At 36.9% G+C, this 55840-nt stretch carries 62 protein-coding genes, 1 pseudogene and 1 other annotated feature (2 of these 64 only partly in view); of the genes and pseudogenes, 45 read left to right on the top strand and 18 right to left on the bottom strand.

All coding sequences use genetic code 11. The annotated features are described in order from the left end of the window. Together BAQ49_RS30750 and BAQ49_RS30745 are read left to right on the top strand one after the other, a co-directional pair. On the top strand, nucleotides 1-464 hold the 3' end of the coding sequence (locus tag BAQ49_RS30750; RefSeq protein WP_071748370.1) for a putative polysaccharide biosynthesis protein. Its footprint begins 1189 nt before the window's first position; the window shows 464 of its 1653 coding nt (coding positions 1190-1653); its start codon lies beyond the left edge, outside the window; its stop codon occupies nucleotides 462-464. A gap of 42 nt (nucleotides 465-506) precedes the next feature. Beyond that, the gene (locus BAQ49_RS30745) at nucleotides 507-1235 is read left to right on the top strand and encodes a pseudouridine synthase (protein ID WP_001234930.1); all 729 of its coding nucleotides are present in this window, start codon (nucleotides 507-509) and stop codon (nucleotides 1233-1235) included. An 83-nt stretch (nucleotides 1236-1318) separates the two neighbouring features. Here the strand turns inward: BAQ49_RS30745 and BAQ49_RS30740 are convergent, their stop codons facing one another. After that, nucleotides 1319-1540 carry a DeoR family transcriptional regulator gene (locus BAQ49_RS30740; RefSeq protein WP_000805512.1) on the bottom strand — a complete coding sequence of 74 codons (222 nt, stop codon included), beginning with the start codon at nucleotides 1538-1540 and terminating at the stop codon, nucleotides 1319-1321. Nucleotides 1541-1897: 357 nt separating this feature from the next. On the opposite strand from BAQ49_RS30740, the gene pepV reads away from it, so the two are divergent. The 4 genes from pepV (at nucleotide 1898) to BAQ49_RS30720 (ending at nucleotide 7326) form a co-directional block, all read left to right on the top strand. After that, nucleotides 1898-3304, top strand: coding sequence for a dipeptidase PepV (pepV, locus tag BAQ49_RS30735; RefSeq protein ID WP_071748369.1), 1407 nt, complete (start codon nucleotides 1898-1900; stop codon nucleotides 3302-3304). A gap of 103 nt (nucleotides 3305-3407) precedes the next feature. Further along, on the top strand, nucleotides 3408-3953 hold the full coding sequence (gene thpR, locus BAQ49_RS30730) for an RNA 2',3'-cyclic phosphodiesterase (protein WP_071748368.1): 546 nt from the start codon (nucleotides 3408-3410) through the stop codon (nucleotides 3951-3953). Nucleotides 3954-4138: 185 nt separating this feature from the next. After that, nucleotides 4139-6280, top strand: coding sequence for a type I pullulanase (gene pulA / locus BAQ49_RS30725; RefSeq protein ID WP_071748367.1), 2142 nt, complete (start codon nucleotides 4139-4141; stop codon nucleotides 6278-6280). A gap of 248 nt (nucleotides 6281-6528) precedes the next feature. Further along, on the top strand, nucleotides 6529-7326 hold the full coding sequence (locus BAQ49_RS30720; RefSeq protein WP_002077574.1) for a phosphotransferase family protein: 798 nt from the start codon (nucleotides 6529-6531) through the stop codon (nucleotides 7324-7326). A gap of 3 nt (nucleotides 7327-7329) precedes the next feature. Here the strand turns inward: BAQ49_RS30720 and BAQ49_RS30715 are convergent, their stop codons facing one another. Next, complete coding sequence (locus tag BAQ49_RS30715; protein WP_001122236.1) at nucleotides 7330-7608, bottom strand: YtzH-like family protein; 279 nt, start codon at nucleotides 7606-7608, stop codon at nucleotides 7330-7332. A 232-nt stretch (nucleotides 7609-7840) separates the two neighbouring features. On the opposite strand from BAQ49_RS30715, the gene trmB reads away from it, so the two are divergent. Both trmB and BAQ49_RS30705 read left to right on the top strand, forming a co-directional pair. After that, the gene (gene trmB, locus BAQ49_RS30710) at nucleotides 7841-8494 is read left to right on the top strand and encodes a tRNA (guanosine(46)-N7)-methyltransferase TrmB (RefSeq protein WP_071748366.1); all 654 of its coding nucleotides are present in this window, start codon (nucleotides 7841-7843) and stop codon (nucleotides 8492-8494) included. 69 nt (nucleotides 8495-8563) lie between these two features. Then, entirely contained in the window at nucleotides 8564-9418 is an 855-nt protein-coding gene (locus BAQ49_RS30705) for a YtnP family quorum-quenching lactonase (protein WP_071748365.1), read from the top strand. A 198-nt stretch (nucleotides 9419-9616) separates the two neighbouring features. Here BAQ49_RS30705 and BAQ49_RS30700 read toward each other — a convergent pair whose 3' ends face one another. Continuing rightward, nucleotides 9617-9928: a PepSY domain-containing protein gene (locus tag BAQ49_RS30700; RefSeq protein WP_000118537.1), complete on the bottom strand. Its 312-nt coding sequence runs from the start codon at nucleotides 9926-9928 to the stop codon at nucleotides 9617-9619. A 148-nt stretch (nucleotides 9929-10076) separates the two neighbouring features. Between BAQ49_RS30700 and BAQ49_RS30695 the strand changes: the two genes are divergently transcribed. The 15 genes from BAQ49_RS30695 (at nucleotide 10077) to BAQ49_RS30625 (ending at nucleotide 24636) form a co-directional block, all read left to right on the top strand. Continuing rightward, the gene (locus tag BAQ49_RS30695; RefSeq protein ID WP_071748390.1) at nucleotides 10077-11150 is read left to right on the top strand and encodes a M42 family metallopeptidase; all 1074 of its coding nucleotides are present in this window, start codon (nucleotides 10077-10079) and stop codon (nucleotides 11148-11150) included. A gap of 149 nt (nucleotides 11151-11299) precedes the next feature. Beyond that, nucleotides 11300-11809, top strand: coding sequence for a DUF84 family protein (locus tag BAQ49_RS30690; protein ID WP_071748364.1), 510 nt, complete (start codon nucleotides 11300-11302; stop codon nucleotides 11807-11809). 83 nt (nucleotides 11810-11892) lie between these two features. Beyond that, entirely contained in the window at nucleotides 11893-12207 is a 315-nt protein-coding gene (locus tag BAQ49_RS30685) for a thioredoxin family protein (protein WP_000838192.1), read from the top strand. Nucleotides 12208-12286: 79 nt separating this feature from the next. Then, nucleotides 12287-13099 (top strand): DUF1444 domain-containing protein, encoded by an 813-nt coding sequence (locus tag BAQ49_RS30680; RefSeq protein ID WP_071748363.1) that lies wholly within the window; start codon nucleotides 12287-12289, stop codon nucleotides 13097-13099. Next, on the top strand, nucleotides 13096-13710 hold the full coding sequence (gene ytpR, locus BAQ49_RS30675; RefSeq protein WP_001006779.1) for a YtpR family tRNA-binding protein: 615 nt from the start codon (nucleotides 13096-13098) through the stop codon (nucleotides 13708-13710). Before BAQ49_RS30680 ends, ytpR begins: the two co-directional genes overlap by 4 nt. Nucleotides 13711-13854: 144 nt before the next feature. Further along, nucleotides 13855-14205, top strand: a complete 351-nt coding sequence (locus BAQ49_RS30670) for a thiamine transporter (RefSeq protein WP_071748362.1) — start codon at nucleotides 13855-13857, stop codon at nucleotides 14203-14205. Between the two features lie 40 nt (nucleotides 14206-14245). Beyond that, nucleotides 14246-15184, top strand: coding sequence for an N-acetylmuramoyl-L-alanine amidase (locus BAQ49_RS30665; protein ID WP_071748361.1), 939 nt, complete (start codon nucleotides 14246-14248; stop codon nucleotides 15182-15184). A gap of 155 nt (nucleotides 15185-15339) precedes the next feature. Then, complete coding sequence (locus BAQ49_RS30660; protein WP_071748360.1) at nucleotides 15340-19542, top strand: DNA translocase FtsK; 4203 nt, start codon at nucleotides 15340-15342, stop codon at nucleotides 19540-19542. Between the two features lie 61 nt (nucleotides 19543-19603). Further along, complete coding sequence (locus BAQ49_RS30655) at nucleotides 19604-20722, top strand: nicotinate phosphoribosyltransferase (RefSeq protein WP_000658379.1); 1119 nt, start codon at nucleotides 19604-19606, stop codon at nucleotides 20720-20722. 252 nt (nucleotides 20723-20974) lie between these two features. Beyond that, nucleotides 20975-22285, top strand: a complete 1311-nt coding sequence (gene murC, locus BAQ49_RS30650) for a UDP-N-acetylmuramate--L-alanine ligase (protein ID WP_071748359.1) — start codon at nucleotides 20975-20977, stop codon at nucleotides 22283-22285. Between the two features lie 192 nt (nucleotides 22286-22477). After that, nucleotides 22478-23026: a GNAT family N-acetyltransferase gene (locus tag BAQ49_RS30645; protein WP_071748358.1), complete on the top strand. Its 549-nt coding sequence runs from the start codon at nucleotides 22478-22480 to the stop codon at nucleotides 23024-23026. Further along, nucleotides 23023-23514 carry a GNAT family N-acetyltransferase gene (locus tag BAQ49_RS30640; protein WP_071748357.1) on the top strand — a complete coding sequence of 164 codons (492 nt, stop codon included), beginning with the start codon at nucleotides 23023-23025 and terminating at the stop codon, nucleotides 23512-23514. The genes BAQ49_RS30645 and BAQ49_RS30640 overlap by 4 nt, the downstream gene beginning before the upstream one ends. 75 nt (nucleotides 23515-23589) lie before the next feature. Beyond that, entirely contained in the window at nucleotides 23590-23994 is a 405-nt protein-coding gene (locus BAQ49_RS30635; protein WP_071748356.1) for a PH domain-containing protein, read from the top strand. After that, nucleotides 23991-24173 carry a hypothetical protein gene (locus tag BAQ49_RS33820; protein WP_071748355.1) on the top strand — a complete coding sequence of 61 codons (183 nt, stop codon included), beginning with the start codon at nucleotides 23991-23993 and terminating at the stop codon, nucleotides 24171-24173. The genes BAQ49_RS30635 and BAQ49_RS33820 overlap by 4 nt, the downstream gene beginning before the upstream one ends. A gap of 16 nt (nucleotides 24174-24189) precedes the next feature. Then, complete coding sequence (locus tag BAQ49_RS30625; RefSeq protein ID WP_071748354.1) at nucleotides 24190-24636, top strand: hypothetical protein; 447 nt, start codon at nucleotides 24190-24192, stop codon at nucleotides 24634-24636. A gap of 39 nt (nucleotides 24637-24675) precedes the next feature. Here the strand turns inward: BAQ49_RS30625 and BAQ49_RS30620 are convergent, their stop codons facing one another. Beyond that, nucleotides 24676-25791, bottom strand: a complete 1116-nt coding sequence (locus tag BAQ49_RS30620) for an aminopeptidase (protein ID WP_000654731.1) — start codon at nucleotides 25789-25791, stop codon at nucleotides 24676-24678. Nucleotides 25792-25978: 187 nt separating this feature from the next. On the opposite strand from BAQ49_RS30620, the gene BAQ49_RS30615 reads away from it, so the two are divergent. The 5 genes from BAQ49_RS30615 to ccpA all read left to right on the top strand — a co-directional run bounded on the left by BAQ49_RS30615 (nucleotide 25979) and on the right by ccpA (nucleotide 30530). Further along, nucleotides 25979-26488 (top strand): DUF948 domain-containing protein, encoded by a 510-nt coding sequence (locus BAQ49_RS30615; RefSeq protein ID WP_083595995.1) that lies wholly within the window; start codon nucleotides 25979-25981, stop codon nucleotides 26486-26488. Between the two features lie 2 nt (nucleotides 26489-26490). Beyond that, the gene (ytxJ, locus tag BAQ49_RS30610) at nucleotides 26491-26817 is read left to right on the top strand and encodes a bacillithiol system redox-active protein YtxJ (protein ID WP_071748352.1); all 327 of its coding nucleotides are present in this window, start codon (nucleotides 26491-26493) and stop codon (nucleotides 26815-26817) included. A 112-nt stretch (nucleotides 26818-26929) separates the two neighbouring features. Beyond that, nucleotides 26930-27946 carry a CamS family sex pheromone protein gene (locus BAQ49_RS30605; RefSeq protein ID WP_071748351.1) on the top strand — a complete coding sequence of 339 codons (1017 nt, stop codon included), beginning with the start codon at nucleotides 26930-26932 and terminating at the stop codon, nucleotides 27944-27946. Nucleotides 27947-28181: 235 nt separating this feature from the next. Then, the gene (locus BAQ49_RS30600; protein WP_071748350.1) at nucleotides 28182-29255 is read left to right on the top strand and encodes a bifunctional 3-deoxy-7-phosphoheptulonate synthase/chorismate mutase; all 1074 of its coding nucleotides are present in this window, start codon (nucleotides 28182-28184) and stop codon (nucleotides 29253-29255) included. A gap of 276 nt (nucleotides 29256-29531) precedes the next feature. Continuing rightward, nucleotides 29532-30530, top strand: a complete 999-nt coding sequence (gene ccpA / locus BAQ49_RS30595) for a catabolite control protein A (RefSeq protein ID WP_071748349.1) — start codon at nucleotides 29532-29534, stop codon at nucleotides 30528-30530. Between the two features lie 34 nt (nucleotides 30531-30564). Here the strand turns inward: ccpA and BAQ49_RS30590 are convergent, their stop codons facing one another. Both BAQ49_RS30590 and BAQ49_RS30585 read right to left on the bottom strand, forming a co-directional pair. Continuing rightward, the gene (locus tag BAQ49_RS30590; protein WP_071748388.1) at nucleotides 30565-30927 is read right to left on the bottom strand and encodes a DUF4288 domain-containing protein; all 363 of its coding nucleotides are present in this window, start codon (nucleotides 30925-30927) and stop codon (nucleotides 30565-30567) included. A 1-nt stretch (nucleotide 30928) separates the two neighbouring features. Next, on the bottom strand, nucleotides 30929-31165 hold the full coding sequence (locus BAQ49_RS30585; RefSeq protein ID WP_071748389.1) for a DUF3949 domain-containing protein: 237 nt from the start codon (nucleotides 31163-31165) through the stop codon (nucleotides 30929-30931). Nucleotides 31166-31321: 156 nt separating this feature from the next. Between BAQ49_RS30585 and BAQ49_RS30580 the strand changes: the two genes are divergently transcribed. Further along, nucleotides 31322-31594, top strand: a complete 273-nt coding sequence (locus tag BAQ49_RS30580; protein WP_071748348.1) for a DUF3917 domain-containing protein — start codon at nucleotides 31322-31324, stop codon at nucleotides 31592-31594. A gap of 47 nt (nucleotides 31595-31641) precedes the next feature. Here BAQ49_RS30580 and mscL read toward each other — a convergent pair whose 3' ends face one another. From mscL to BAQ49_RS30565, 3 genes are all read right to left on the bottom strand, one after another. Further along, nucleotides 31642-32040, bottom strand: a complete 399-nt coding sequence (gene mscL / locus BAQ49_RS30575) for a large-conductance mechanosensitive channel protein MscL (RefSeq protein ID WP_071748347.1) — start codon at nucleotides 32038-32040, stop codon at nucleotides 31642-31644. A 128-nt stretch (nucleotides 32041-32168) separates the two neighbouring features. After that, entirely contained in the window at nucleotides 32169-33095 is a 927-nt protein-coding gene (locus BAQ49_RS30570; protein ID WP_071748346.1) for a Gfo/Idh/MocA family protein, read from the bottom strand. Between the two features lie 77 nt (nucleotides 33096-33172). Beyond that, nucleotides 33173-33853 carry an ankyrin repeat domain-containing protein gene (locus tag BAQ49_RS30565; protein WP_071748345.1) on the bottom strand — a complete coding sequence of 227 codons (681 nt, stop codon included), beginning with the start codon at nucleotides 33851-33853 and terminating at the stop codon, nucleotides 33173-33175. Between the two features lie 233 nt (nucleotides 33854-34086). Here BAQ49_RS30565 and BAQ49_RS30560 point away from each other — a divergent pair, with 233 nt between their 5' ends. The 3 genes from BAQ49_RS30560 (at nucleotide 34087) to BAQ49_RS30550 (ending at nucleotide 36646) form a co-directional block, all read left to right on the top strand. After that, a complete protein-coding gene (locus tag BAQ49_RS30560) occupies nucleotides 34087-35541 on the top strand; it encodes a sensor histidine kinase (protein WP_071748344.1) in 1455 nt (484 codons plus the stop codon). Between the two features lies 1 nt (nucleotide 35542). Next, entirely contained in the window at nucleotides 35543-36232 is a 690-nt protein-coding gene (locus BAQ49_RS30555) for a response regulator transcription factor (protein WP_071748343.1), read from the top strand. A 126-nt stretch (nucleotides 36233-36358) separates the two neighbouring features. Then, entirely contained in the window at nucleotides 36359-36646 is a 288-nt protein-coding gene (locus BAQ49_RS30550) for a hypothetical protein (protein ID WP_071748342.1), read from the top strand. Between the two features lie 69 nt (nucleotides 36647-36715). On the opposite strand, the pseudogene BAQ49_RS31930 reads toward BAQ49_RS30550, so the two are convergent. The 4 genes and pseudogenes from BAQ49_RS31930 to acuA form a co-directional block, all read right to left on the bottom strand. Further along, nucleotides 36716-36859 (bottom strand): annotated as a pseudogene (locus tag BAQ49_RS31930) (alpha/beta fold hydrolase); the annotation flags it as partial. A gap of 173 nt (nucleotides 36860-37032) precedes the next feature. Further along, nucleotides 37033-38199: an acetoin utilization protein AcuC gene (gene acuC, locus BAQ49_RS30545; protein ID WP_071748341.1), complete on the bottom strand. Its 1167-nt coding sequence runs from the start codon at nucleotides 38197-38199 to the stop codon at nucleotides 37033-37035. Next, nucleotides 38196-38840, bottom strand: a complete 645-nt coding sequence (locus tag BAQ49_RS30540) for an acetoin utilization AcuB family protein (protein WP_071748340.1) — start codon at nucleotides 38838-38840, stop codon at nucleotides 38196-38198. Before BAQ49_RS30540 ends, acuC begins: the two co-directional genes overlap by 4 nt. Nucleotides 38841-38857: 17 nt before the next feature. Then, entirely contained in the window at nucleotides 38858-39490 is a 633-nt protein-coding gene (gene acuA, locus BAQ49_RS30535; RefSeq protein WP_002112293.1) for an acetoin utilization protein acetyltransferase AcuA, read from the bottom strand. Between the two features lie 176 nt (nucleotides 39491-39666). On the opposite strand from acuA, the gene acsA reads away from it, so the two are divergent. From acsA to tyrS, 6 genes are all read left to right on the top strand, one after another. Continuing rightward, a complete protein-coding gene (acsA, locus tag BAQ49_RS30530; RefSeq protein ID WP_071748339.1) occupies nucleotides 39667-41385 on the top strand; it encodes an acetate--CoA ligase in 1719 nt (572 codons plus the stop codon). An 89-nt stretch (nucleotides 41386-41474) separates the two neighbouring features. After that, nucleotides 41475-42032, top strand: coding sequence for a maltose acetyltransferase domain-containing protein (locus tag BAQ49_RS30525; protein ID WP_071748338.1), 558 nt, complete (start codon nucleotides 41475-41477; stop codon nucleotides 42030-42032). Nucleotides 42033-42098: 66 nt separating this feature from the next. Continuing rightward, on the top strand, nucleotides 42099-42554 hold the full coding sequence (locus BAQ49_RS30520) for a hypothetical protein (RefSeq protein WP_071748337.1): 456 nt from the start codon (nucleotides 42099-42101) through the stop codon (nucleotides 42552-42554). After that, nucleotides 42535-43080 (top strand): RNA polymerase sigma factor, encoded by a 546-nt coding sequence (locus tag BAQ49_RS30515; RefSeq protein ID WP_071748336.1) that lies wholly within the window; start codon nucleotides 42535-42537, stop codon nucleotides 43078-43080. Before BAQ49_RS30520 ends, BAQ49_RS30515 begins: the two co-directional genes overlap by 20 nt. Then, entirely contained in the window at nucleotides 43061-43306 is a 246-nt protein-coding gene (locus tag BAQ49_RS30510) for a hypothetical protein (RefSeq protein ID WP_071748335.1), read from the top strand. The genes BAQ49_RS30515 and BAQ49_RS30510 overlap by 20 nt, the downstream gene beginning before the upstream one ends. Nucleotides 43307-43383: 77 nt before the next feature. Continuing rightward, nucleotides 43384-43613: a binding site (T-box leader), on the top strand. Between the two features lie 70 nt (nucleotides 43614-43683). Next, nucleotides 43684-44940, top strand: coding sequence for a tyrosine--tRNA ligase (tyrS, locus tag BAQ49_RS30505; RefSeq protein ID WP_000512075.1), 1257 nt, complete (start codon nucleotides 43684-43686; stop codon nucleotides 44938-44940). Nucleotides 44941-45018: 78 nt separating this feature from the next. Here the strand turns inward: tyrS and BAQ49_RS30500 are convergent, their stop codons facing one another. Then, the gene (locus BAQ49_RS30500; protein ID WP_084667627.1) at nucleotides 45019-45408 is read right to left on the bottom strand and encodes a YjdJ family protein; all 390 of its coding nucleotides are present in this window, start codon (nucleotides 45406-45408) and stop codon (nucleotides 45019-45021) included. A gap of 63 nt (nucleotides 45409-45471) precedes the next feature. Between BAQ49_RS30500 and BAQ49_RS30495 the strand changes: the two genes are divergently transcribed. After that, nucleotides 45472-45600: a hypothetical protein gene (locus BAQ49_RS30495; RefSeq protein WP_002112286.1), complete on the top strand. Its 129-nt coding sequence runs from the start codon at nucleotides 45472-45474 to the stop codon at nucleotides 45598-45600. An 86-nt stretch (nucleotides 45601-45686) separates the two neighbouring features. On the opposite strand, the gene BAQ49_RS30490 is transcribed toward BAQ49_RS30495, so the two are convergent. Together BAQ49_RS30490 and rpsD are read right to left on the bottom strand one after the other, a co-directional pair. Further along, nucleotides 45687-46835: a type I restriction endonuclease gene (locus tag BAQ49_RS30490; RefSeq protein WP_071748333.1), complete on the bottom strand. Its 1149-nt coding sequence runs from the start codon at nucleotides 46833-46835 to the stop codon at nucleotides 45687-45689. Nucleotides 46836-47078: 243 nt separating this feature from the next. Further along, entirely contained in the window at nucleotides 47079-47681 is a 603-nt protein-coding gene (gene rpsD, locus BAQ49_RS30485) for a 30S ribosomal protein S4 (RefSeq protein WP_000135322.1), read from the bottom strand. 397 nt (nucleotides 47682-48078) lie between these two features. Here rpsD and megL point away from each other — a divergent pair, with 397 nt between their 5' ends. Beyond that, a complete protein-coding gene (gene megL, locus BAQ49_RS30480; RefSeq protein WP_071748332.1) occupies nucleotides 48079-49254 on the top strand; it encodes a methionine gamma-lyase in 1176 nt (391 codons plus the stop codon). 63 nt (nucleotides 49255-49317) lie between these two features. Here the strand turns inward: megL and BAQ49_RS30475 are convergent, their stop codons facing one another. Next, on the bottom strand, nucleotides 49318-49797 hold the full coding sequence (locus BAQ49_RS30475; RefSeq protein ID WP_071748331.1) for a free L-methionine (R)-S-oxide reductase MsrC: 480 nt from the start codon (nucleotides 49795-49797) through the stop codon (nucleotides 49318-49320). A 147-nt stretch (nucleotides 49798-49944) separates the two neighbouring features. Here BAQ49_RS30475 and refZ point away from each other — a divergent pair, with 147 nt between their 5' ends. Continuing rightward, nucleotides 49945-50583 carry a forespore capture DNA-binding protein RefZ gene (refZ, locus tag BAQ49_RS30470; protein WP_071748330.1) on the top strand — a complete coding sequence of 213 codons (639 nt, stop codon included), beginning with the start codon at nucleotides 49945-49947 and terminating at the stop codon, nucleotides 50581-50583. An 11-nt stretch (nucleotides 50584-50594) separates the two neighbouring features. Here the strand turns inward: refZ and BAQ49_RS30465 are convergent, their stop codons facing one another. Then, complete coding sequence (locus BAQ49_RS30465) at nucleotides 50595-51539, bottom strand: DMT family transporter (RefSeq protein WP_071748329.1); 945 nt, start codon at nucleotides 51537-51539, stop codon at nucleotides 50595-50597. Between the two features lie 124 nt (nucleotides 51540-51663). On the opposite strand from BAQ49_RS30465, the gene BAQ49_RS30460 reads away from it, so the two are divergent. From BAQ49_RS30460 to thiI, 4 genes are all read left to right on the top strand, one after another. Beyond that, complete coding sequence (locus tag BAQ49_RS30460; RefSeq protein ID WP_071748328.1) at nucleotides 51664-52506, top strand: LysR family transcriptional regulator; 843 nt, start codon at nucleotides 51664-51666, stop codon at nucleotides 52504-52506. Between the two features lie 207 nt (nucleotides 52507-52713). Further along, the gene (gene ezrA / locus BAQ49_RS30455) at nucleotides 52714-54423 is read left to right on the top strand and encodes a septation ring formation regulator EzrA (RefSeq protein WP_071748327.1); all 1710 of its coding nucleotides are present in this window, start codon (nucleotides 52714-52716) and stop codon (nucleotides 54421-54423) included. Between the two features lie 172 nt (nucleotides 54424-54595). Further along, nucleotides 54596-55738 carry a cysteine desulfurase family protein gene (locus BAQ49_RS30450; RefSeq protein WP_071748326.1) on the top strand — a complete coding sequence of 381 codons (1143 nt, stop codon included), beginning with the start codon at nucleotides 54596-54598 and terminating at the stop codon, nucleotides 55736-55738. A 6-nt stretch (nucleotides 55739-55744) separates the two neighbouring features. Further along, a protein-coding gene (gene thiI / locus BAQ49_RS30445) for a tRNA uracil 4-sulfurtransferase ThiI (RefSeq protein WP_071748325.1) crosses the window boundary here: on the top strand, nucleotides 55745-55840 show its 5' portion. 1119 nt of this gene lie beyond the right edge of the window; 96 of the gene's 1215 nt are visible here — the first part of the coding sequence; it begins with the start codon at nucleotides 55745-55747; its stop codon lies beyond the right edge, outside the window.

Here is a 55840-nt window from a genome sequence, read left to right as displayed (position 1 = left end):
ACCAACAAAAACATGCGATTGTCGCACTTGTTATGGGTGTTATTTTGAAATTTGTATGTAACGTAATCTTTATTCGTTATTTCGGTACAGTTGGGGCGATTTTGGCTACTGCAGTCGGCTTCTTAGTTTCTGTATGGTATACGAATAGACAAATCAAAAAACATGCAAACTATTCATTTGGTGTTGTATATAAGAGAACATTCCAAATTGCAATATTAACACTTGTAATGGTTATTGCTGTAAAACTATCACAATGGCTTCTATCCTTCATGATTTCGCCTGATGGCCGTATTGGCGCTCTTATTACAGTTGCGATTTGTGCAGGTATTGGTGGACTTGTTTACGTAGTATTAGCGATTCGCACAGGAGTACTAGAAAGAGTATTTGGCGGAGAAGCTTTAGAGAAAATCCAGCGTAAACTTGGTAGTCGATTCAAAATAAAGTTGAAATCAAAAGGGGCGTAAATACGTCCCCTTTTCTTATGATAAATAAAGAAGGTGAAGAACATGAGATTAGATAAATTATTAGCGAACATGGGACACGGAAGTAGAAAAGAAGTAAAGAAATTACTGAAAGACGGCGTTGTGAAAATTGATGGAACGCCAGTGAAAGATCCGAAGTTTCATGTGAATGTAGAAGAACAAGAGGTTATGATTCACGGTGAAGTTGTGGAATATAAAGAGTTTGTTTATTTAATGATGCATAAACCACAAGGTGTTATTTCAGCGACAGAAGACGATAACCACGAAACGGTAATAGATTTATTAGAATTAGAAGATGCGATTTTTGATCCATTCCCTGTTGGGAGACTTGATATTGATACAGAAGGTTTCTTATTGATTACAAATGACGGGAAGTTAACGCATCAACTATTATCTCCGAAAAAGCATGTGCCGAAAAAATACTATGCACACGTTTCAGGAGTTGTAACGGAAGAGGATGTAAAAGAATTCGCTAAAGGTGTTATTTTAGAAGATGGCTATGAAACGAAGCCAGGCGAACTTACAATTTTAAAAAGTGATGATATTTCTGAAATTGAGCTCGTGATTACAGAAGGAAAATTCCATCAAGTGAAGCGTATGTTTGAAGCGGTAGGGAAAAAAGTAGTGTACTTAAAGAGAACAGAGATGGGACCTTTAGTGCTAGATGAAGAGTTAGAACTTGGGCAATATCGTGAATTAACAGATGAAGAAGTAGAAATGTTAAAAACATATCAAGTAGATAACGAAAAGTAACGCCAATTTCAGAGCATAGAAAAGACCCCTTTCTAATGAGTTAGAAAGGGGTATGTATTTATTTACATACAATTATTTTTTTGTTATGAGGTCATTCTCACTTTCTTTCCTGTCGTTGTCCACTTGCCGCGGCAAGGGCTATACACGAGTTCATTAAACTGCAACACATTTAGATCACGTTGTATCGTTCGCGGTGTGATCCCGAACTCATCTACAAGGTCTTTCGTTGTTACCGTACCGTTTTCATTGATGTACATATAAATCGATTTAATGCGTGTTAGCATACGAGTAGTTGTAGGTTTCAAGAGAAAACCACTCCTCTACTAGTTTTTTTGACCCCATTCAGGAAAGAAGGTCGTTACTACCATTGTACTCTACATGATAAAATTCATGCTTTAATCTACTTAAATTTTACAAAAGTTTAACAAATATTCATATAGAAAAATATTGGTAGTTGACATTGTATATTTTGTCAGTCAACTAACTCATAAATTTCTACGTAAAACGCCAAATTCCTGCAAATTTTTTTGAGAAAATAAAAGAAAAACTAATGAGAAATATCTGAAATATTACAATTGTTCGTTATTAGGTTTTCATGTATGGCATAAGAGATTTCGGTTTGCTATGATGAAAGAGATAATATAGTGAAGGATGGATGCGTGATGTCAACGATTAATTGGACAGAAGAAGTTATGAAACGAAAAGATGATTTAATTCGTGATACACAACAATTTTTGCAAATTAAAAGTGTATGGGAAGAAGAATCAGCGAAAGAGGGCGCACCATTCGGTGAAGGTGTAGAAAAAGCTTTATCTTTCATGTTACATAAAGGAGAAGCTGAAGGTTTTGCTTCTAAAAATTTAGAAGGGTATGCAGGCCATCTTGAAATGGGACAAGGAGAAGAATTAGTAGGTATCCTTTGTCACGTTGATGTTGTACCAGAAGGAGATGGCTGGACAACTCCTGCGTATAGTGCGGATATTCGCGACGGGAAGATTTTTGCACGCGGTGCGATTGATGATAAAGGGCCGACAATGTCAGCTTATTATGCAATGAAAATTGTAAAAGAATTAGGCTTACCTCTTTCTAAACGTGTTCGTATGATTTTAGGAACAGATGAGGAAAGTAATTGGAAGTGTGTAGATCATTACTTTAAAAATGAAGAAATGCCAACAATCGGTTTTGCACCAGATGCAGATTTTCCAATTATTAATGCGGAAAAAGGAATTTCTGACATACAAGTTGTTCAAAATGGTAGCGAAGAGAAAGAAGGCGCATTTAAGCTGATTTCATTTGAGTCAGGTCGTCGTTTGAATATGGTTCCTGATTATGCAGAAGCGATTATTACAGGAGAAGATGTAAATGCACTTACAGTAGCATATGAAGAGTATTTACAAACTGCTAAAAAAATGGGTAAAGCAATTGTAGAAGGAAATACGGTGACGTTACAAATCAAAGGGATTTCAGCTCACGGATCTACTCCGGAAAAGGGAGAAAATGCAGGTTTATTATTGGCAAACTGCTTAACGAAAGTTTCTCTTGATGGAAAAGGGGCTTCGTTTGCATCGTTTGTAACAGAAACATTTACAGGGGATATTTTGGGCGAGAAAGCTGGTATTGCTTATAAAGACGATATTAGCGGCCCGTTAACAGTTAATGTTGGTCGCCTGTCTTATTCGCAAGAAAACGGTGGTAATTTAGGATTAAATGTACGCTATCCAGTTACGACTAACTTTGAAGAAATGATTGCAAAGTTAAAAGAATATGTCGGTACTCATGGATTTGAAGTGGCGGATTATTCGAACTCTCGCCCGCATCACGTTGATAAAGATCATGTATTAATTCGTACTTTGCAACGCGTATATGAAGAACAAACAGGTGAAAAAGCTGAATTGTTAGCAATCGGTGGTGGTACTTATGCTCGTTCATTAAAAGCTGGCGTTGCATTTGGCCCGCTATTCCCTGGAAAAGAAGAACTTGCGCATCAAAAAGATGAGTACATTGAAATTGAAGACTTATTAAAAGCAACAGCGATTTACGCTCAAGCAATTCATGAATTAGCGAAATAAGAGATATGTAAATAATGACCGCTCTCTACTTTAGAGGGCGGCTTCTTTTTAGCTGAATGAGAAAAGAAAGAAAAGCAACAATAAAAGGAAGGAGACGATGTAAATGGATCTGCATTATTTTGTCGCAATCACTTTACCAAATCATATAAAAGAAGTGCTATCTAACTATAAAGAGGAAATGAAAGATGAATTACCATTTCGCTCGTGGGTGCATGAAGAAGACTATCATATTACCCTTTCCTTTTTAGGAAGTGCGACAGAGGAACAGTTAGCAGGAATAAAGAATGGATTACAAACACTTAAAGAAACAAAAGAACTAACTTTCACGTTACAAGGGTTTTCAACGTTTGGTAGGGAAGATCAGCCCCGTATTTTTTGGGCGAAGGTAAGTGAGAATCACGATTTGCTTCAGTTACAAAAGCAAGTTCATGCCATTTGTGAAGAAAATAGATTTTCTCTAGAAACACGCCCATATCATCCCCATATTACTGTTGCCCGTAAATGGGTAGGAGAAGAACTGTTTGATTTAGAACATATAAAAGAAGTGCCTGAAATATCATTTCAAGCGGATACGATCACTTTATACGAATCTCACGTGAAGGAAATGCCGAAGTATAAATCGATTGCTGAAATAAAACTACAAAAATAGAATGTATGAAAACGTTTTTTATACAGGTGAATATACTATAGAGAATAATGGATTTACTGTATAGAGTCTTGTTGATAAGAAAAACCGTATTATTTGCAACTCATTTTATCCCGCAACTGTCCGGTTAGTGGGGGCTAATTAAAGATTTACTTTATTTTAATTTTGAGAATGATGGTGATTTTTTTATGTTGAAAGTAAAACGTCCATTTGATGCCTATTTAGATGAAATGAATAAAATTACAATTTTGCTCCCACATGCGTACGGAACAAGTCGGACATTTCGTTTGCAAGAAGGAACCAATGTAAAAGATTTACCGATTGCTCAGACGATTGCGCTTCCGGATGCAACGAAGTATGAGTGCTTTATAGAAGAGCCGCTAGATGTGGGGAAATATTATACAGTACGAGATGAACGGAACGAAGAAACGGATTTACAAATAGGCGCTGTGATTCGAACCGCAATTTTTGATGAAAAGTATTATTACGAAGGTACAGATTTAGGTGCTGTACATCAAAAAGAAGTAACAACATTTAAAGTATGGGCTCCAACTGCAAGGCTTGCGAAAGTAAGAATTTATAAAAGTGATAAAGAATATACCGATCATGAAATGTACAGAGGAGAAAATGGAGTTTGGACTCATACATTACAAGGTGATTTAGATGGAGCGCAATATACATTTCTTGTTTGTATTAATTTAATATGGAATGAAGCGGTAGATCCTTACGCAAAGTCGGTGACTGCAAATGGGAAATACGGCGTTGTGATCGATTTGGAAAAGACGCATGTAACAAAACGAGAGGAATTACCACCATTACAGTCAATGACAGATGCCATATTGTATGAACTGCATGTTCGTGATGCGACTATTCATCAGGGCAGTGGAGTGAATCAAAAAGGAACATATAAAGGGTTGATGGAAGAGGGGACAACGGGACAAAATGGGACGTTAACGGGATTATCTCACATAAAAGATTTAGGTGTTACACATGTTGAACTATTGCCTTTACATTGTTTCGGTGGTGTAAATGAGGCGAACCCTTCCTTCGCATACAATTGGGGTTACAATCCACTATATTACAATGCACCAACGGGATTTTATGCTACAAACCCTTCGGACCCGTATAACAGGATTGTAGAGTGTAAACAACTGATTGAAACATTTCATGCGTACGGCATGAGGGTGATTATAGATGTTGTATATAATCATGTGTATGAAAGAGAGCTATCGTCATTTGAAAAGCTTGTCCCGGGATATTATTTTCGTCATGGTGAAGATGGTATGCCTTCTAATGGGACGGGAGTTGGAAATGATATAGCATCTGAACGGAAAATGATGAGGAAATTTATTGTAGAATCTGTTCTATATTGGCTTACTGAATACAATGTTGATGGATTCCGATTTGATTTAATGGGAATTTTAGATGTTGAAACGATGAATGTGTTAGAAAAAGAAGTGCGAAAAATAAAGCATGATGCGTTGTTATTAGGTGAAGGATGGGATTTACAAACACCCCTTCCTCTTGAAGAGAAAGCCACGTTAAATAACGCGAATAAAATGCCATGTATCGCACAGTTTAATGATCAATTTCGTGATGGAATAAAAGGAAGTACTTTTAATATAAATAAACGTGGCTTTGCATTCGGTGGGCATGTAGACTGTAATCATTTGCAGTATATAGTAGCTGGTAGCCTTTTAAGTATGAAAGAAACAGGATTGTTCCTAGAGCCAATGCAAAGCATTAACTATGTAGAATGTCATGATAATATGACGATGTGGGATAAACTAGTGCAAAGTAATCCAGAATCAGAAGAAGTTTTGAAAAGACGTCATCGATTAGCAACTGCAATAGTTATTCTTTCGCAAGGGATTCCTTTCTTACATGCAGGGCAAGAGTTTTATCGTACGAAGCTAGGAAACGAAAATAGTTATAATGCAAATGATGAAATCAATCGATTAGATTGGGATCAAAAAGAAACAGAGATGGAGACAGTTAATTATATAAAAGGTTTAATCGCGATTCGGAAGGAGCATGGGGCATTCCGATTAAAAAGCGCTGATCTTATAAAAAAGCATATGACTTTTTTACAAACATCAAAGGAAGCACTTGCATACCATTTGCGAAATGTAGAATCTTTCGGACCATGGAAAGAGATTGTTGTGCTATTCAATAGCGGTTTGCAAAATGAAATAGCTCAGCTCCCAAAAGAAGAAACGTGGCATGTATTAGTAAACGAAAAGCAAGCCAAAATACAGCCAATTTCTTCATTTAGAGGAAAGGAACTTCAAATGGCTCCAACTAGCACGTATATATTGGCGATAATGTGACAAATCGCTACTTGACGGTGAGAATATAATAAATGTAGAATTGACAAAGGTGACGATTTTGATAAGTTGTCATTCTATGAGTGATTTTGTAAAATAAACTAGAAGAGCAGGGGATTTATCCTGTTTTCGGCTTATGCCAAGTTTTCTTTTCATTCAACTACAGTAAAATATATGAATCCACAACATGTGTAGAAATGTTGCGGTTTTTCTTTTCATAACTATAAAAGATAAGGATTTGTTAACGGGTAATGAATATGGAATGGTTGGAACAATTATTAGGAAAAGAGTGGAGTCTTATACCGGCTGGTGGAGTAACGGGCGATGCATATATTGCGCAAAACGGACAACAAAAGTTATTTTTAAAGCGGAATACATCGCCCTTTTTAGCGGTATTGTCAGCAGAAGGAATTGTTCCAAAATTACTTTGGACAAGAAGGGTAACGAACGGTGATGTAATTTCTGCTCAAAAATGGCTTCCGGGACAGAAGTTAGAGCCAGAGGATATGAAACTAGAACGTGTTGCGAAACTTTTGAAGAAAATACACTCCTCTAAAGCGCTTGTGCAGATGATTCAAAGGCTAGGAAAGCAGCCGCTTCATGCGCAAGAGTTATTACAACAATTACAACTTGTTTTAAGAGGAGATATAAGAGTTGATGAAACAATTCAGCAAGGTCTTCAATATTTAACAGAGTCATTAAAAGATATTGAGTACGATGAATTCGTTGTATGCCATTGTGATGTAAACCATAACAATTGGATATTGTCGGATGAAGATGAATTGTTTTTAATTGATTGGGATGGAGCTGTGATTGCTGACCCAGCTTTAGACCTTGGTATGTTATTATATTGGTATGTTCCGCGTCATGAATGGAGTGAGTGGCTCGGATATTATGATGTTGAACTAGATGAATCATTGCTTAGGCGTATGAGATGGTATGTTATAGCACAAACGATTTTGTCTATTCAATGGCACACAACAAAAAAGCAGCAAGCAGAAGCTAAATATTGGCATCAATATTTACAGCAACTACTTGCTTCAGAATAATACTTAAGAAAAATTGTCCATTCCAGCAATCCACTGAGTAAGTTGTTCTTGATTATTGGAAATATGGTTGTCCAAATTAGAGGAAGATTTACCCGATTGACTATAAGAATATACATCGTTTAGCATTGCTTTAGCGTCACTACTTATACTATCGTTTGCGAGTAACGATTGAATGAGGCGCTCTAATTGCTCGCATTCAGAAACTGTCCCGCAGCAATCACTTTGATGGTTGACTAAAATATCTTTTAACACTTCTAATTGATGCTGTTGATTAATTGGCATGAACGGATCATCCTTTCGAGTGTTTTTCTCTCACTGGAAATGTAAGAGAAAAAGCTGTTTCGTCATGGAATGTTTAATGCTTTATGTAGTTTTTATCAAAATGGTACATCTTATACTTGAAAGAAACGGACCGAGTGCTCGTACGTGCTTGGTTTTTTGTTTGATAGATTGATTAAAACAGAAAGAAGGAATTTTTCCTTTAAAATAGTTTTGTAAAGAGAGGGAGACATCTATGCGTTTAAGACATAAACCTTATGCAATGGATCGAATTAATGAATATTCACATATCGTAATCGGAAACCCAGAAGAGCGCGCTGGTAACTGGAAAGAAGTATTTGGAAATGAACAACCAATTCATATTGAAGTAGGTACAGGACGTGGCCGCTTTATGTATGATATGGCAAAAGCGAATCCACATATTAATTATATTGGAATTGAAAAATTCACAAGTGTTGTTGTAGATGCACTTGATAAATTAATTGAAGAAGAATTACCGAACTTAAAGTTAATTAATAAAGATGCTGAAGATTTAAAAGTTTTCTTTGCAAAAGGTGAAATTGACCGCGTTTATTTAAACTTCTCAGATCCATGGCCGAAGAATCGTCACACGAAACGTCGTTTAACGTATAAAACATTTTTACGCAATTATGAGGAAGTGTTAGTAGAGGGCGGAGAAATTCACTTCAAAACTGATAACCAAGGCCTATTTGAATACTCTCTTATGAGTATGGCTGAGTATGGTATGTTATTAACTTACCTTAGCCTAGATCTTCATAATAGTGATTATGAAGGAAACATTATGACAGAATACGAAGAGAAATTCTCTAGTAAAGGTCATCGTATTTACCGAGTTGAAGCGAAATATCGCACAGAACCTATGCAGTAATGCATAGGTTTTTTTGTAAATAAAAAATCAGAATCTTATGTTAATATTAAAAGGAAAGGGGGATGAAAGATGGAACAGCTACAAATTGGAAATATAAAAGTGACATGGCTAAAAGGTGGGAATACACATTTAGATGGAGGTGCAATGTTTGGAGTTGTGCCGAAAGTACTTTGGTCACGCAAATATCAACATAATGATACAAACCATATTTATTTACGAACAGATCCGTTACTTTTGCAAACGAAAGAAGGAAACATGCTTATTGATTCTGGAATAGGAAACGGTAAGTTGAATGAGAAAATGAAGCGAAATCAAGGTGTAACAGAAGAATCATCGGTTTACGAATCGTTAGAAAAACTGGGTCTAAAGCCTGAAGATATTCATTACGTCTTAATGACGCACCTTCATTTCGATCATGCATCTGGTTTAACAAGGCGGGAAGGAGATCACCTTGTGCCGACGTTTCCGAATGCGAAAGTTTACGTAAGTGAAACGGAATGGAATGAAATGAGGAATCCAAATATTAGATCGCGTAATACATACTGGACGGAAAATTGGGAGCCGATTGTAGATAAAGTTGTTACCTTTCAGCAAGAAATAGAAATTACGGATGAAATAAAAATGGCGCATACGGGTGGTCATAGTGATGGACATGCCGTTGTCGTCCTTGAAAGTCAAGGGGAAACGATGCTTCATTTAGCGGATCTGTTGCCGACGCACGCACATCAAAATGTATTATGGGTAATGGCTTACGATGACTATCCAATGACATCGATTGAACATAAACAAAAGTGGATGAAGTATGGTGCTGAGAAAGAAGCATGGTTTACTTTTTATCATGATGCATATTACCGTGCCGTAAAGTGGAATGAGGAAGGGCATATCGTAGAAAAAATAGAACGGAAAACGAGTATAGAAGCTTAAAAAGAGGAGGTTGTTCAACAATATTGGTTGGAGCAGCCTCCTTTTTTATTGTCGGCTTTTGTCGGTAAGTCGATATATTCGAAAAATCGCCGATATAATTTGAGTTGCGCTGATATATTTGAAAAATCGCTGATATAATTTCAAGCAATATCCTCGATTCTTCAAAAAAAAGAGGTTCACCTAATGGGAAACCTCTTTTTATGCAGCTATAACCTCTAAAACAGTGCCTGTTTTTGCATCAACTAAAAATTCAAATCGTTCTTGTATATCATCCAACATTGTTGTAAGACCGCCGCGATAAACTTCGTATGCGACATCATATTTTTCAAATGTCTCTGGAACCATATGTACCCAAGAGCCAGTAATTTCACCTTTATGACTTAATGCTTGTTTCACCATTTTCAATGCTTTTTCTGAAGAAATATGGGATTGTTCTTGTACTTTGTTTGCAACGAAATAACCAGCTGCGAACCCAACGCCAAGACCTGCTACTAAACCTTTCCAGCTCATATATTCACCTCAATTCTGTAAAATAAAAATAGTGTACCGATAATAATTATAATCCAAATGCAACTAAAAAAGAAGAAACTAGAAACATTTCGAAAATTTCGTTACAATAAAAGAGGTATTCTACTAAGGTTTGAAAGAAGGGGACTTCGTGAATAAAGAGACATTACAATTATTTCGTACGTTAACAGAATTACAAGGTGCATCAGGTTTTGAACATGATGTGCGCCGTTTTATGAAGCAAGAATTAAGCAAATATGCTGATGAAATTGTGCAAGACGGTTTAGGTAGCGTATTTGGTCTGAAAAAAGGGGACGAAACTGGCCCACGCGTTCTTGTAGCAGGTCATATGGATGAAGTAGGTTTCATGGTTACCCAAATTACGAAAAATGGGATGCTTCGTTTTCAAACGTTAGGTGGCTGGTGGAGCCAAGTGTTATTAGCGCAGCGCGTACAAGTTATGACGAAGAATGGTCCTATTATTGGGGTTGTTGGTTCAATTCCTCCTCATTTATTAAGTGATGCGCAACGTGCAAAACCGATGGATATAAAAAATATGTTAATTGATATAGGTGCAGATAGTTATGAAGATGCGATTGAGATTGGTGTAAAGCCTGGACAACAAATCGTGCCAATCTGCCCATTCACGCCGATGGCAAATGAAAAGAAAATTATGGCGAAAGCTTGGGACAACCGCTATGGATGTGGCCTTGCAATCGAGTTATTAAAAGAATTAAAAGATGAAACATTACCAAACACATTATACTCTGGTGCTACTGTACAAGAAGAAGTAGGTCTTCGCGGAGCCCAAACTGCTGCAAATATGATTCAGCCAGACATTTTCTATGCGCTTGATGCAAGTCCAGCAAACGATGCGTCTGGTGATAAAACGCAGTTCGGTCAATTAGGAAAAGGTGCTCTTCTTCGTATTTATGACCGCACAATGGTAACTCATAGAGGAATGCGCGAATTCATTTTAGATACAGCTGAAACACATAACATTCCGTACCAATACTTTATTTCACAAGGTGGTACAGATGCAGGCCGTGTACATACAAGTAACTCTGGTATCCCATCAGCAGTAATTGGTGTTTGTGCACGCTATATTCATACACATGCTTCTATTTTACATGTTGATGATTATGCAGCTGCGAAGGAACTAATTACGAAGCTTGTGAGAGCGACGGATAAGACGACGTTAGAGACGATTAAGAATAACGCATAAAGAGGAAGGGCTGAAGAGCCTTTCTTTTTTTAGGTTGAATAGATGACCCAGTGATGAGTGGTAGCGGTTAGTTTTTAATAGATGCTCGTACCACGTATAAAGAGTGGTTTTATTAAGACGAAATGATGAATTTTATAGAGGTGAAAGAAATGAAGGTAGTAGTTGGATCGAAGAATAAAACGAAGGTTGGGGCTGTGGAGAAGGTTTGGAAAGATGTTACGATTATGTCTCTTTCTGTTCCGTCGGGAGTATCGGCACAACCATTTTCAGATGAAGAGACGATGCAAGGAGCGGTAAATAGAGCGAAGCGAGCGCTGCAGGAAGGAGAAGCTCAAATCGGTATTGGGCTAGAAGGCGGCGTAATGAAAACAGCGCACGGTTTATTTATGTGTAACTGGGGCGCGCTAGCGACAAGTGATGGGAAAACATTTGTTGCTGGCGGGGCACGTATTAAGTTACCGGACGATTTTTTAGCACCTCTTGAAGAAGGAAAAGAGCTAAGTGAAGTGATGGAAGAGTTTGTAGAGCGAAAAGATATTCGTAGTCACGAAGGTGCTATCGGTATTTTTACAGATGATTATGTCGATCGGACTGAATTATTTGTGCACGTTGTTAAGTTACTTGTTGGGCAATATAAGTATGATGAAAAGCAAGCATAAACCTTGCACCATGCGCGATGTATGGTAGTATAAAGAAAAGATTATAGTGTGAAAAAGTGCACTCGTTAGAGGAGGAAATATAGATGAAATCATTAGAAAGCATGGAACAATTCCAAGAATTAAAAAATGAAGAGAATGTAGTCTTCATGTTCTCAGCAGAATGGTGCCCAGATTGCCGTTTCGTTGATCCGTTTATGCCAGAAGTAGAAGAGAAGTATAGTGATTTCTCATTTTACTATGTAGATCGTGATGAGTTTATTGATCTATGCGTGAAATTAGACGTATTTGGCATTCCGAGCTTTGTAGCGTACAATAAAGGTGAAGAAACTGGACGCTATGTAAACAAAGATCGTAAAACACAAGAGCAAATCGAAGAGTTTATTGAAGGTTTAAAATAAAACAATTAGCCAATTGAATTGTAAAAACAACCTCTACCTTCGCGGGGGAGGTTATTTTTTTGGAAGGGAGGAAAAAGAGATGAAAATGACAAGTAAAAAGATGAAAGACGAGTTAATGAAGAAATTATCTCGACCAGAATGGGATTTTCATTATGATAGCGAGAAAGAAGTCCTTCGTATTGAACAAACAGACTCGAAAAAAGGTATTAACGTATCACTTCCAGGAGTAGTAGCAAAATGGGAAGTGAACAAAGAAAAAGCGATTGAAGAGGTCGCTTATTACGTACAAGAAGCGCTAATTGCAATGCATAAAGAAGAAAATAGCACGGCGAAAATTTTACCTGTTATTCGCTCTACTTCTTTCCCGAAACAATCAGAAGAAGGAAATCCGTTTATTATGACGGACCACACGGCGGAAACACGTATTTACTATGCGCTAGATTCTAATAAAACGTATCGATTAATTGATGAACGCTTATTGCAAAAATTAGAGCTTACAGAGCAACAAGTACGTGAAATGGCATTATTTAATGCTCGCTCATTAGGTTATGAATTTAAGCAGGAAACAGTAGCAGGTAACACATTCTACTTTTTAAACACAAATGATGGGTATGATGCGACTCGTATTTTAAACGAATCGTTACTACAATCGATGCGTGAAAAGATCTCTGGTGACATGGTTGTGGCAGTTCCTCACCAAGATGTATTAATTATTGCTGATATCGTCAACGAAATCGGTTATGATATTATTGCACAAATGACAATGAAATTTTTTGCCGAAGGGCATGTTCCGATTACATCACTTTCATTCGTATATGAAGATGGGGACTTCGAACCAATCTTTATTTTAGCGAAGAATCGGAAGAAGACAGATGGAAAAGAGAAAGGATGAACGAAGTGAACGTTTTTTACAACCTTGAAGGAATTGGTGACACTTTAATTGTTACCTTACAAGATATTACTTTAGAAAACCGTACATTTGACCGCAAAGGAGATGTTGCTCGCGTATACGATCGTGAAAGCAACGTAACAGCAGGATTCAACATCTTTAATGCATCTTCTTATGTAGAAGTAACAGATAACGGAAACGTTACATTAACAAAAGAATTTGTTGAAAAAATTAACGACATTTTAGCAAAGAATGGCTTTGAAGAAAAAGTAGAAGCTGATTTCACGCCGAAATTTGTTGTAGGCTATGTAGCTGAAAAAGAGAAGCATCCAAATGCTGATAAATTAAACATTTGTACAGTAGAAATCGGTACAGAAACATTACAAATCGTATGTGGTGCACCAAACGTTGATGCAGGACAAAAAGTTGTCGTTGCAAAAATTGGTGCTGTAATGCCAAGCGGTATGTTAATTAAACCAGCTGAACTTCGCGGTGTTCCTTCTTCTGGAATGATCTGCTCTGCACGTGAATTAGAGCTTCCAGACGCTCCACAAGAAAAAGGTATTCTTGTATTAGAAGATAGCTTTGAAGTTGGACAAGAATTTAAATTTTAATTGATATAAGAAAAAGTAGTCTCACAATATGTGGGGCTATTTTTTTATGCGAAATTCTTAGAATTGTAACGTTTCTCTTCAAAATCTATATTGTATTTTGAAAATGTATTAGGTAAAATTTAGAAAAAAGAAGGGGATAGACGTATGAAACAACAACCAAAAATTGCAGAACTTCTGAAACGAATTGAAACTTCAAAACAGCAAGATATCGAGTTAGGTTCCTATGAAATTTATTTGTTTAGCGAAAGTGAATTAGAAAAAGGGCAAGTCGGTTACCGATATGATAAACATAAAAATTCATTAATAAGTGAAGGAAATGGGAAGTGGCAAGAAGGATGGATTGCGATCGGATATGAAACGGATATGGGCGATCCAGTTTTCGTGAATGTGAATGTGGATGATGACGTTTATCCGGTTTATACTGCAGAGCGTGGTACAGAAACGTGGCAGCCTGTTTATATTGGAAATATGGATGATGTTATAAAACAATTATAAGAAGAACTTTGAGCCCGGTGCAAAGTGATGGGAGAGAAGCATGAGGTATATAAAAATAATGAGCATGATTGCATTCATTGGAATATATATGGGAGGTTGTTCGCAAGAAGAGCCGAAAAAAGAAACAACATCTTCTGTACAACAAAAAAATGATGATAAAAAGGAAGACGCACCGGTAGAAAAGCAGCAAGAAGAACCGCAGGCAATTCAAACGAATGAGCAAGTGGAACATAAGCAGGAGGAAGTGCCGGCCGAGGAAAAGAAAGAGGAAACTACGCCAGTGCAACCAACAGAGCAACTTATGCAAAATAATGAACAAAAAGTAGAGAGTAAGGAAAAACAAGAAAAGTTTCTCGTCGTTATTGATCCAGGGCATCAACAAAAGGCGAATTTAAATTTAGAGCCGATTGGACCAGGAGCAACAACACAGAAATATAAAGTGACAGATGGTACAACAGGTGTTGTGACGAACAAGAGAGAGGCTGTCCTTGTATTAGAAATGGCTTTTATATTAAAAGAAAAGCTTGAAGCAAAAGGAATGCAAGTATTGATGACGCGAACGTCGCATGAAGTTGATATAAGTAATAAGGAACGAGCAACATTCGCGAATGATCATAAAGCGAATTTATTTTTGCGCCTTCATGCAGATGGTTCTGAAAATCCAAATCAAAGTGGATTTGCTGTATTGACGCCGGCAGAAGGAAGTCCGTTTACGAAAGAGATTTATGCGGAAAGTCTTCAAATCTCTCAAACGATTGTAAATAAAATGAGAGAAAACAATCAGGTGAAAGTAAATGGGATTAAATTCAGGGACGATCTTTCTGGATTTAATTGGGCAAAAGTTCCTGGTGTACTATTAGAACTTGGATTTATGTCAAACCCTGAAGAAGATAAAAAATTATCTGACCCACAGTATGTAAATTCTTTATTGCAAAGTGTAACGGATAGTGTAGATGAATATCGAAAGAGTAAAGCTTAAACGCAGTCTTACATGAGAGGTTGCGTTTTTTTATATGAAAACACTCGTAAATTAGAATATTATGGATAAATATGACATGCTTAATTTTACCTGCACTTTTTGCCGAATGCTGATACAATAAAGGATGTTACTATTTAGTAGAAAGAGTGGTAAGCATGTTAGATTGGATGAAAAAGCTGTTTAACAAAGAGGAAGAACAAACAGCGATGAATAAAGAAGTACCAAAGCAAACTGAAAGTCAGCCGAAAATTCCTCGTGTAAACCACTACACTGAAGCAAGAGAAGCACAAATGGCAAGTAGGAACGCAGGTAAATGCCGTTTTCCATTAATACCAGATGATGGATTTGAAGAGGATGATGTAAAAGAATTACCCCACTTTGAAGAACAACCTGTTCAAAGAGGAGTATATGAAAATCAGCCGACTCAAAGAGGAATAAAAGTGGAAAGAAGTAGGCGACCATATGTGGAGAAGGTAGTTTCTACATATGAAGAGCCGGAAGTGCAATATGAACCGCAGCGAGAACCTGTCGTAAAAAAAGCATCCGTACCGTCGCAAGAAAATAACCGTAGACCATTTCGTCCAACAGAAATGATTTCGCCAATTTACGGATATAATCGTCCTTCTGTAGAGAAAAAGGTAGAAAAGCAGGAGGAAGAACAGGAAAGAGAAGATCTTGAAATATCTGTAGAGGGCAAATCAGTCGTTGATGCATGGTTAGAGAAAAAAGGATATACATTATCTGATTTCTCAGAAGGGCAAGCAACGAATTCTTCTCCTAGTCATGAAGGAGTTAGTCAACAAGGTAAAAAGAAAGAAAAATCAGTTGTTGATCAATGGCTAGAGAAAAACGGTTATGAAATTGAACGCCAAGAGCCTTTAGTAGAAGAGGAAGAAGTAGTTCAAGAAATAAATACACCGCAGGAAGTTTCAGTGGATGAATTACTTCGTAAAACGGTAGCTGAGCGTACGGGAGATGCAAAGCAAGAAAAAGATGTAGTGGTGTTAAACGAAAGCATTCTACAAGAAGAATTAGTAGATTCTAAAGTAGAGCACGAGGGTACAATCTTATCAGAAGAAATTAAACGTAATACAGAAATAGAAGAAGCTACTACTGAAGTAGAAAAGAAAATTCCAGAAGAAGCAGTGATTGTCAAAGCAGAAGAAAAACTTGAAGAAACAATTATTGTGGAAATACCAGAAGAATTTGAAGAAGTTACAGAAGCCGAAGAGCCAGAAGAAGCGGAAGTAATTGCAGAAGCCGAAGAGCCAGAAGAAGTGGAAGTAATTGCGGAAGCCGAAGAGCCAGAAGAAGTGGAAGTAATTGCAGAAGCCGAAGAGTTAGAAGAAGTGGAAGTAATTGTAGAAGCCGAAGAGCCAGAAGAAACGGAAGTAATTACAGAAGCCGAAGAGCCAGAAGAAGTGGAAGTAATTGCAGAAGCCGAAGAGCCAGAAGAAGCGGAAGTAATTGCAGAAGCCGAAGAGCCAGAAGAAGTGGAAGTAATTGCGGAAGCCGAAGAGCCAGAAGAAGTGGAAGTAATTGCAGAAGCCGAAGAGTTAGAAGAAGTGGAAGTAATTGTAGAAGCCGAAGAGTTAGAAGAAGTGGAAGTAATTGCGGAAGCCGAAGAGCCAGAAGAAGTGGAAGTAATTGCGGAAGCCGAAGAGTTAGAAGAAGTGGAAGTAATTGCGGAAACAGAAGCGCCAGAAGAAGCGGAACCTGTAGCACTTGAGGAAACGCAGCAAGAAATGTTGTTAAATGAAGCAATTGAACAAAAGAATGAATTCATACATGGTGCTAATGCTGATGAACAAACGAAGAAAGATGTTCAAAGCTTTGCGAATGTTTTAATTGCAGAAGAACAACAAGTTGTAGAAGAAGCACTGATTGCGGAAGAACAACAAGTTGTAGAAGAAGCGCCGGTTGTGGAAGAACAACAAGTTGTAGAAGAAGCACTGATTGCGGAAGAACAACAAGTTGTAGAAGAAGCGCCGGTTGTGGAAGAACAACAAGTTGTAGAAGAAGCACCGATTGTGGAAGAACAACAAGTTGTAGAAGAAGCACCGATTGCGGAAGAACAACAAGTTGTAGAAGAAGCACTGATTGTGGAAGAACAACGAGTTGTAGAGGAAGCACCGATTGCGGAAGAACAACGAGTTGTAGAGGAAGCACCGATTGCGGAAGAACAACAAGTTGTAGAGGAAGCACCGGTTGTGGAAGAACAACAAGTTGTAGAAGAAGCACCGATTGTGGAAGAACAACCAGTTGTACAAAAAGAAGAGCCAAAACGTGAGAAAAAGCGTCATGTACCATTTAATGTTGTTATGTTAAAACAAGACAGGACACGATTAAGGGAAAGACATGCGGCTAGAATGAATGCAATGCAACCTTCTATGAGTGAACGAGTAGAGAATAAGCCTGTACACCAAGTAGAAGAACAGATGCAACAAGAGATAATAGAATCACAAGTGGAAGAAAAGCCAATGCAGCAAGAGATAATAGAATCACAAGTGGAAGAAAAGCCAATGCAGCAAGTGATAGTAGAACCACACGTGGAAGAAAAACCAGTGCAGCAGGTAGTGGTAGAACCACAAGTGGAAGAAAAACCAGTGCAGCAGGTAGTAGTGGTAGAATCACGAGTGGAAGAACGTCCAGTGCAGCAAGTAGTAGAACCACAAGTGGAAGAACGTCCAGTGCAGCAAGTAGTAGTAGAACCACAAGTGGAAGAACGTCCAGTGCAGCAAGTAGTGGTAGAATCACGAGTGGAAGAACAACTAATGCAGCAAGTAGTAGTAGAACCACAAGTGGGAGAAAAACCAGTGCAACAGGTAGTGGTAGAGCAAGTACAAAAGCCAAATTCAAGTACGGAAGTACAAGAGAAAGCATATGTTGTAAATCAAAGAGAGAACGATATGCGAAATGTATTGCAAACACCACCGACATATGCAATTCCGCCATTAACATTGTTGTCAATTCCACAGCAAGCAGCGTTAGATAATACGGAATGGTTGGATGAACAGAAAGAATTATTAGATACAACGTTTAATAATTTTCATGTTGGTGCACATGTTATTAACGTATCGCAAGGTCCAGCAGTAACTCGTTTTGAAGTACAGCCAGACCCAGGTGTGAAAGTAAATAAAATTACAAATTTAAGTGATGATATTAAGTTAAGCTTAGCTGCGAAAGATATTCGTATTGAAGCGCCAATTCCAGGGAAGAGTGCGATTGGAATCGAAGTTCCAAATAAAGAAAGTAAGCCAGTATTTCTTCGTGAAATTTTAAGAAGTCCTGTGTTTACAAAGAGCGAATCACCGCTTACAGTTGCGCTCGGGCTTGATATTTCAGGCGATCCAATTGTAACTGATATTCGGAAAATGCCACACGGACTTATTGCGGGTGCAACAGGTTCTGGGAAAAGTGTGTGTATTAACGCAATTTTAACGAGCATTTTATATAAAGCGAAACCGCATGAAGTGAAGTTAATGTTAATCGATCCGAAGATGGTTGAGCTTGCACCATACAATTCTGTTCCACATCTTGTAGCACCTGTTATTACTGATGTAAAAGCAGCAACAGCTGCGCTAAAGTGGGCAGTTGAAGAGATGGAACGTCGTTATGAATTGTTTGCGCATGCTGGTGCTCGTGATTTAACTCGTTACAATACGATTGTAAGTGGGAGAGAAATCCCAGGTGAGACGTTACCTTATATTGTAATCGTCATTGACGAGTTAGCGGACTTAATGATGGTTGCTCCTGGTGATGTTGAGGAAGCGATTTGTCGTATTGCACAAAAAGCTCGTGCTTGTGGTATTCACTTATTAGTTGCGACGCAGAGACCATCTGTAGACGTTATTACAGGTTTAATTAAATCAAACATTCCAACGCGTATTGCGTTTACAGTATCATCTCAAGTTGATTCGCGTACGATTATCGATATTGGGGGCGCGGAGAAATTACTTGGTCGTGGTGATATGTTATTCTTAGGAAACGGTACGTCTAAACCGGTTCGTGTACAAGGTGTATATGTATCGGATGATGAGATTGAGAAAACAGTTGATCATGTGAGAAAGCAAATGAAGCCGAACTACTTATTTAAGCAAGAGGATTTATTAGCGAAAACAGAACAAGCTGAGTCGGAAGACGAATTGTTCTTTGACGCATGTCAATTTGTTGTAGAACAAGGGGGAGCGTCCACATCTTCTGTACAGCGAAAATTCCGCATCGGTTATAATCGCGCGGCACGTCTAATTGAAGAGATGGAATCGCAAGGGATTATTTCTGAAGGAAGAGGAACGAAACCGAGAGATGTCCTTATTTCTGAGGATGAATTCGCTGCTATGCAGGAAACAAATGTATAGTAAACGGTTTTGCTGTATACTAATAGAAAATGTTGGATAGTAAAGTAGGGAGTAAAGCGACATGAAAGAAATTGAATTAAAATTAAAAGGTGAAATAAATCGACTAACAAATAGAACATTTAAATTTGACGAGCGAGTTGGAGAAGGATGGTTCTCTGCCGTTTACTTTTTAAAAACTAGAGAAATCATTGAAGAATTTCGCCCGAAAAGTGTTGTAACAATGCAGTTTTTCCAAAAGGAACATGCAGTTCTTTGCGGAACAGATGAGGTAATCGCATTGCTACAAACATTTGCCAAAAATCCTGAGGAATTAGAAATTCATTCTTTAAAGGATGGCGATAATATTAGTCCGTTTGAAACAGTTTTAACAATTCATGGTCCTTATGAAAATTTCGGATTTTTAGAAGGTGTAATTGATGGGATTTTAGCTCGTCGTACATCAGTTGCGACAAACGTATATAACGTTGTCCAAGCTGCACGTAGTGTAGATAAAGAAAAACCAGTTATTTTCATGGGAGATCGTGATGATCATTATACGCAACAAGCTGGTGACGGTTATGCGGCATACATCGGAGGTATGAGCGCACAAGCGACGCATGCAATGAATGAGTGGTGGGGCAGAAGTGGTATGGGGACGATGCCTCACGCATTAATTCAAATGTTTAATGGTGATGTTGTTGAAGCTGCAAAAGCGTATCATAAGAAATTCCCAGAAGATGAATTAGTTGTATTAATTGATTACAATAATGATGTCATTACAGATGCACTTCGCGTAGCTCGTGAATTTGGATCAACATTAAAAGGTGTGCGTGTTGATACGTCTCGTACAATGATTGATCAATACTTCATTCGTCACCCAGAAGTACTTGGAACATTTGATCCACGTGGTGTAAATCCATCGCTTGTATTTGCACTTCGTAAAGCTCTTGATGAGGAAGGGTTCCAACATGTAGATATCGTTGTAACTGGTGGATTTGATGAGAAGCGTATTCGTGAATTCGAAGCTCAAAATGTTCCTGTCGATATATATGGAGTAGGAAGTAGCTTATTAAAAATGAATATTGGCTTTACCGGTGATAACGTAGAATTAAATGGAAAACCAGAAGCAAAAGCAGGTCGTAAATACCGTCCAAATCCACGTCTAGAGCGTGTTCAATTAGAAACAAAAGAAGATATGTAAAAATGAGAAAAACTGATAGGTGATTGACCCTATCAGTTTTTCTGTTATCATAGTATAACAGCTGGTTTTTTGCTATAATAAGTTTGTTATGGACATAAAAAGAAGTACGTACGTGGTTATCCTGATAAGTGAAGATTAAAGAAAACTTCGCTTCATCAGAAATGTATGATGATTACCAAAATAAGAAAAGATTCATATACTGTCTTATAGATAGGCCGTTGTATTAGTTCGAAATGTTGGAGGTTCTTTAAGATGACAGTTTACCATTTTGTAGGAATTAAAGGAACAGGAATGAGTTCATTAGCGCAAATTCTTCATGACATGAAGCATACTGTTCAAGGGTCTGATTATGAAAAGCGTTTCTTTACACAAACAGCATTGGAAAAGCGTGGTATTTCCATCCTTCCTTTTGATAAGAATAATATTAAAGAAGGACAAGTGATTATCGCAGGAAATGCATTTCCTGATACGCATGAAGAAATCGTAGCAGCAAAAGAATTAAATATCCCAGTACATCGTTACCATCACTTCTTAGGTGATCTTATGGATCAGTACACAAGTGTTGCTGTAACTGGTGCACATGGAAAAACATCAACTACAGGTTTGTTAGCCCATGTAATGCAAGGCGCACACCCAACATCTTATCTTATTGGAGATGGAACTGGGCATGGGGTAGAAAATAGTAAGTATTTTGTATTTGAAGCTTGTGAGTATCGTCGTCATTTCTTGTCTTACTATCCAGACTATGCAATTATGACAAACATTGATTTTGATCATCCAGATTATTTTACAGATGTCAATGATGTATTCAGTGCATTCCAAGAGATGGCATTGCAAGTGAAAAAAGGCATTATTGCATGTGGAGATGATGAAGAACTTCAAAAAATTCAAGCGAAAGTACCTGTTATTTTCTATGGATTTGGAGAAGATAATGATTTCCAAGCACGTAACATCCAAAAGAGAACAGATGGTACTATATTCGACGTATTCGTTCGTAATACGTACTATGACACGTTCAAAATCACAGGATATGGCGATCACAGCGTATTAAATGCATTAGCAGTAATCGCGCTTTGCCATTATGAAAACGTTGATGTAGAAGCAGTTAAGCATCAGCTAACAACTTTTGAAGGCGTAAAACGTCGCTTTAATGAAAAGCCAATGGGAGAACAAGTTATCATTGATGACTATGCACACCATCCGACAGAAATTAATGCAACGATTGAAGCAGCTCGTCAAAAACATCCAGAGCGAGAAGTTGTCGCTGTATTCCAGCCACATACATTCTCACGTACAGAGAAATTTTTAGATGAGTTCGCGGAAAGCTTAAGTAAAGCTGACCAAGTATACTTATGTGATATTTTCGGATCAGCACGTGAAAACAAAGGTGAATTAACAATTGAAGATCTGCAGAAGCGTATTGACGGTGCAGAACTAATTACAGATACAACAACGGATGTATTAAAGAAACATAAAAACGGCGTTCTTATCTTCATGGGCGCAGGAGACATCCAAAAATTCGAAGCAGCTTACGTAAAAGAAGTTCAAGTTGCAGAGAAGTAATAGAAAAGACGCATAGCTTGGCTGTGCGTCTTTTTTGTGCTGTTTTGGGTGAACAGCGTTGTCGAATCTAGTCGGTAAGCCGATGTAACTGCCTTTGTGTTCGATATATTTTAAAAATTGTTGATATATTATGGTGCATTCCTTCAAATTAAAATGTTAGAATAATAAGAAAACTAAAAGGGGCTAAAAAACATGTTCACACTTCGAGTAGATGATGAAATTGAACTACAACTATTAGAAAAACATCATAAAGAGGAACTATATGAATTAATAGATCAGAATCGTACCTATTTAAGAAGATGGCTTCCATGGGTAGATGGGACGAAATCTGCTGATGCGTATAATGAGATTTTTCCGATGTGGTTAAAGAAATTTGCAGAGGGAGACGGTTTTGAAAGTGGCATACGTTATAAAGGAAAGCTTGTTGGTATGGTAGGTATTCATCCAGTGAGTTGGGGGAAGAAAGCAGCGAGTCTCGGATATTATCTTGCAGAAGATGCTGGCGGGAAAGGTATTATGACGCGTAGCGTGAAGGCTGTACTTCACTATGCATTTGAAAATCTAAAGCTGAATAAAATTGAAATCAGATGCGGTGTTGAAAATGCAAAAAGCCGCGCTATTCCAGAGCGTTTAGAGTTTAAGTTAGATGGTATTTTAAGAGATGAAGAATGGCTATACGATCACTTCCACGATATTGCTGTATACAGTTTACTAGCTTCAGAATGGAAGGAGATTCGATGAACGAGAAGATTCATATTGTTCCGTATGAAAGTAAATTTCAAGAGGAAGTAGTAAATCTTATCGTTCATATTCAGCAAAAAGAGTACAATGTCCCAATTACGAAAGAAGAGCAACCTGACTTACTTGAAATAGAAACGTTCTATCAAAGGAATCACGGAAGCTTTTGGGTAGCAACGTACGGTGGAAAAGTAGTTGGAACAGTAGCTTTATTAGATATTGGGGGTCAGCAAGTAGCGCTAAGAAAAATGTTCGTAAAAAAAGAGTTTCGCGGAAAAGAATGGGGCGCATCACATATGCTACTTCAAAAAGCGATTTCGTGGGCTGAGAATAAAAAGCTGAAAGATATTTATTTGGGAACAACAGTGAAATTTTTAGCGGCGCATCGTTTTTATGAAAAGAATGGTTTCCAAAATGTGAATGTAGAAGAGTTACCAAAAAGTTTTCCAGTGTTAGAGGTAGATAAGAAATTTTATAGGTATACTATTTAAAAAGGTCATTCATAAATGATCTTTTTTATGAACTAAAATGGAAACGATGGTATAATTTGGATAGGGGGTGTGGGTATGAACTTTCCGATTCAAAGAAGTAAGTCTGCGATAATTCTCGTTAGTCTAACGTTAGCTTTTATGGTGGTATATCCGATTGTAATGTTCTTTACAAGAAAAGGGGATTGGGTTTCAGCTCTAATTGGGATGGGGTTATGCTTCATTGTAAATGGCCCTCTCGTTTGGGAAATATTTATTAAAAAACATAAAGTAGAAAATGGTGTGCTAAAATACGGCGTTTTAAATGAAGATGTTATATTGAAAGATATTATAATTATTCGCCAAGTTGGGAAGTCTCTTGAAATTACGACGAATGCATATAAGGTACATATGATTGGGATGCCGCAAGATATGAATGAATTCTTGGCGCTTATTGAGAAAGAAAATCCATATGTGAAAATAGAAATGGTAGGTAAGAAATGAAATATGTAAAATCTTTATTTTGTTTGGAAATTTTGCTGGTGCTTGCTATTTGCACTAGAGTATATATTAAATGGGACTTGCCTTTATATGTCCCAATATTAATAGGGATTATTGCAGTGACACTTTTATTTTATTTCCATTCGCAGCAAATGAAGAATGAGAAACATAGCTCTTTATAGTGCAGGGGGATTAGAAATGAAAAAAATCTGTATGTTATTTTTGCTTCTATTAACGGCATCCGTTCTTTTCATAGGATGTAGTGCGAAGAAAGAGAAGTCTGACGTTAGCTTAGAAAAGGCACAAAAAATTGAAGTTGAATCCCTTATTGATTCGAGTGATAAAAAAACAATTACCGATAAGAAAGAAATCAAAAAGTTGTTTGAATCAATCAAAATGGATGAGTGGGAAATGGAATCGGCTCCTATGGATACTCCGCAAGGGAAAACGTTTAAAATGTATCAAGAGGATACACCAAAATTATTGGATTCGAGTAAAGGTAAAAAAGAGTTACATGAAATTGGTACTATGACAGTATATAAAGATGTTCCTTATGTTGAGGTTGAATTGAAAATTAATAAGCTAAAAAATAAAAATAGTTTTAAAGTACCAGAAGATGTGGCTAAAAAATTATTAGAGTATTAATGAAAAAGCGCTCGGATAGAATTCCGAGCGCTTTTCATATTATTTTAAGTTCTCTGGGTTTAAAGCTTCTAATTCAGGTACAACGAAGCGTCCGTCTTTACGGATTAGTACGTCGTCGAAGTAAATTTCGCCGCCGCCGTATTCAGGGCGTTGGATGCATACTAAATCCCAATGGATGTTAGAGTTGTTACCGTTCCATGCATCGTCGTAAGCTTGTCCAGGAGTGAAGTGGAAGCTGCCATCAATTTTTTCATCGAATAGAATGTCTCCCATTGGATGTAAGATGTATGGATTTACGCCGATTGCGAACTCACCAACGTAGCGTGCGCCTTCGTCTGTATCGAAGATTTTGTTAATGCGCTCTGTATCGTTTGCAGTTGCTTCAACGATCTGGCCATTCTCGAATTTAAGTTGTACATTTTCAAATGTATAACCGTTGTAAGGAGATGGTGTATTGTAAGAAACTGTACCGTTAACAGAATCACGAACTGGTGCAGAGTATACTTCACCGTCTGGAATGTTTAAATGACCTGAGCATTTAATAGCTGGAATGTCTTTAATAGAGAATGTTAAGTCAGTTCCAGGACCAGTTAGGCGAACTTTATCTGTTTTATTCATTAATGTAACAAGGCTATCCATCGCCTTATCCATTTTACCGTAGTCTAAGTTACATACTTCGAAGTAGAAGTCTTCGAAAGCTTCTGTGCTCATTTTAGCAAGCTGCGCCATAGAAGCATTTGGGTAGCGAAGAACAACCCATCGTGTTTTCGGAACACGGATGTCTCTATGAACTTTCTTACCAACTGTTTGACCGTGAACTTTCATGCGCTCACTTGGCACGTCAGCTTGTTCGTTAATGTTATCGCCAGAGCGAAGACCGATATAAGCGTCCATATCTTTCATTACGCTTGCTTCATATGCAGCGATTTGTTCGAAATGTTCTTCAGTAGCCCCCATTAATAAAGAGCGATCTACTTGATGATCTTTTAAAGAAACGAATGGGAAACCACCAGCTGCATATGCTTCTTTTACAAGTGCAGTTACAAGTTCTTTTTGTAAGCCAAAGTTTTCAATTAATACTTTTTCGCCTTTTTGTAAGCGGATAGAGTAGTTAATTAAATTGTATGCTAACTTTTCAATGCGTGGATCTTTCATATGTAAAGCCTCCCTACTAATTATGTATCCTCTCCTATTGTAACCTACTTAGTGGAATTTGTTGAATCATTTATGTTAAAGTTAACGAATAAGTATGAAAATTCTAATGAAAAGATAGGGATTAGAACGAAACGGAAAATGATTGTATAATGGGAGAAAGTATGAAAAAGATAAAGGAAGTGATGAAATGCAAGTTCTTTTATATGTAAGTGCGGCTATTATTGCGGTTGCTTTCGCTGTATTAGTAGTGTATGTATGCAGAACGTTGTTATCGGTTCAGAAAACGTTAGAAAATGTTGCGAGCACGTTAGAGGGTTTAGAAAAGCAAATGCAAGGAATAAGTGTAGAGACGGAGCAATTATTACATAAGACAAATGCGTTAGCTGATGATATTCAACAGAAGTCACAGTCGCTAAATAAAGTAGTAGAAGGTGTGGATGGAATCGGAACGACGATTCACTCTTTAAATACGAAGCTTCGCAATGTATCAGAGTCTGTTACGGACGAAATTGAAAATAATGCAGATAAAGTAGCACAAGTTGTGCAATGGAGCAGTGCAGCAATTGAAGTATACAACCATTACCGTGCTACGAGACAAGAGAAAAAGGTTGAAAAAGAAGAGCGTAAACTTGAGAGAGCTGAGCAGAAGGCTGAAAAGAGAGAAAAACGCTCTAGACTTCGCATGAGAGGTGAGTAACGATGAGTATGATGAAGATTGAAACGATTGAAGAACTTGAAGCGTTAGTAGAAAAGAACGAGCCTTACGTTCTTTTTAAGCATAGTACGACATGCCCAATTAGTCACGGTGCATATACTGAGTTTCAAGCGTATTGCCGTGAAGAAAGAGAAGTGCCAGCATATTATTTATACGTACAAGAGGCGAGAGATGTTTCGAACCATGTTGCAGAGCAGTACAGCATTAAACATGAATCTCCGCAAGTGCTATACATAAAAGATGGAATGGTAGTATGGCATACATCGCATTGGAATATTAAAAAAGAAGCTTTAGAAGAGAATGTAAAATAGAGAGAGGCAAGCGAAGGGCTTGCTTCTTTTTTATTTTGTTGCAATATATTTATGGTACACTATAGATACTTTAAAACTAAGTAAATTGACTTTTGAAAGTGGGTTTTAAGCAATGAAGAAAATGGCGTTATTCATCGCAAGCTTAAGTTTATTACTGGGGGCTTGCAGTAATAATACTATTGAGAAGAAAGATGAAGTTGTACAGAAAGATACGAAAGAAAAAAGTATGATCCCAAGAACTGCTGTTTCTAAGGATTACTATAGAACTGTTATTCCTTTAAAAGAACAAAAGGTAATTAATACAGTTAATGTTAAAACTAATTCTAAACTAGATTTAGCAGAATATGAAAATGGTTTAATGAATATTGCTTCAAAACAATTCGATACAGAAAATTACGTATTACAATTAAATCAATATATTCCAGAGAAAACAATTGATGAATTAGTTACGAAACAAGGAGTACCAGTTTTGACTAATATTATAGAACAGGACTACTTCGGCAAACAGAATTCAAATGAACTAAGCTTATCTGGTGTAGTTATTGGTTTATCTATGTCTTCAAGTGTATCTAATGAGGAAGCTATTTCTAAAGGGACTGAAGTTGCCAAGCAACTTATAGAAGCAATTAATAAAAATGATAAATATAACAAATCTCCGATTACGTTTGCTATATTTAAGCAAGAAAGCACAAGCTCTTTAAAGAATGGTACTTATATTTCAAGCGCTACGGTTCAAAAGAATGAGACTAACCTTGGAAATTGGGATACTATTGATGAAAAATCGTATTCGTATCCTTCTCAAGAATTTGCGGGAGCACAAGGAGAAGACAATAAAAAGTTAGATGATTTTTCAGAAGCAATAAAGAAATTCTCTCCAGGAGATTATATCCCTGTTAATGCTAAGATTTCTTATAAGCAAAATAAGATGGATAAATTAAAGATGGATATTGTCGTTAAATATAATGGTAAGTCAGAATTAATGGCGCTTTCTCAAATGGCTGCTCAAAGTATGGTAGAAAAATTCCCTAAAGATGCTAAAGTTCAATTACAGATAAAGTCTGAGAGTAAAATCGAGGCTGTTATTATAAAAGAGAAGAACAGCGATAAACCGTTCGTTTCTTTCCTATAAAATAAAAAAGACAGTTTTTAAGCTGTCTTTTTTATTTTATAAATTTTCCGGAATACGGTAATTTAAATTTATACTACGGATTTTCTGCTTTCTTATTATGCTATTTCCACGTCTTTTTTCTATCTGTTTCATACAGTATTCTATGTTGTATATCGTGTGACAACCTCGTATGTATCAGCTATAATAAGTTATCTTAAAAAAGTTAATGAAGAAATTTAAAAGAGGTGGCTTTCTTATGGCATCACAAGAGTTAGATCGATTACGTTCTAGCATCGATCAAATCAACCTACAATTATTAGAGTTATTGAATGAAAGAGGCCGTCTCATGCAAGAGGTTGGAAACTTAAAAGAAGTACAAGGTGTGAAACGTTTTGACCCTGTACGTGAAAGAGAAATGTTGAATTTACTTGCGGAGAATAATAATGGTCCATTTGAAACATCGACCTTACAACATATTTTTAAACAAATTTTTCAAGCTGGTTTAGAACTACAAGAAGACGATCATCGCAAAGCGCTACTTGTTTCTCGTAAGAAAAAAGCAGAAGATACGATTGTGGAGATTAATGGAGAGAAAATTGGCGATGGAAACCAACATTTTATTATGGGACCATGTGCTGTAGAAAGTTATGAACAAGTACGCCAAGTTGCAGAAGCAATGAAAGAGCAAGGTCTGAAACTAATGCGTGGTGGTGCTTTCAAGCCTCGTACATCTCCATATGATTTTCAAGGTCTTGGATTAGAAGGATTGCAAATTTTACGCCAAGTTGCAGATGAATATAATTTAGCTGTTATTAGTGAGATTTTAAATCCGAATGATATTGAAATGGCATTAGATTATGTTGATGTTATTCAAATTGGCGCTCGCAACATGCAAAACTTCGAGTTATTAAAAGCAGCTGGTGCTGTAAATAAGCCGATATTATTAAAGCGTGGTTTATCCGCAACAATTGAAGAATTTATTAATGCGGCAGAATATATTATGGCAGAGGGGAACGGTAATATCATTTTATGCGAACGAGGTATTCGCACATATGAAACAGCAACGCGTAATACGCTTGATATTTCCGCTGTGCCAATTTTAAAGAAAGAAACACATTTACCTGTCGTTGTCGATGTAACGCATTCTACAGGGCGACGTGACCTTCTATTACCAGCTGCAAAAGCGGCTATGGCAATTGGTGCTGATGCTATTATGGCTGAAGTACATCCGGACCCAGCAGTTGCATTATCAGATGCATCACAACAAATGGACATTCCAGAATTCAATGAGTTTATGAAAGAATTAAAAGCATTCGGAAGTAAATTATAAAAAGATTTTTTAGTCTATGTAGCCTTTGTTACATAGAATTTTTACAAAAATTGCCCTTTTTTGCATAAAAAATACGAAAATACGAGAAAAGAAGCGAATTTTTTCGAAACTTTTGCGGGAAAATATTGTATGAGCCTGCGTTTTTATCGTATCATTAGTAAAAGGAAGAACTCGGGACGATTGTTGGCATCTGCAAATAGAGTTGATGTCTTTTTTTCATTCAAGTGAACCGATACATAAAAATAGATAACATAAATAGAAGGAGTGTGCGAAGAGATGAACGTAACAATCTATGATGTAGCTCGTGAAGCGAACGTTTCAATGGCTACCGTATCACGTGTTGTGAACGGTAACCCAAATGTAAAGCCTACAACAAGAAAGAAAGTATTAGAAGCAATTGATCGTTTAGGATACCGCCCAAATGCGGTAGCACGTGGACTAGCAAGTAAGAAAACAACTACAGTGGGTGTTATTATTCCTGATATCTCAAATACGTTTTATGCAGAACTTGCTCGTGGAATTGAAGATATCGCAACAATGTACAAATATAACATCATTTTAAGTAACTCTGATCAAAACAAAGAGAAAGAGTTCCACTTATTAAATACGATGCTTGGGAAACAAGTGGACGGGATTGTTTTCATGGGTGAAGATATTACAGATGTTCACATTGAAGAATTCAAAAAATCTCCAGTACCGATTGTATTAGCAGCATCATTTGATGAGCAAAATGAAACGCCATCAGTAAATATTGATTATACACAAGCAGCTTACGATGCAATGAAGCATTTTATTGAGCAAGGACATAAACGTATCGGTTTCGTCTCTGGTCCTTTCATTGATAAAGCGGGAAGCGCTAAGAAGTTACAAGGTTATAAAAAGGCTTTAGAAGAAGCTGGTATTTCATATGATGAAAATCTCGTAATCGATGGAGATTACACGTATGATTCAGGTATCGAAGCATTCGAAAAACTTTGGAGCATGGATGAGAAGCCAACAGCAATCTTCGTATCTTCTGATGAAATGGCACTAGGTGTAATCCACGCAGCACAAGACGCTGGATTAAACGTACCAACTGATATAGAAGTGCTTGGCTTTGATAACACACGCCTTGCATTAATGGTACGCCCGCAGCTTTCAACAGTTGTACAACCAATGTATGATATCGGTGCAGTAGCAATGCGTCTATTAACAAAGTATATGAACAAAGAAAAAGTGGAAGATCACACTGTTATTTTACCTCACCGTATCCAATTTAGAGATTCAACGAAGTAAGAATAAAAAAGCTCACAGCGATTGCTGTGAGCTTTTATTCATATTCAGGGTAGTATTTTTTTACTACTGTATCTACAGTTTCATTTTTCTTAACATGTAAAAATCTTGCGTATAACTCTGTTCCTGTTTCAAATGAAGTATCATTTAATTCAAATACATGTAGCACTTTTCGGAATTTCCACGTTACTTGTTCACCGTACATATTATCGTACGGTTCTTCAGAGTGCATAGCGATTTTTTCGCCTAATTCGTGAGCTTCCTCTAGGTCGTTTGCTTTAACAAGGATAATACTTTCTTCAAAAAGTGTATCGTGATTTTCTTCATAATACTCATCAATTTTAGTAGGAGCAGGCTCACCAGAATGAACAGATTCAAACAATAATTTTACAGCGTACATATTATGCTGCATGTTTCACTTTATAAATAATACTTGCGACAAGCGAAGCAGGTATTGTAAATACGTTACTTTGATAATGATGATGTACTTGGGATTCTTCATAAGACATTTTGTCGTATAGTTCATTTTGTGACACATTCATTTTCTTTTGTTTGTCCTTGAGTACTTTAATGTAGTTGTACTGTATTGGGACGAGAATGATGAAATAGGCTAATATAATTAGTGAAATCCAGATCATTATGAACACTCCCTTACAAAGAATATTTTCATGTTGTAATGCTTTCGCTATATTTGTTGGTGATTCCTTGTTATATGTCACATAAGTGCAAATTCACCTATTATAGGGCAATGTCATGTATAATAGAAAGAAAAGGCTTGTGAGGGGGGAAAAGAGATGATCGTTCTTTGGATAATTACGCTTTGTATGACTGCTATTTTTGCATATATGACGTTAAAACAAAATGGCTTAAAGCGATTTGTTCCAGGAAGTATTCTTGCAGGAATTGCCCTTATCACGTATGTAATTTCTATTTTTACTGAAAGTATTTCGATAGATGTAAGTACGAGCTTAATGTTTATTGGCATTACACTATTTGCAGGTAGCATTATGGTACTGATGGTTGCAGGTATTATTATATTTATTCATATGAATTCGGAAACGTTATAGCATAAAAAAAGGCATGCCCCTTAGGGGCATGCCTTTTGTCCGTTCAATTATGCTCTATCTTTAGAAGAGTTTTGTTGTTTTAGTAAGTCGCGAATTTCGCCAAGAAGAACTTCTTCTTTTGTTGGTTCAGGAATTTTTTCCTCTTTTTCTTCTTCTCTTTTAGATGTTAGTTTGTTGAAGACTTTAATAAACATAAAGATAGCAGCTGCAATAATTAAGAAATCAAAAATAGTTTGGATGAAGTTACCATACATAATAGATGATTTACCGAATGTAATTTTTAAATCTGTAAAGTCAACGCCACCTAATACCATACCAAGTAATGGTGTAATAATGTCTTTTACTAAAGAACTAACGATTTTACCGAATGCAGCACCGATTACAACCCCGACAGCTAAATCAATTACATTCCCTTTGAACGCGAATTTTTTAAACTCGTTCCACATGTGTCAATCCCACCCTTTCCACGATTCATTATGAAATTTATAATTCCTATCAACATATTCTATAGAAATTTGGAAGAGAAATAAAGAGGAAATGGGAATGAAAGTAAATTCTGAAAAATGTATCCGTTTTAATTTTTGTTTACATCATCTAATAAAGATTGTAGCATTTGCTGCGTTTTTAATCCTTCTGCCCCATCTACTAACGGTTTCGTATCTCCATGTACACAGTCAATAAAATGATGAACAGCATCTTCAAAACCGCGCTGCTTTAATGTCGTTTCCCATGACGGAGAACCGCTTTGTGAAACAGAGTTTTCTTCTTCAACTTCAAATGTATTCATATTTTTTACACGAATGATTTTTCCTGTCGTTACAAGTTCAATTTGTTCTAAGTTTGTACCTGCATGACGGTGCATGGCTGTAGAGAGTAAGAGCCCGTTTGCGGTTGTATATGTATGATGTCCATAAAGGAGTTCATTTTTTTCGTTTATTTGCATCATATTATGAACGACGTTAAGGTTATCATTAGCTAACCAGCGAGCAGTATCTACAATATGTAAGTAATCATCTAGCATAGTAAAATCGTACGTATTTGGCCCTACTTTATTTGTGCGGTGCTTTTCAATTCGAATCCATGAAATATCATTAGCTTGTTCTTTGGCAGTGACGTACATAGGAACGAAACGGCGATTAAATCCAACCATTAACTTTCGATTATACTTTTCACTCATTTCGACTAGTTTTTCAGATTGTTCCACTGTAGCAGCTAGCGGTTTATCTACATAAACATCGATTCCTTTTTCAAGAAGTGTAGAAACGATTTCATAATGTGTAGCAGTTGAACTATGAACGAAGATTGCATCACATTCTGAAGCTAACGTTTCAATAGAATGAAAGTCTTGAATACGATATTGCTGGCAAATTTGTGTTCTTTTCTCTGCATTAGGTGTAAATGCCCCTACAAAATTCCAGTTTGTTTCACTTGTAAGTGTTGGGAGGTAAGCTTTTTGTGCAATACTTCCAAGGCCAATCATCCCGATTTTAGGTTTGTTCATGTTTATTCCCACCCTATCAATATTGATGTAACGGATTAAATGTAGCATAGGGCGGGGGAGGAAGGCAAAAAGTAGGATTACTTCTGTCCCTCTAATAAAATCTTCTCTATCTCTTCAAAGTTATGAACACGGGCATGTTGCAATGGGGTAACACCATCGTTGTCTGGAATATTTACATCAGCGCCATGTTCAATTAGAAGGCGAATGACTTGTTGCTGTGTTTCATCTCCGTTACTTAGTACGATAGCTTCCATTAAAGCTGTCCATCCGAGGTTATTTACATGGTTTACATTAATATTTGTTCGAGTGAGGAGTTCTTTTATAACATCAATATAGCCATGTTCTGATGCGGGAATAAGAGCTGTTCCGCCGTAACGATTCGTAAGCGATGGATCTGCGCCGGCATCAATCGTTAGTTTTAAAATATCCAAATAACCTTCTGCACCGGCGTATAGAAAGGGATTGTTTTTCATATCATCTTGGATATTTACGTCAGCACCAGATTCGATAAGCGCTTTTGCGGTTTTTACATCATTTTTGTATGTAGCAATCATAAGAGGGGTACGTCCTTTATTGTCCGTTATATTTATGTCAGCCCCTTTTTTGAGTAATGATATAACAGTGTTTGTTTCCTGTTTCTCAGTAGCTGCTAGTAGTGCTGTTTCCATGTTTGTCATCTCCTTTTTAACTTCTTGTTCTTGCGAGCAACCTTGTAAAAAAATTACGCAACATATCATGCTTAATGTTTTTTTGAACATGGAATTTCAACCTCCTAATTTCAACTGTAGAATAAGAACATTAAATTTTTATAAACTGACGCTAAAATTACTATAAAATCGCTTGAGTATTTGAAAATATATTTTTATGCTTATGAATATGAAGGATGGGTAAAGTGAAACTTTAATCAGTGGGGAGGGTTCATCCCCCGCTGATTATTAGTTGAAACAATCGGACTGCCCGCAAATAGCGGGGTAAAGTGAGGATATAAATGATGTCTATTAAAACAAGGTTTTTATTTTCTTATATCGCTGTCATTTTCGTTTCTATTACGCTTATATTAGTCGCGGGATTTTTAATCGTTTTTTCGATAACAGGTGACTTGGAAGCAGTGAAAAATTTCTATAAAAGTTCTTACATTCAAAAGCCGCTTACACCAGAAGAAGAGAATGCCTATCTTGAGTTGAAGTCAGCCGCCAAACAGCATCAATCTCAATTGTTAGATGAGTCGTTTGTGTCAGCAATAGAAAAAGATGGTGTGAAAATAGTTGTAAGAAAAGGAGAAACACTTTCATATGCTTCAAACGTATTTGAAAGTGTTTCTTTAAAAGAAGCTCTTCCGAAATTTGAATCAGCAAATATTAATAGTCGTGGTACAACGGAACTAGGCGATACATTTTATCGATATGTAAAATTTGATTTTTATTTTCCACAGAAAGAAGAAGGAAGTATATTTGTATTAAAAAAACAAAGTTCGTTTGTAGATCTTACGCAAAAATTATTTCCAATTTTGTTCGTATCACTTTTACTGTTAGCCATTTTGCTTATTGGATTATTAAGTTATCTCGTCTCAAGAAGTGTAATAAAGCCAATCTTTGTATTGAAAGATGCGACTGAGAAGATTAAAGAAGGAAATTTAGATTTTCAAATGCCAGTTACATCGCACGATGAAATAGGACAATTAAATCAAGGGTTTGAGGAAATGAGGAAGAGGTTAAAAGAATCGATTGAAGTACAAACGCAGTATGAAGAAAATCGAAAAGAGCTCATTTCAAACATCTCTCATGACTTGAAAACACCAATTACATCTATTATCGGATATGTGGAAGGAATAAAGGACGGGGTAGCAAATACACCTGAAAAAATGGATAAGTACTTAACGACTATCCATACGAAAGCAAGACATATGGATACACTCATTGATGAACTATTTTTATTTTCGAAGCTTGATTTGAACCGAGTTCCCTTTCAGTTTGAAACGGTTGAATTAAATATGTTTATGCAGGAATTAATAGAAGAGATGCAGATGGATTTAAGTAAAGAAGGTATAGAAGTTAACTTACAATTACATGCATCACCACTATATGTAACGGCTGATTGCGAAAAGATCAATAGAGTGATATCAAATTTAATTCATAATAGTGTGAAATACATGGATAAAGAAGAAAAGAAAATTACTGTAACAGTATCGAGTGATAGCAATAAAGTCATTGTGAAAGTAATGGACAATGGGTCAGGTATAGAAACTGATACGCTGCCGTATATATTTGAGCGGTTTTATCGTGCAGAGCAATCGCGAAATTCTAGCACAGGTGGAAGTGGACTTGGTTTAGCGATAGCGAAGCAAATTGTTGAAGAACATGGTGGAGGAATTTGGGCGGAAAGTAAGCTTGGGGAAGGTACAAGTATTTTCTTCTCATTGAAAAAAGTACAGGAATGTGGTGAGTAGAATGAAGAGAATTTTACTAGTAGAAGATGAAATAAGTATTGCAGAATTACAGCGAGATTATTTAGAAATTAGTGATTTTCAAGTTGATGTAGAGCATTCAGGAGAAGTAGGTTTACAAATGGCCCTGCAAGAAGACTACGATTTAATTATTTTAGATATTATGCTTCCGAAGATGAATGGATTCGAAATTTGTAAACAAATACGTGCTGTAAAAGATATTCCGATTTTACTTGTTTCAGCAAAGAAGGAAGATATAGATAAAATTCGCGGACTCGGATTAGGTGCGGATGATTATATAACGAAACCGTTTAGTCCAAGTGAATTAGTCGCAAGGGTAAAAGCACATATTTCTCGTTATGAAAGATTATCAGGAAATATAAGTAAGCAACGTGATACGCTATATATACATGGAATCTCTATCGATCAACGAGCGAGGAAAGTTTTTATAAACAATGAAGAAATCGCGTTTACAACGAAGGAATTTGATTTATTAACCTTTTTTGTAATGCATCCAAACCAAGTGTTAAATAAAGAACAGTTATTTGAACGTATTTGGGGATTAGACTCAGCTGGCGATTTAGCAACGGTTGTTGTTCATATAAGAAAGCTACGTGAAAAAATTGAAAGAGACCCTGCTCACCCGCAATATATTGAAACAGTTTGGGGAGCTGGTTATCGTTTTAATGTGTAGGGAACCTGTCAAATTGTTGACAGGTTTTTTTGTATGTTATTCGAATTGAAAGGGAAAAATAGGTAATTCGTGTTAAGATATAAAGAGAAATAAAACATAGGAGAGTATGAGAGGGTGTGATATATTTTGGGAGATACATTAAAAGATAATAAATCAAACAAGGCTTTAAGGATTGGAACTAATGTCATACTTGTTTTATTACTAGTAGGTGCAATACAAATGTTTTACGATAAAGATAATACAAATGATCATTACGGTGGGTTATTTATGATGGTCTTTTGGATAATTAAAATGATTTCTAGTTTTACGATCAGTTTAAAAGAAGGAGATAAAAAGTCAGTATTCATTGATTTAGGTTTAGTGATTTTTTCTGTTCTTCTTTTGGTTGTTACTAGTGTGAAATATTTCTTTTGAAAAAGCTCATAGTCTTATAGAGGCTGTGAGCTTTTTATCAGTGTTTAGATTGCCTTAATAATAACGGTACTAGTGTAACGATTTATAAAGTTTCTGAGTAGTAGAAATAAATTGAGCAGCTTCTTCCAAAAAGGGATAATGGTTACTCTCTTCAAATGTTACAAAAATAGAATTACGTATACCCTCATGCATCTCGATAGAATATTGAATTGGGCCAGTCCATTAGTACATAAAAATATATCAGCGATTATTAGAATATATCGGCGAATCTTGAAATATATCAGCGATTATCAAAATATATCGGCGATTATTAAAATATATCGACTTACCGACAGAAACCGACAATAAATAAAAGGAGGCTGTTCAAAAACGAGCCTCCTTTTTGTTTAGTACAAAGATTTTGTCATATTATTCCGAATAATTTCAAGGGATTTCGCTACAGTTAATGCGTTCTTTTCTTCAATTTCTGGTTTACGGGGGATAGGTTTATACATGTTGTCTGGGTCTTCCCATGTGAGGGGAAGTTCTGTTTCGGCTTGTCCTTTCCAAGCGTCAATCCATTCTGGAGGGAGATAACCTGAGATGTTTTGGATGTTGTTCATTTCGAGCCAAATAAGTGCCCAAGCTCTTGGGACGACGCGCCAGTGGTCATAGCCGCCGCCGCCGACAGCGATCCAGCGACCGTCGCAATATTCATTGGCGATTTCGCGAGCGAGCTTCGGTATTTCACGGTAAATATTCATCGTCGCGCAAAGGTGTGTAAGTGGATCATAATAATGTGCGTCAGCGCCATTTTGCGTTAAAATAATATCCGGTTTAAAGTATGCTGCAACTTCTTTTACGACAGTTCGATATGACTCTAAAAACGATTCGTCTTCTGTAAAAGCATCGAGTGGAACGTTAAAAGAATAACTATAGCCATTACCTTGTCCGCGTTCATTTACAGCGCCAGTTCCAGGGAATAAATAACGCCCAGTTTCATGTAATGAAATGGTGCATACGTTAGGATCGTCGTAAAAAGACCACTGTACACCATCACCGTGATGAGCATCTGTATCGATATATAGGACGCGTAAACCGTATTTTTTCTGAATATATTTCATTGCGATGGAACTATCGTTATAAATGCAAAAGCCAGAAGCTTTACCGCGGAAGCCATGATGTAAGCCGCCGCCTAAATTGAGGGCGTGCTTTACTTTTCCGGAAAGAACAGCATCGACAGCTGTTAATGTTCCGCCAACGAGTAATGCACTTGCTTCGTGCATATTTGGAAACATCGGTGTATCTTCTGTTCCGAGTCCATATGTCATGGCAATTGATTTTTCTAACTTACCTTCTCCAGCACGTTTTACCGCATTTATGTACTCCTCTGTATGAATGTAGGCAATCTCTTCATCGGTAGCCATCCGTGGTGAGATGATTTGGGAAGGAGAGATAAAACCACTCTTTTGTAATAAATCATACGTGAGTGTGACGCGCAGTTGGTTAAAAGGATGATCAGGGCTAAATGAATAGCCCCGAAAGTCATCCGAATAAATAAACGCGCTACTCATGCTTGCATCCCCATGATGTTCGGCCATAATACGCGGTAGCCTTCTGCTTCAAGTGCATCAATCACTTTTAGCGGATTCATCGTTTGAATGCGGAAAACGAGTACTTTATCATTCTCATCTTTTGCTGGATAGACGAGAACGCTCACGATGTTTATTTGTAAATCACTAAAAATAGCAACAACTTTTCCAAGAATACCAGGTTCATTTTTCACTTGAATTTCAATTTGTGAACTTGGTTGATGTGCCCCTGTTAATTTCACTAACGTGTGCAGTACTGTAGATTCAGAAATGATTCCAACTAACTTTCCAGCCTTTGTAACAGGGAGACAGCCAATTTTATTTTCAAAAAATAAAGTAGCAATTTCCTCAACGAAATCAAGAGGATGGCAAGTCATAACAGGATGTTTCATAATAAGTTCAAGTGGTTGCTTCAGCATATCGAGTGAAACTTGTTCATCTAAAATAGACGGACTTGCATCTCTTACATCCCGATCAGAAATAATGCCTACGACATGATTATTTTGATCGACAATTGGAATGTGCCGAATGCCTTTCGTGCGTATTGTTCGGATTGCTGTTTCAATTGTATCGTTTGGATGTAGTGTCACTACTTTTTGATTCATAATTTCTTCTACAATCATTCCAGTTGCCCCCTTTATTAGTACATAAAACGATTGTGAAAACGTAGACGATCGAATGCTTGAATGGAATCCGTATCGACGCGTTTGCCGATGCGAACCATTAAACAGTTAGCAGGGTGTGAACAAATTTCAGGATCGTCTGTAGCCATCCATTGTAAACCACCGGCATTCATCATTTTTTCCATTACTTTTCGGTATTCCCAAACATTTAAGCCTGTTTGTTTTAAATCCCAGTGCCAATAATATTCAGTCGTTAATATAATGTAATCTTCCATATGATCGTCCATCATTGAAACTTCTAATAAGTTTTTTCCGACAGAGCAACCGCGAAAGGCTGGGACAACTTCAATCGCCCCAAGTTCAATTAAGTTTTCAATCTTTCCTTCTGACCATCGCTCGAGCGGATCAGGATACAAGTATGTAACATATCCAACAATCGTTTGGTCATGTCTAGCAATAATGAGACGAGCTTCTGGTAACTTAGAAATTTCGACAATTGCTTTATATTGCTGCTCGGCAGGACGAAACGCAATTAAGTCTGGATGGAATTCATACATTTCAAGATTATGTGTAGAGACAGGACCTTCAATAATTAAAGTGCCTTTCGCTGTTTTTAAGTTTCTGGCATTATATATTTTTTTATGAATCAATTTATTGCTCACCACCTTGAGGGTTTGTGAATCTATTAATATCGTACTTTATAATATATGCGATGTGAATCGAATTTTGTCATTAAAAATTTGTCTAAAAATCAACAAATATACTGAAAATTTTAAATAATATCATTATAATAGATAATAGAATACATAGGAGGGGGATGTAAAGTATGAAAGTGGAAACGCTTCCTGTCATTAAAGGAGAAAATAATTTGCCGAATTATGAAGAGGCATACGCGAATTTTAACTGGGAAGAGGTTAATAAAAATTTTACTTGGAATGAAACAGGCCGAGTGAATATGGCGTATGAGGCAATTGATAAGCATGCGAAATCCGATCGAAAGAATAAAGTGGCACTTTATTATCAAGATGGATCGCGAAAAGAGAAATATACATTTAAGGAAATGAAGGATTTTTCTAATAAAGCAGGAAATGTCCTGAAAAACTATGGTGATGTTGAGAAAGGCGATCGCGTTTTTATTTTTATGCCACGTTCCCCAGAATTATATTTTGCACTTTTAGGTGCAGTGAAATTAGGGGCAATTGTTGGACCATTATTTGAAGCATTTATGGAAGGTGCAGTTCGCGATCGTTTAGAAGATAGCGAAGCAAAGGTGTTAATTACAACTCCTGAATTGTTAGAGCGCATACCATTAAATGATTTACCAGCTTTAAAAACTGTCTTCCTTGTTGGAGACAATGCAGAAGAAGGCGGTAAACTTGTAGCGTTCAATCCTTTATTTGAACAAGCTTCAAAAGAATTACATATCGAATGGTTAGGCCGTGAAGACGGTTTAATCCTTCATTACACATCTGGCTCTACTGGTAAGCCAAAAGGCGTCCTTCATGCACAAAACGCAATGGTTCAGCACTATCAAACTGCGAAGTGGATACTGGACTTAAAAGAAGATGATGTATATTGGTGTACAGCTGACCCAGGCTGGGTAACTGGAACAGCTTACGGTATTTTCGCACCGTGGTTAGTAGGGGCATCAAATGTTATTTTAGGCGGGAGATTTAGTCCAGAAGCGTGGTATGAAGCACTGCAAGATTACGGTGTAACAGTTTGGTATAGCGCACCAACAGCGTTCCGTATGTTAATGGGAGCTGGACAAGACGCAATTAAAAAATATGATTTATCACAAGTGCGCCACGTATTAAGCGTTGGTGAGCCGTTAAATCCCGAAGTAATTCGCTGGGGTATGAACGCATTTGGACTTCGTATTCATGATACGTGGTGGATGACAGAAACAGGTGGACAAGTTATTTGTAACTACCCTTGTATGGAAATCCGTCCAGGTTCAATGGGTAAACCAATTCCAGGTGTGAAAGCAGCGATTGTTGATAATGAAGGAAATGAAGTACCTCCATACACAATGGGGAACTTAGCAATTGGTAAAGGTTGGCCAGCTATGATGCGTGGAATCTGGAATAACCAGCAAAAATATGAATCTTACTTTATGCCGGGAGATTGGTACGTATCAGGTGATTCAGCTTATATGGATGAAGATGGATACTTCTGGTTCCAAGGACGTATTGACGATGTAATTATGACGTCAGGTGAGCGTGTTGGTCCGTTTGAAGTAGAAAGTAAATTAATCGAGCATGCTGCTGTTGCAGAAGCTGGTGTAATCGGTATTCCAGATCCAGTACGTGGTGAAATTATTAAAGCATTTATCGCGCTTCGTGCGGGATACGAGCCATCTGATGAATTAAAAGAAGAGATTCGTCAATTTGTAAAAAAAGGCCTAGCAGCTCATGCAGCGCCAAGACAAATTGAATTTAGAGATAAATTACCGAAAACGAGAAGTGGTAAAATTATGCGCCGCGTATTAAAAGCGTGGGAGCTGAATTTACCAACTGGTGACTTATCAACGATGGAAGATTAAGAGAGAAAGGTCTGAACGAAACAACGTTCAGACCTTTCTTTTTTATGTTATGATGAACTTATATATACGTGTTGGAAGGGGAGAAGGAAATGAGAACAGAAAAAGAAAAGATGATACAAGGGGAAATGTACATACCTGCTGATCCAGTTTTAGTACAAGAGAGGGAGCAAGCTCGTATATTAACAAGAAAGTTAAATGAAACATCAGAAGTAAAATTAGAAGAACGTAGTGCAATCGTAAAAGAATTATTCGGAACGACTGGAGATAACATTCATATTGAATCTTCTTTTAGATGCGATTATGGCTATAACATTCATGTCGGTGAAAATTTTTATGCGAACTTTGACTGCACCATTTTAGACGTATGCCCAGTTACAATCGGAGTAAACTGTATGTTAGCTCCAGGAGTTCATATTTATACGGCAACGCACCCGCTTGATCCAGTAGAACGCATAAGTGGATCTGAATACGGAAAACCCGTTACAATTGGCGATAACGTATGGATTGGCGGAAGAGCTATCATTAATCCAGGTGTAACAATTGGAGACAATGCAGTTATCGCATCTGGATCCGTTGTAACGAAAGATGTGCCTGATAATGTAGTAGTTGGCGGGAATCCTGCAAAAATTATAAAAAAAATAAAATAATATTTGAACGCATTGCCTTCCTCGTCTGTATACATTTATGAAAGAATAGATGAGGGAGGCTTTTATATGTCTAATAAGTTACTTCTTACTTTTGCTTTAATCGGAATTATCGTCGTATTTTCTTGTGGTCTGTTATTACCAATACCAATTGGATTTAAAGTTTCAATGATTACAGTTGGAGTCATAATGATTGTTATGTTTTCAATCATTATTCCGTTTGATAGAAAACATATAGTACGAAAAAAAGGATATAAAATTGATTTTACAAAAACAAAAGTGTATTTTCGCTGGAATGTATTTGATACGATTTCGGCTTGTCTTGCAGTGTATGCATGCATATGTGTGCAAGCATTAAATATTTTAGTGTTAAGTGGTCATACAATACAAAACTCATATGTTCAATTTTTTACGCTTCAATCACAAGCGTGGATTATTGTCGCAAGTGTATATTTAATTTCCCGCATTTCGTTAACGTTAAAAGGAATAAAGGAGATCAAAAATCATGGCGCAGATTGGGATTGAGGAGGAGCTCATGCTTGCGTACCAAAAGGGAGATAAGCAGGCTGGGGAAAAACTATATGTTTTAATCAAACCAGCGCTATATACATTTTTGTATCGATTTAACCGAGATGAACAATTAAGTATCGACCTGGTGCAAGATACGTTTTTGACGTTAGAACGTAAGAAACATATGTATGAACCTGAAAAAGGCAAAATAAAAACGTATTTATTTCAAATTGGTTATCGCCTCATGATTAATAAATTAAATAGAAGAAAAAAGTGGCGTACGCTTTTGCCATTTTTAGCACCGATTCAGGAAAAAGAATTTTCTCACGAAGATCGGCTCACAGTAAGAGAGGCAATTTTGAAAGTTCCTGAAGAACAGCGGGCTGTCCTTATTCTTTCTTATTATCATGATATGCAGCAAAAAGAGATAGCAGAGATATTAAACATTCCGATTGGAACAGTGAAATCGAGACTCCATAACGGGATAAAGAAATTGAAACAATTGCTGGAGGTGGATGAAATTGAGCGAAAATCCCTTTAAGAGTGAATATAAGTTAAATCAGCATTTAGATAGTGACCATGTAGAAATACCGGACTTTCCAAAAACGGTAAGTCGCTTCGATCGATTAATCGGATTTCTTGCTTCTCCAGCGAAAGATCCTGTGGAGGCAACAATTGGGAATAATCTATCGATGGTTTTTCATGTTTCGATATTAGTTGGTGTTCCAATTCTTTCTCTTATTACGATACTCTTTGCGGCGTTGTAAAGGATTGATAAGGAGAGAAACCCGACCTCTATTTGACACGCCTATATAAATGATGGTATAAAGAAAAGTATATGAATAATTGAGCGTGGAAAGGGAGAAGTAGTGATCATTTCCCTGTTTTAGAGAGCTGATGGCCGGTGAAAATCAGCACATAGATGATCGCGAATTACGCCCCTAGAGCATCTTTTTTCGATTGAATTGTATTCAAAAGGGAAAAGACGGTGCTAAGCCGTTATGTAAATAAGGTGGTAGGCTTTTTTTTGCCTGCAACTAGGGTGGTAACGCGATAATCAAAATCGTCCCTTATTTGAAGGGGCGATTTTTTTATGTTTTCAACCTTCACGCCAGTAATGAACTTAAAGGAGAGTATGTAGGATATGGGTATTTTACAAGATCTTGAATTTCGCGGTCTAATTAATCAGCAAACAGATGCTGAGGGACTTGAGCAATTATTAGAAAAAGAAAGCGTTAAATTATACTGTGGTTTCGACCCGACAGCGGATAGCTTACACATCGGTCATATGTTACCAGTATTAATGTTACGTCGCTTCCAATTAGCTGGTCACCAACCAATCGCACTTGTTGGCGGAGGTACTGGTATGATCGGTGATCCAAGTGGTAAAAAAGCAGAGCGTACATTAAATACGAAAGATACAGTTGCTTACTACACAGAAAGCATTAAAAACCAACTTTCAAACTTCTTAGAGTTCGAAAACGTGGACAACCCAGCAACAATGGCTAACAACTATGATTGGCTTGGTAACTTAGATGTAATTTCATTCTTACGCGATATCGGTAAAAACTTCGGTTTAAACTATATGTTAGCAAAAGATACAGTAGCATCTCGTTTAGATACTGGTATTTCATTCACTGAGTTTAGTTATATGATTTTACAATCATACGACTTCTTAAACTTATACCAAAACCATAATTGCCGCCTACAAATCGGTGGTAGTGACCAATGGGGTAACATTACAGCTGGTCTTGAATTAATCCGTAAATCAGAAGAAGATGCGAAAGCATTCGGTTTAACAATTCCACTTGTTACAAAATCTGACGGTACGAAGTTTGGTAAAACAGAAGGCGGCGCAATTTGGTTAGACCCAGAGAAAACAACTCCTTACGAGTTCTACCAATTCTGGATTAACACAGATGACCGTGACGTTGTTAAATACTTAAAATACTTCACATTCTTATCTCATGAAGAAATTCTTGAGCTTGAAAAGCAAGTAGCTGAAGCACCAGAAAAACGTGCAGCACAAAAAGCATTAGGTTCTGAAATGACAAAACTTGTTCACGGCGAAGAAGCATTAGAGCAAGCGATTAAAATTTCAGCTGCACTATTCAGCGGTTCTGTAGCAGAACTGACTGCAAGCGAAATCGAACAAGGCTTTAAAGACGTACCATCTGTAGAACGTACTGCAGAAGATACAGTATTAATCGACTTACTTGTAGAAAGCAAAATCTCTCCATCAAAACGTCAAGCACGTGAAGATGTGACGAACGGTGCAATCTACGTAAACGGTGAGCGTACACAAGCATTAGACTACGTTGTAACAGAAAACGACCGCATCGAAGGCAAATTCACAATCATTCGCCGCGGTAAAAAGAAATATTTCTTAATTCGTTACTAATCAGAAACGAATGTAAAACAAATAGTACCCCGAATTGTAGGCTGAAAAGTCTATGATTCGGGGTTTTTATGTACGGTTTCATATTGCCTCATGAGTTCTTTTAAATAGAATATGAAGAATTAATACGAGCATATAAAGTAAGCTAATTAACATAACGACAAATGCCGCCGGATAAAATTTTGCCGCATATATAAAGAAATCGATTTGATAAATATCTTGGTAATTTGAAACGGTGCCTTTAAAGTAATTTGTAAACTTAGCGCTATATTTCCATTCATCAGGATAATCGATTAAATTACTCTCCTGATACCAACTCATAAGTGCTGAAGTAATAAACAGCATAAATGAACTTCCGAGTTGAACCATTTGGTTTATTGTCAAAATGAATTCACCTCCTATTTTATGGTTATTATAGCGTGCATTCGTATTCCTGTAACCTTTTTGTTGTAATCTCCTTTTCGAGTTCATACGGAAATCACATGTAAGCGGTATGATAAACGTATAACAAATAGAAAGGAGTGGTAAAACAAAATGTCACTAGAAGCGCTCATTATTTTTTCTTTGCTAAATGCGGGTCAGCTTGCAGAGAACACGAAGGTTGATATACATAAAGAGCAGAAAGATGCTTATGTATATGTTCAAAAAGAGGAAAATAAATAATTTTATTTTATATATAAATGAAAAAAAGCCAATCTAGAGGATTGGCTTTTTTTCATTGCGTTGGAAAAAGAGGGGAAATCCCTCTTTTAAACATTAGCTAAAATTTGATCATAGCATGAAATAATAAGTGGTTCCAAATCTTTTAAATCATTAATATTATCAATGAAAATTCTACTTACTCCCTGTGATTTTGGGGCTTGCTCAACAACGAAATTAGGACATAGCTGTTTAGTAGCTTCTAAATCTAGTCTTACAACTAAGGATTTTGCATCTCCATCAAGGAAGAGACGTATAAACCATTTTGTGATTACACGATTCATGATGCAAAAATAACTAATGGTATCTTTATATTTAAGATCGCTAATGTCTCTTTGATTTTCAGTTAATATGCCTTTAACAATGTTAAAGGCAGTCAATTCATCCTCGGTAGTGAAAACTCTATCTGTTTTGTCTTCTTTGCTTATATCTTCAATTATTTCGGCAGAAGCGGCTGCAACTAGGCTTGTTTCTATTTTCTCCGATGTTTTTGTTTCTTTTGGTGTTAAACCATCACTGATTATTTCTAATAGTGTTCGATTAATTGCTTTTTTAACAATTGGTCGGAATCGCTCTAAAACGTTATTTGTAATTCTAGTTGAGCTAAAGTCTTTAATTAGAAAACGAAGGAAGTCATCTGAAGGATTTTTAAATAATTCTTTAATTGTAGAGTTTAAATTGGTCATATAAATAAGCTCTTCGGCATATTTTACAATTCCTTCAGCTTCAAAATTTTCTTTTGTAAAAGTTTCAATCGTTTCAATATCTACATTGGTTAAATTATTCATACTGAATGTGAAGAAAGGTTTTTCATCCATCACATTGTCATTTGTTAAATCAGTATAAAACTTGTATTCTACACCATTAGTTAGTACCCCTACTTTGACATCGGGTAAGGCATTGAAATACCTAGATAGTTGCGCATCGTGTTTAAGGAGATTTTCTGTTACAGATTTTGCCTCAATTAAAATAATTGGAACTCCATTTTTGAAAACCGCATAATCGACTTTTTCTCCCTTTTTAGTTCCAAAGTCTGCAATATACTCAGGTCTAACTTCTAAAGGGTTGAAAACGTCATAACCTAGCTTTTGAAGAAAAGGAATAATTAATGATTGCTTGGTCATTTCTTCATTAGTTATGTACTCTTTTCGTTCTAAAATTTGGTTAGCTATTTTATTTATGTCATTTCTGAATTCCATAGCAACGTCTCCTTGTTATAAAGTTTAAAATTCTTAATATCATTGTTATTCTGTGAAAATTCATAATATAACAGAAGTTCTGTATGAAAATAGGAAGGTTATTCTTTTTGTTTGAATTTGATTAAATAAAAAATATTTGTTTTAGATGGGAGTATAGAGTATTGGGATTTTTGTGTTACGTGGGGTATAAAAAAATATGGTGAGAATTGAAAAAAGCCAATCCACAGGATTGGCTTTTTGTCATTAACGAGAGTAGAACTCTACGATTAATGCTTCGTTGATTTCAGCTGCTAACTCAGAACGCTCAGCGTGACGAGTGTAAGTAGCTTCTAACTTATCAGCATCGAAAGTTAAGTATTCTGGTACGAAGTTGTTAACTTCGATCGCTTCTTTAACAACAACAAGGCTGTTAGATTTTTCGCGAACGCTGATAGTTTGACCAGGTTTTACACGGTAAGATGGGATATCTACGCGAGATCCATCAACTGTGATGTGACCGTGGTTTACTAATTGGCGAGCTGCACGACGAGTGCGAGCTAAGCCCATACGGTAAACTAAGTTGTCAAGACGAGCTTCAAGAAGGATCATGAAGTTTTCGCCGTGCTTACCAGGCATTTTACCTGCTTGGTCAAATGTGCGACGGAATTGACGCTCAGTCATGCCGTACATGTGACGAAGTTTTTGTTTCTCTTGTAATTGTAAACCGTATTCTGAAAGTTTCTTACGTTGGTTAGGACCGTGAGGACCTGGTGCGTAAGGGCGTTTTTCTAATTCTTTTCCTGTGCCGCTTAGAGAGATTCCAAGACGACGAGACAGTTTCCAAGCTGGACCTGTATAACGAGCCATAGTTGACTCCTCCTTTAAAAATGTTTTTATTTACGTAAAATAAAAACAGACGTAATCGATATTTACGGGCATTTTGTTTTCATGTACCTTCGCTCCAGCAGCAGGGAGTTACGAGATACACCTCCGTAGAGGAACAAAATACAAACGATAAACTCACATTACAAGGCTGCCTTTTTATTTTACACAAACGCTATTATATCTTTTACCCAGAGTTTCGTCAAGCGACTCCCTTTTTGTTTTATGCATATAAATTTTGGAAATTAACAAGAAGGAATTTAAAACAATATAAAAGAAGAGATAGAAACAGAAATGAAACGCTTACATAAAATGAAGTAAAACGTTCATCAAATTTTTATTGATGAATATACGGCAATAAAAACATAAAGGGGATGTTTTTATGAAAAAGAAACATATAGAGACAGCGCTAATTCATCATGGTTATGAATCAAATGAGAATAAAGGGAGTTTAACACCACCTTTATTTCAAACTTCTACATTTACGTTTGAGACAGCACAGCAAGGAGAAGCGAGTTTTGCGGGAGAAGATCCATCTTATATTTATTCAAGGCTTGGGAATCCAACTGTGAAGTTATTTGAAGAACGTATGGCTGTTTTAGAAGGTGGAGAGGAAGCGCTGGCGTTCGGTTCAGGTATGGCAGCCATTTCAGCAACGTTAATCGGTTTTCTAAAGGCTGGAGATCATATTATTTGTTCAAATGGATTATATGGATGTACGTACGGTTTTTTAGAAGTGTTAGAAGAGAAATTTATGATTACGCATTCGTTTTGTGATATGGAAACAGAGGCTGATATTGAAAATAAAATCCGCCCAAATACAAAGCTCATTTTCGTTGAAACACCAATTAATCCAACGATGAAATTAATTGATTTAGAAAAGGTGATCGGGGTAGCGAAGCGAAATGACTTACTTGTCATTGTTGATAATACGTTTTGTTCACCTTATTTACAAAGACCGCTTGAACTCGGCTGTGACGCGGTTGTGCATAGTGCGACAAAGTATATTGGTGGTCACGGTGATGTTGTAGCGGGTGTAACAATTTGTAAAACGAAAGCGTTAGCAGAAAAAATTCGCCCGATGCGAAAAGATATCGGCGGTATTATGGCGCCATTTGATGCATGGTTATTGTTACGCGGATTAAAGACGTTAGCGGTAAGAATGGACCGCCATTGTGATAATGCAGAAAAAATTGTATCGTTCCTAAAAAATCATGATGCGGTAGAAGGTGTTTGGTATCCAGAAGGGGAACTAGCATCTCGCCAAATGAAACGGGGCGGCGGTGTGATTTCTTTTTCGGTAAAAGGTGGGAAAGAAGAGACGCAAGCGTTTATCAATGACCTTCACTTTATTACAATTGCGGTAAGTTTAGGAGATACAGAAACGTTAATTCAGCATCCAGCGACGATGACGCACGCTGCGATTCCAGCTGAGTTAAGACAAGAAATGGGCATTTATGATAATTTAATACGCTTATCTGTCGGTTTAGAATCGTGGGAGGATATCGTTTCTGATTTAGAGCAAGCGTTAAAGAAAATATCTACGGTTAATCAATAAAAAAGAGTGAGTTATCGGTTTCGTACATGACGTACTAAATCGACAACTCGCTCTTTTCTTTTTTTAAATATGTTTTAGGAGTGTTTCCACAAACTTTTCTAAATAGTGCTGATCTACTTCGTCAAAACGATTTTTTTCAGGACTATCGATATCAAGTACACCGATGACAGTTCCTTCTTTCAGAATCGGTAAGACGATTTCTGAATTCGAAGCACTGTCGCAAGCGATATGTCCTGGGAATTGGTGAACGTCCGCTACAAGCTGCGTTGTTTTCGTTTCAACTGCTGCGCCGCAAACGCCTCGTCCGAAAGGAATACGTACGCAAGCAGGCATTCCTTGGAATGGTCCAAGAACAAGCTGAGTTCCTTCTGTTACATAAAAGCCAACCCAATTAACGCGATCTAAAAATTGGTTTAATAGTGCGGACGCATTTGATAAGTTTGCGACTACGTTTGGTTCGCCAGTTAATAATGCATCCAGTTGTTTAATTACTGTCTCATATTGCTCTTCACGAGATCCTGCATAACTTTCTTTTGTAAACATGGAAACAACTCCCTTTTTAGCGAGATATGTAAAATGATAGCAAAATACGATGTATTTCACATGACTTTGTCGATAGAAAATTAAAGGAATTTGTCTTAAAAGTCAAGAAATTTAAACTATAGCTGTTCAGTGAGAGGAAGTGAGCGCATGAAGCAGACGAAACAAAAAGTAATTGATGCGGCAATATCGTTGTTTAATACGAAAGGTTATGACGGGACATCGGTGCGAGACATTGCAAAGCGAGCGGATGTGAATGTAGCGAATATTTCATATTATTTTGCTGGAAAGCAAGGGTTATTAGAACAGCTGATTACTGATTTTTTAGAAGGATATATTCATGTAATTGAAACGTCATTTGAACAGAGAGAATATTTATCGGCTAAAGATGTGATGGTGCAAATGGTGCGCGGGATTTTACGATATCAATTTGATAATAGAGAACTGACACGTTTTTTTTATAGAGAGCTTTCGCTTGATACGACGTTAATTCGTGAAGTGATGACCGTTTATTTTTCTAGAGAAAGATATTATATAGAGCAAATCATTAAACAGGGACAAATGAAACAAGAGTTTAAAAAGGTATCTTTTACAATGTTTATGACGCAATTAAAAGGCATGATAAATATGCCGTTTTTATATCCGCAATATATATCAGAAGTGTTGCATTCTTTTCCGTCCGAGACATTTTTTCTAGAAATGTACACGAAAGAAATTGAACAATGGATGGAACAAACATTATATAAAGCGAATATGTACTATGAATGGCCAAGAGCTGTTCATATGTGAAGAATCCCCACCTAACGAACTGAGGTGGGGATTTTTATGTCTTGTTTTCTTTGCCATAAATTGTTGCATAATAGCGCAATAATTGTTAATGAGGCGCCGGCAATTTCAATTTTGTCGACTGTATAACCTCGAAAGGTGGAACCGATAAGTGCAAGTACAGGAACTAAATTCATAAATAATATGCCGTTAATAGATGAAATATATCGATTTCCCGTGTTCCAGCAAAATACAGCGATAACGCCGGCGATAATCGACATATAAAAGAGTTCAAAACGAACACTCATAATTGTACGTAGTGACGGTACAGTAATTACGTTTGTGTAAGTTAAGAAAGTGACAATAATGATGAGTGAAATTGAGCCGAATAAACAAGTTAACGTCGTATACCTGAGTGGTGACCAAGATTGAAAACGAGCACCACCGTTCGTGTAAATTACCCAGCAAGTAACGCCGCATAACATAAATATATTTGTTGATAAGTGGCTTGCTACTCCAAATAATAAATGAATATTTCCTTTTGAAATGACAAGCATAACACCGAGTAATGCAACGAACATACAAAGAAATGTGTAATTTTGTGGGCGTTTGTTTTTTGTTATCCACTGCAATAATAAAGCGATGAGTGGCATAAGAGACTGAATCATCGCGGCATGGATGGCTCCAGAAGGTCCGGCAAGCTGTTGACCATAAAAAATTAGAAAGCCATACCCAGCGAAACCGACTGTTCCGTAAAAGAATAACGAAAGTGTTCGTTTTTCTAAGCGGAGAGAATTTTTCCCCTCAGTGATTAATAGCAAAATAAGAAAAATGATAGCTGCTGATCCGTATCGGATAGTTGTGAAGAAGAATGGGTCGATAAATTGCAAGGCATTTGCCATTACAGGAAACATAAATCCCCAAGCTGTTACAGCAAGTAAGCATAGAAGGGATCCGAGTAGCATTTGTTTTTTGTCCAAGAGTATCATTCTCCTTTACATTTCGTTATAGTAAGTTGATGAAATAAGTATAAAGATTGATTTCTTCTAAGAGGAAATATCGATTTTTTATGACAGTTATAACTTTTTGTTAGAGGTGTGTACGATGGATTTGGAGGCAGTACGATCGTTTATTGAAGTAAAGCATACGCGAAGTTTATCAAAGGCGAGTAAGCTTTTACATATTTCCCAACCAGCGCTTAGTAAACAAATTCAAAGGTTAGAAGCAGATTTAGAGGTTACTTTACTCAAGCGTTCTGCTCAAGGAGTGGAGTTAACAGAGGCTGGAGAGTTATTTATAACAAGAATGTTACCGATTTTGGAACAAATAAGTGAAGTGCAAACGGAAATGAAGGGATATCAAGTGAAGCAGAAAATTTCAATCGGTATATTGCCGAGTTTAGCGGCTCATTACATATCAAAGTGTAAAGACTTATTAGCGGATACATATGAAGTGGAATGGCAAATTGAGCACACGAAAGTATTAATGGAATTATTTAAAGCGCGAAAAATTGAAGCGATGTTTATTGATTCAGTAGTAGAAGGCGCTACGTATATAAAAGAAATGCGGGAAGAAAAAATCGTTTGTGTTGTTTCAAATGATCATCCATATAAAGAGAAAACGGTAATCCGAATAGAAGAGTTGCAAAATGAAAAGTTAATCGTATATCCAGAAATATGTGATGTAAGGAAAATGATTATGAAAATGTTTCACGGTATAGGTACGAAGCCGAACATTGCAGTTGAAACTTCTTATGCAGAACCGATGATTGCGATGGTAGGAGCTGGACTGGGCATAACATTGGTTCCGGAAACAGCTGTACAGCAAGCGGTAATGCAAGATAACGTGCGTGCGATTTCTGTAGAACCACCATTAATACGAAAGATTTATTTCGTATCTTATCTGAAGGAATACTCTTTCTTACAGTCATTTGAGGCTGGAGAATGAAATAAGCGGAATGTTAAGAAAGATTACAAGTGCATTTAAAGAAACATGAAATTTTAAAAAAAACTAGGTCAAAAACACGTCATAACATGGTATGATTAGTACATTGTTAGTTGTTAAATATAGGGGAATTCCCTTTTTATACATAATGCCTTCCATTTCATAAACGGAACGGACAAAAAAAGAGATATAACTAGGAGGCTTTTTTGCATGGATTCTATCCTGACGATCGTTATCATTGTAGTAAGCTCTATTCTAGTGCTGCTCATGATAGAGCTTGTGATAAGAAATCGTTCATATAAAGATATTGAAGCACTGGAGCAGTGGAAACAAGAAATAAAAGATAAACCTGTGGCAGATGAACTAAAGCGGGTAAAAGATTTAAACATGACTGGTCAAACAGAAGAACTGTTTGGTAAATGGCGTGAAGAGTGGGATGAAATTGTATCAACAACTCTTCCAAAAGCAGAAAAAGATTTAGGGCAAGCGCGAAAATTCGCCTCGCAATTCTCCTTCCGCAAAGCAAAGCATGCGATGAAAGAATCCATAAGTGGTTTAGATGACGCTGATAATCGTATTACAGACATTTTAAATGAATTACAGCAACTGTTAGAAAGCCATGAGAAAAATAGCTCGGAAATTGAAGGATTACGTGATACATATCGTAGTATGAAAAAGAGCGTTCTTGCTCATCGACATATGTATGGAGCAGCTGAGCAAAAAATCGAAGAGATGTTAGACGTTGAATCAGAGAAGTTCAAAACTTTTGAAGAGGCAACAGATAATGGTGATTATTTAAACGCGAGAGAAATTGTTATTAGTTTAGAAGAAGGTTTAGCAAGTTTAGAAATCATTATTCATCAAATTCCAGATTTATTAGTAGAGTGTCAAGCGACATTACCAGTTCAGCTGGAAGACTTATTACAAGGTCATGATGATATGATAAGACAAGGCTATGTATTAGAGTATTTGGAAATTCCTAAAGAAGTCCGCGATATGACGACACAACTACACACATGTTTAATGGATATACAAGAGCTTCATATAACTGAAGCAGCAGAAAAAGTAGAGAACTTAAAAACTCGTTTAGACAGTTTTTATGATCAACTTGAACAAGAAGTGCATGCGAAACATTATGTGGAGCAAAAAACACTTTCTGTTTATGAAGATTTAGAAGAAATTCGCACTGAAACAATTGAAACGAAAACAGAAACACAACTTGTAAAACAAAGTTATCAATTACAAGACAAAGATATTGAGTCACAAAAAGTAATTGAAAAGCAAATGCATATTTTAATGAAACGTTTTGAAGTGTTGCAAATACGCGTTGCTGAACAAGATATCGCATTCTCTATTATTCGTGAGGAACTAGAAGAGGTTTATGAGCAATGTGAAACTTTAAAAGTACTTCATGCAGAATATAAAGAAATGCTGCAGACGATGCGTAAAGAAGAATTTGAAGCGCGTGAGAAATTACAAGAAATGCGAAATACAATTTTAGAAACGAAACGCTTTATGCAAAAGTCGAATTTGCCAGGTCTTCCAGAGAGCATTATGGAAGATTTACAAAGAGGACAAATGGCAATGCAATCTGTATATGATCAATTAGAAGTAAAGCCGTTAAATATGAATGCTGTAAATAGCAGTTTAGAAGAGGCGTACACAACTGTTAATGGTGTATCTGAAATGACGGAAGAGTTAATTGGACAAGCATATTTAGTTGAAAAATTAATTCAATACGGTAATCGTTACCGCAGTCATGATGAGAATCTTGCAGAAAGCTTAGATTATGCGGAGAAATTATTCCGTGAGTATCAATACGATGCAGCTTTAGAACAAGCGGCTTCTGTACTAGAGCAACTTGAACCTGGCGTTGTTCAAAAAATAGCTGAATATGTAGACAATGAACAAACCCTTTAATAAAGGGTTTGTTTTTTTGTGTAATTTTGGAGGCGATGTTGCTATAATGAATAGCGGAATACAGTAAGGTTATTCGTTTTAAAATATAACGGAACCTTTGAGTAGTTTTAGCGTAATTACACGTATTTATGATATGATTATACGATGTGACAGCGCTGAAAGGGGAAGAACGATGATCTATTTTGATAATAGTGCGACGACAAAGCCATATCCAGAAGCTCTTCAATCGTATGTAACGGTTGCAGGGAAATATTTTGGAAATCCTTCTTCTATTCATTCGCTTGGAGGAGAGGCAGAGCGTCTATTAACACAATCGAGAACGATTGCAGCGCAGCTCCTTCACGTTAAACCTTCTGAAATTATTTTCACATCGGGTGGAACGGAAGGGAATAACCTTGCGATTAAAGGAATAGCGATGAGGAATCGTTCGCGCGGTAAGCATATCATTACAACAAATATTGAACACGCGTCTGTGTTTGAGGCATATAAACAATTAGAAGATCTCGGTTTTGATGTAACATATTTACCGGTTAACGAGCACGGTGTTGTATCGGTAGAGGATGTAAAACGAGCGCTTCGTGAAGATACGATTCTTGTGTCAATTATTCACGTGAACAACGAGACTGGAGCGATTCAGCCTGTTGCTGAAATTGGAACGTTATTATCGAACTATCCGAAAATAAGATTCCACGTGGACCATGTGCAAGGGATAGGAAAAGTACCGCTTGATTTATACGCTTCTCATATTGACCTTTGTTCAATATCTGGGCATAAATTTCATAGCGTAAAGGGGACAGGTCTTCTTTACGTACGTGATGGTGTAAGGTTAGATCCAATCTTATCAGGTGGTCAACAAGAGCTTAAGTATCGTTCAGGAACAGAAAACTTACCTGGTATTGTAGCGATGGTAAAAGCACTTCGTATGACGATGGAGCAAGTGAAAGAAAAGGTAGTTCATTTGCAAAATTTACAAGCAGAGCTTGTCCGTGTCTTTAAAGAGATGGAAGATGTAACGATTAATACGTCACTTGAATATGCGGCACCGCACATTTTAAATGTATCATTTGTTGGTTTAAAACCAGAAGTGGTCGTTCATGCTTTAGAAGAGCATGGTGTATATGTATCAACGAAGTCTGCTTGTTCTTCAAAAGCAAATGAAGTGAGCCGAGTACTAGTGTCAATGGGAATACCGCATGCCGCAGCTGCAAGCGCAATCCGCATTAGTCTAGCACCGGAAAACACGATGGAAGAAGTAAAACAATTTGAAGGTATTGTTAAAGAGACAATGCCAAAATTATATGAAGTGATGAGGTAAAGAAATATGATGACATATGAATATATTTTAGTTCGTTACGGAGAGATGACGACAAAAGGTAAGAACCGTTCTAAATTTGTAAGCACATTAAAAGATAACGTG

Source organism: Bacillus proteolyticus, assembly GCF_001884065.1.
GTDB classification, from domain to species: domain Bacteria; phylum Bacillota; class Bacilli; order Bacillales; family Bacillaceae_G; genus Bacillus_A; species Bacillus_A proteolyticus.
The sequence above is the reverse complement of the archived record's forward strand: the minus strand, read 5'-3'. Positions and strand labels throughout refer to the sequence as shown.

What these genes read in the sequence shown, in the direction of transcription:
- BAQ49_RS30540 (WP_071748340.1), bottom strand. Translation starts at nt 38,840, where the DNA reads ATGATTGTAGAAGAAATTATGAATCAAAAAGTAGTGACACTACATCCA.
- refZ (WP_071748330.1), top strand. Translation starts at nt 49,945, where the DNA reads ATGAAGCAGACGAAACAAAAAGTAATTGATGCGGCAATATCGTTGTTT.
- BAQ49_RS30475 (WP_071748331.1), bottom strand. Translation starts at nt 49,797, where the DNA reads ATGTTTACAAAAGAAAGTTATGCAGGATCTCGTGAAGAGCAATATGAG.
- ytpR (WP_001006779.1), top strand. Translation starts at nt 13,096, where the DNA reads ATGAACGAAGTGAACGTTTTTTACAACCTTGAAGGAATTGGTGACACT.
- pepV (WP_071748369.1), top strand. Translation starts at nt 1,898, where the DNA reads ATGTCAACGATTAATTGGACAGAAGAAGTTATGAAACGAAAAGATGAT.
- murC (WP_071748359.1), top strand. Translation starts at nt 20,975, where the DNA reads ATGACAGTTTACCATTTTGTAGGAATTAAAGGAACAGGAATGAGTTCA.
- BAQ49_RS30555 (WP_071748343.1), top strand. Translation starts at nt 35,543, where the DNA reads ATGAAGAGAATTTTACTAGTAGAAGATGAAATAAGTATTGCAGAATTA.
- megL (WP_071748332.1), top strand. Translation starts at nt 48,079, where the DNA reads ATGAAAAAGAAACATATAGAGACAGCGCTAATTCATCATGGTTATGAA.
- BAQ49_RS30700 (WP_000118537.1), bottom strand. Translation starts at nt 9,928, where the DNA reads ATGAGCTGGAAAGGTTTAGTAGCAGGTCTTGGCGTTGGGTTCGCAGCT.
- BAQ49_RS30655 (WP_000658379.1), top strand. Translation starts at nt 19,604, where the DNA reads ATGAAAGAAATTGAATTAAAATTAAAAGGTGAAATAAATCGACTAACA.
- BAQ49_RS30665 (WP_071748361.1), top strand. Translation starts at nt 14,246, where the DNA reads ATGAGGTATATAAAAATAATGAGCATGATTGCATTCATTGGAATATAT.
- BAQ49_RS30635 (WP_071748356.1), top strand. Translation starts at nt 23,590, where the DNA reads ATGAACTTTCCGATTCAAAGAAGTAAGTCTGCGATAATTCTCGTTAGT.
- ezrA (WP_071748327.1), top strand. Translation starts at nt 52,714, where the DNA reads ATGGATTCTATCCTGACGATCGTTATCATTGTAGTAAGCTCTATTCTA.
- BAQ49_RS33820 (WP_071748355.1), top strand. Translation starts at nt 23,991, where the DNA reads ATGAAATATGTAAAATCTTTATTTTGTTTGGAAATTTTGCTGGTGCTT.
- BAQ49_RS30490 (WP_071748333.1), bottom strand. Translation starts at nt 46,835, where the DNA reads ATGGAATTCAGAAATGACATAAATAAAATAGCTAACCAAATTTTAGAA.
- BAQ49_RS30525 (WP_071748338.1), top strand. Translation starts at nt 41,475, where the DNA reads ATGAGAACAGAAAAAGAAAAGATGATACAAGGGGAAATGTACATACCT.
- BAQ49_RS30680 (WP_071748363.1), top strand. Translation starts at nt 12,287, where the DNA reads ATGAAAATGACAAGTAAAAAGATGAAAGACGAGTTAATGAAGAAATTA.
- BAQ49_RS30560 (WP_071748344.1), top strand. Translation starts at nt 34,087, where the DNA reads ATGTCTATTAAAACAAGGTTTTTATTTTCTTATATCGCTGTCATTTTC.
- trmB (WP_071748366.1), top strand. Translation starts at nt 7,841, where the DNA reads ATGCGTTTAAGACATAAACCTTATGCAATGGATCGAATTAATGAATAT.
- BAQ49_RS30600 (WP_071748350.1), top strand. Translation starts at nt 28,182, where the DNA reads ATGGCATCACAAGAGTTAGATCGATTACGTTCTAGCATCGATCAAATC.
- BAQ49_RS30620 (WP_000654731.1), bottom strand. Translation starts at nt 25,791, where the DNA reads ATGAAAGATCCACGCATTGAAAAGTTAGCATACAATTTAATTAACTAC.
- BAQ49_RS30670 (WP_071748362.1), top strand. Translation starts at nt 13,855, where the DNA reads ATGAAACAACAACCAAAAATTGCAGAACTTCTGAAACGAATTGAAACT.
- BAQ49_RS30625 (WP_071748354.1), top strand. Translation starts at nt 24,190, where the DNA reads ATGAAAAAAATCTGTATGTTATTTTTGCTTCTATTAACGGCATCCGTT.
- BAQ49_RS30660 (WP_071748360.1), top strand. Translation starts at nt 15,340, where the DNA reads ATGTTAGATTGGATGAAAAAGCTGTTTAACAAAGAGGAAGAACAAACA.
- BAQ49_RS30590 (WP_071748388.1), bottom strand. Translation starts at nt 30,927, where the DNA reads ATGTACGCTGTAAAATTATTGTTTGAATCTGTTCATTCTGGTGAGCCT.
- tyrS (WP_000512075.1), top strand. Translation starts at nt 43,684, where the DNA reads ATGGGTATTTTACAAGATCTTGAATTTCGCGGTCTAATTAATCAGCAA.
- BAQ49_RS30515 (WP_071748336.1), top strand. Translation starts at nt 42,535, where the DNA reads ATGGCGCAGATTGGGATTGAGGAGGAGCTCATGCTTGCGTACCAAAAG.
- rpsD (WP_000135322.1), bottom strand. Translation starts at nt 47,681, where the DNA reads ATGGCTCGTTATACAGGTCCAGCTTGGAAACTGTCTCGTCGTCTTGGA.
- BAQ49_RS30640 (WP_071748357.1), top strand. Translation starts at nt 23,023, where the DNA reads ATGAACGAGAAGATTCATATTGTTCCGTATGAAAGTAAATTTCAAGAG.
- BAQ49_RS30565 (WP_071748345.1), bottom strand. Translation starts at nt 33,853, where the DNA reads ATGTTCAAAAAAACATTAAGCATGATATGTTGCGTAATTTTTTTACAA.
- BAQ49_RS30460 (WP_071748328.1), top strand. Translation starts at nt 51,664, where the DNA reads ATGGATTTGGAGGCAGTACGATCGTTTATTGAAGTAAAGCATACGCGA.
- BAQ49_RS30605 (WP_071748351.1), top strand. Translation starts at nt 26,930, where the DNA reads ATGAAGAAAATGGCGTTATTCATCGCAAGCTTAAGTTTATTACTGGGG.
- BAQ49_RS30720 (WP_002077574.1), top strand. Translation starts at nt 6,529, where the DNA reads ATGAATATGGAATGGTTGGAACAATTATTAGGAAAAGAGTGGAGTCTT.
- BAQ49_RS30745 (WP_001234930.1), top strand. Translation starts at nt 507, where the DNA reads ATGAGATTAGATAAATTATTAGCGAACATGGGACACGGAAGTAGAAAA.
- BAQ49_RS30685 (WP_000838192.1), top strand. Translation starts at nt 11,893, where the DNA reads ATGAAATCATTAGAAAGCATGGAACAATTCCAAGAATTAAAAAATGAA.
- BAQ49_RS30705 (WP_071748365.1), top strand. Translation starts at nt 8,564, where the DNA reads ATGGAACAGCTACAAATTGGAAATATAAAAGTGACATGGCTAAAAGGT.
- BAQ49_RS30615 (WP_083595995.1), top strand. Translation starts at nt 25,979, where the DNA reads ATGCAAGTTCTTTTATATGTAAGTGCGGCTATTATTGCGGTTGCTTTC.
- BAQ49_RS30495 (WP_002112286.1), top strand. Translation starts at nt 45,472, where the DNA reads ATGTCACTAGAAGCGCTCATTATTTTTTCTTTGCTAAATGCGGGTCAG.
- ccpA (WP_071748349.1), top strand. Translation starts at nt 29,532, where the DNA reads ATGAACGTAACAATCTATGATGTAGCTCGTGAAGCGAACGTTTCAATG.
- acsA (WP_071748339.1), top strand. Translation starts at nt 39,667, where the DNA reads ATGAAAGTGGAAACGCTTCCTGTCATTAAAGGAGAAAATAATTTGCCG.
- BAQ49_RS30580 (WP_071748348.1), top strand. Translation starts at nt 31,322, where the DNA reads ATGATCGTTCTTTGGATAATTACGCTTTGTATGACTGCTATTTTTGCA.
- BAQ49_RS30585 (WP_071748389.1), bottom strand. Translation starts at nt 31,165, where the DNA reads ATGATCTGGATTTCACTAATTATATTAGCCTATTTCATCATTCTCGTC.
- acuC (WP_071748341.1), bottom strand. Translation starts at nt 38,199, where the DNA reads ATGAGTAGCGCGTTTATTTATTCGGATGACTTTCGGGGCTATTCATTT.
- mscL (WP_071748347.1), bottom strand. Translation starts at nt 32,040, where the DNA reads ATGTGGAACGAGTTTAAAAAATTCGCGTTCAAAGGGAATGTAATTGAT.
- pulA (WP_071748367.1), top strand. Translation starts at nt 4,139, where the DNA reads ATGTTGAAAGTAAAACGTCCATTTGATGCCTATTTAGATGAAATGAAT.
- BAQ49_RS30520 (WP_071748337.1), top strand. Translation starts at nt 42,099, where the DNA reads ATGTCTAATAAGTTACTTCTTACTTTTGCTTTAATCGGAATTATCGTC.
- BAQ49_RS30690 (WP_071748364.1), top strand. Translation starts at nt 11,300, where the DNA reads ATGAAGGTAGTAGTTGGATCGAAGAATAAAACGAAGGTTGGGGCTGTG.
- thpR (WP_071748368.1), top strand. Translation starts at nt 3,408, where the DNA reads ATGGATCTGCATTATTTTGTCGCAATCACTTTACCAAATCATATAAAA.
- ytxJ (WP_071748352.1), top strand. Translation starts at nt 26,491, where the DNA reads ATGAGTATGATGAAGATTGAAACGATTGAAGAACTTGAAGCGTTAGTA.
- BAQ49_RS30715 (WP_001122236.1), bottom strand. Translation starts at nt 7,608, where the DNA reads ATGCCAATTAATCAACAGCATCAATTAGAAGTGTTAAAAGATATTTTA.
- BAQ49_RS30570 (WP_071748346.1), bottom strand. Translation starts at nt 33,095, where the DNA reads ATGAACAAACCTAAAATCGGGATGATTGGCCTTGGAAGTATTGCACAA.
- BAQ49_RS30450 (WP_071748326.1), top strand. Translation starts at nt 54,596, where the DNA reads ATGATCTATTTTGATAATAGTGCGACGACAAAGCCATATCCAGAAGCT.
- BAQ49_RS30645 (WP_071748358.1), top strand. Translation starts at nt 22,478, where the DNA reads ATGTTCACACTTCGAGTAGATGATGAAATTGAACTACAACTATTAGAA.
- BAQ49_RS30500 (WP_084667627.1), bottom strand. Translation starts at nt 45,408, where the DNA reads ATGAACTCGAAAAGGAGATTACAACAAAAAGGTTACAGGAATACGAAT.